This window comes from Parvibaculum lavamentivorans DS-1, assembly GCF_000017565.1.
Lineage (GTDB): Bacteria > Pseudomonadota > Alphaproteobacteria > Parvibaculales > Parvibaculaceae > Parvibaculum > Parvibaculum lavamentivorans.
The window spans coordinates 3,094,491-3,149,586 of the sequence record NC_009719.1 but is presented as its reverse complement, the minus strand read 5'-3'; the positions used below and the strand labels follow the sequence as shown (position 1 = coordinate 3,149,586).

Sequence of the window (55,096 nt, the reverse complement as noted above, 5' to 3'; positions counted from 1 at the left end):
ATTGCTTCATGCGAACCAGGCAGCCGGCCGGCTCTTCGGTGCCTGGCCGCGCGCCGCGAAACCGGTCAACCTTGCCGAATTCTGCGGCCCGGACCGGACCTATTTCTGCGAACTCGTGGCATTGACGATCCACGGCAACGGTGCGCTCGAAGGCAGGGATATTTCGATTGGCGAGGATGTATTTCATCTCTCTGTGCATCGCGGCACCGGCGCCTGGATCGTCTCGCTCCGCGCCGTCACAAGGGAACTAAGCCGCGAATACCGCCTGAAGCAGCTTGAGCGGCATTCCGGTGTTCTCATCCGCGCCATGAATGGCATAGAAGGCAGCGTCATCATCGTCGACCACGCCGGCACAATCCGTTTCATGAATGCTTTCACGCGCCGCCATATCGGCGACCTGCTGCAAGGCGTGGACATTTCCGAATGGCCCTCGGTCGCCGGCTTCTTTTGCGAAGACGGCGTCACCCCGCTGTCGGGCTCCCGTCGCATCTTCCCGCGCGCACTGCAGGGGCAAACGGTCATAGACGAGCCCATGGTCATCCGTAATCAGCTCACCGGCCGCTCCATCCGCCTCCGCGCCTCGGCCACGCCCGTCTTGTCGCCCAAAGGCAAGGTCATCGCGGCAATCGGCTGGTTTCACGAAGTACCGGACAACCCCGCCTGACCGCCGCCATGACGGCACGGGGGATCAATCGCTTTGACGGAAAAGTGGTACGCCCTGGGGCGGGCCTAAAATCTGGATCCGAAAATCGCCCTGCCGGGTTCGCCCGGTGGGGCTTTTTTACCGCGCTCGGGAACCGGAATGCGCCACCTCGCGAGAACCATGCTCGAATGAGCCGCACCCGTCGACGGCGCCAAACCGCGTCGGCTATTTCAAGCTGCGGAAATAGGCGGCGTCATACCCATTCAACTCGCAGATGTCCTTCACTGTGCCCATCGTCTCTGCGCTTTCCATCATCAGCACTTCGGCGCGGGCCACTCGGCCGGCCTTGTCTTCCACGGCGACGATGAAAGGCTGATACACCCCTTCCTCACCCAGAAAAGTGTTCGACTTGACTTCCGCGCAATATTTGTCGCCTGGCCCCAACGGCCCCCAGCGAAACATTGCCGACTCCGGATCGAGCAGATACTGCTTTACCGCTTCAGCAATCACCGTCCTCTCCCCATTGGACAAATCGCGAGCCTCGGCGCGCGCTGCACAGAGCGAGCCGGATGCCATGATTGCAGCCGCCAATATTACTTCGAATTTCATGGTCCCCTCGTCTCATTTTGCTGCGGAAACTACTGCGGCTTTCCCGCTTGCTCAAGATGCCGAGTAGGGGACGGCATGAGCGCATGTAACGAGATCGCCAAAGAGCTCATGCAGAAAGAAATGATGAGGATGCCGTCGTGACACTCGAAAAATCGGGAAAGGGATTTCGCGGAAGGAGCGCGTGAACGCCGGATTGTCAAACCTCGCGCCCGGCGAGTGTCAAACCTGACGGAAAACTGTGGTACGCCCTAGGGGAGTCGAACCCCTCTTTCCAGAATGAAAATCTGGCGTCCTAACCGATAGACGAAGGGCGCACGGGAGACCGGCGCGGCCGGTCCGAAGACCAAGCATGAGCGCGCCTTATAAGGTGCCAAAACGTCTCTGGCAACCCCTGACTTGCGAGGGAAAGGCGCTAAATCCGGCGGGTTTCCCCTTTGCCTCAGGGCGCGGCATCGCGCGTCGGAACCGCGTCCTCGATGGTGAGCTGAACGGCGCGCCGTCCCTGCCAGTCATCGGCGCTGAGCCGCCCCGCCACATGCAGAAGCCCGCTCCCCTTGTCCATCAGAACGGCGCCCAGCGGCGTCGTCGCGGCCCGGAAGGCGATGGCCTTTATCCGCCCCCCGTCCTCGCCGCTGAGGATAACCCGCACATGGTCTTTCCCCACAATATCCGCCTTCACGACGCGCACCGACGGCACGGCGAATCGCGGTTCCGCATTCCCCGCGCCATAGGGCCCCGCCTGCTGCAGCAGCTCGTATAGTTCGCGCGTCGCGCCCCGCGCCGAAAGCGCCCCGTCGAGTTTCAGCGCCCGCGCTTCCGATGCCGCCGAAACATCGTCCGCCAGCCGCTTCGCCAGAAACGCCTCCAGCGCCTCCAGGTTGTCTTCCCTGAGCGTCAGCCCCGCCGCCATGGCGTGGCCGCCGCCATTGACGAGCAGCCCCGCCTCCAGCGCCGCCGTCACCGCCCGGCCGAGATCGACGCCCGTCAGCGAGCGTCCCGAGCCCTTTCCCTCGCCCTTCCCGTCAAAGGCAAGCACAAGGCTTGGCCGCTCGTATTTGTCCTTCAGCCGGCTGGCGACAATGCCGATGACGCCCGGATGCCAGCCATGCCCGCTGGCGATGATAATCGGCGGCAGCGTATTTGCCCGCGCCGCGCTCAGCCGCTCGTCTACCTGTGTCAGCGCCTCTTCCAGCACCTGCGCCTCGATAGCCTGCCGCTCCCCGTTCATGACGTTGAGTTCCTCGGCAATCGCGCGCGCTTCCTCCACATCCTCGGTCGTGAGCAGCCGCGCGCCGAGATCGGCCTTCCCCACGCGTCCGCCCGCATTGACGCGCGGCCCCAGCAGAAAGCCGCAATGATAGGGCACCGGCGCACCGTTCAGCCGCGCCACATCGCCAAGCGCCGCAAGGCCGATATTCTGCCGCCGCGCCATCACGCGCAGCCCTTGCGCCACGAAAGCGCGGTTGAGCCCGAGAAGCGGCACCACGTCGCATATCGTGCCAAGCGCAACAAGGTCGAGCCATTGCATCAGGTCGGGCTCCGGCCGCGTCGCATACCAGCCCGCCTCGCGCAACGCCCGGTTGGTGGCGACGACGAACAGGAACGCAACGCCCACTGCGGCAAGCTGGCCAAGCCCGCTCTCGTCGTCCAGCCGGTTCGGGTTCACCAGCGCATAGGCCGGCGGCAGCGCCGGTTCCGCCTGGTGGTGATCGACCACGATGGAGGGAAGCCCCGCATCCGCGGCAAGTCCAAGCGCCTTGTGCGCCATCGTCCCGCAATCGACCGTGATGACGAGGTCGATGCCCTCATCCTTCAGCCGCAGCAGCGCCGGCGCATTCGGGCCATAGCCCTCGCGGATACGGTCCGGAATATAGATCCTGAGTTCGCTCCCAGCCGCGCGGAAAAACCGTTGCAGCAGCGCGCTCGATGTTGCTCCGTCTACGTCATAATCGCCGAACACGGCAATCTTCTCGCCCGCCATGATGGCCTGCGCCACACGTGTCGCCGCCTTTTCCATGTCAGTGACGACGCGCGGGTCCGGCATCAGCGTCTTCAGCGACGGCGCCAGATAGGCGGCGCAGTCTTCCGGCGCCACGCCGCGCCCCGCCAGCACCCGCGCCACGATTTCCGGCAGCCCCTCGCGCTGTGCAATGGCCAGCGCCAGCCTGTCGTCGGCAAGGCGGCTCAGCCATGCGCGCCCCGTCGCCGACCGTTCGACGCCCAGAAATGCTCTTGTCGGTGCCGCCAGCAATTCGCCTCCTGAAAAAGACCTCGCGGCCTATTCGAACTTGTCGATGGACGAGTGGAAGGATTCCACCCGCCGCACAGTGCCCGTCGCCGAGCGCATCACGATCGTATGCGTCGTCACGCCGCCGCGCACCTGATGAACCCCGTTGAGCAGCCAGCCATCGGTTACGCCCGTCGCGGCGAAAATAACATCGCCCGACGCCATCTCGGTATGATCGAACTTCTTGTTGAAGTCCTTCACGCCCATTTTCTCGGCCCGCACCTTCTGCTCTTCGACGCTCGTCACCAGCCGGCCCTGCATCTGCCCGCCGATGCAGCGAAGCGCCGCCGCCGCGAGCACGCCTTCCGGCGCCCCGCCGATCCCCATATAGATGTCGATGCCCGTTCTCGGGTCGGTCGTCGCGATCACGCCCGCGATGTCGCCATCCGAGATGAGTGTGACCGATGCACCCGTCTCCCGCACCGCGCGGATGAGGTCGGCATGGCGCGGCCGGTCGAGAATGCAGGCCGTGATTTCGGCAATCTCCACCTTCTTCGCCTTCGCCAGCGCCTTCAGGTTTTCCTCCGGGCTCGAATCGAGATCGATCAGCCCTTCGGGAAGGCCGCCGCCAATGGCGATCTTGTTCATGTATGTGTCGGGCGCATTCAGCAGCGTGCCGCCCTGCGCCGCCGCAAGAACCGCCATCGCGTTCGGCATCGCCTTCGCCGTCAGCGTTGCGCCTTCAAGCGGGTCGAGGGCAATGTCGACTTTCGGCCCCTTGCCGGTGCCCACACTCTCGCCGATGAACAGCATCGGCGCCTGGTCGCGCTCGCCCTCGCCGATCACCACCGTGCCGTCGATATCGAGCACATTGAGTTCCCGGCGCATGGCGTCCACGGCCGCCTGGTCGGCAGACATCTCGTCGCCACGCCCGATCCAGTGGGACGAACAGACCGCCGCCCGTTCGGTCACCCGCCCCATTTCGAGCGCCAGCATCCGGTTGAGGCCTGCAGTCTTCGGCGCCATCGGTTTCCCCCTCGCCTCCGCCCGTCTCAGCGAAGCTCGCCGTCCTCGATCCTCACGACCTGCGGCGTGCCCGCCACGTCTTCATGTTCCGCTAGTAATGCCCGCACGCGGGCCATCGTGCCTTCATCCGTCTCATGCGTGATGAAAACCACCGGCAGCCTGCCGTCGCCGCTTGCCTTCTTCCCCGCCTCGCCGCGCTGCACGATCCGCTCGATCGAGACGGAGGCCTGCGCCAGCGCCTGCGTGATCGCGGCCATGCTGCCCGCGCGGTCCACGGCAAGAAACCGCAGATAGAACGAACTTTTATGCGTATCCATCGCGGGCTTCGCCGGCGCCTTCAGCTTCTTTGCCGGCAGAATGAACGGCGGCAGGATGAGCCCGCGCGCAATATCCGCGAGATCGGACAGCACGGCCGAAGCCGTCGGCCCCTCGCCGGCGCCGCGCCCTTCAAGCACGAGATGCCCCACCCTGTCGCCATCGACCGCTACCGCGTTGTAAACGCCGGACACCGCCGCCAGCGGCGTTCCCTCGGGCACCAGCGCCGGATGCACGCGCTGCACGACGCCGCCATCCACCTTCTCGGCAATCGCCAGCAGCTTCACCTTGAAGCCGAACTCGCGCGCAAAGGCGATGTCGGTCGCGCTGATCTTCTCGATGCCCTCGATATGCACATTGGCGAAGTCGACTTCCGTGCCGAAGGCAAGGCTCGCCAGGATCGCCAGCTTGTGCGCCGCGTCGATCCCGCCCACGTCGAATGTCGGGTCGGCCTCCGCATAGCCGAGATCCTGCGCATCCTTCAGCACATCCGCGAAGTCGCGCCCCGTCGTCTCCATCTCGGTCAGGATGTAGTTGCAGGTGCCGTTCAGAATGCCGTGAATGCTGCGGATCTCGTTGCCCGCCAGGCTCTCGCGCATCGTCTTGACGATCGGTATGCCGCCGGCCACCGCCGCTTCATAATTGAGCGCAACGCCCTTCTCTTCCGCGAGCCGCGCCAGCGCCGTGCCGTGATGCGCGATCAGCGCCTTGTTCGCGGTGACGACATGCTTGCCAGCCTTGAGCGCCGCTTCCACGAGTTCGCGCGCAACGCCTTCCGAGCCGCCGATCAGTTCCGCCACGAGGTCGATATCGTCCGCCCGCGCGAGCGCCATCGGATCGCTCTCCCAGCGCACGCCGGAAAGGTCGATGCCGCGATCCTTGTTGGAGTTGCGCGCCGACACCGCGACAAGCTCGATCGGCCGCCCGCACGCCGCCGCGAGATAGTCGCCGCGCGCGGCCAATATCTTGACGACGCCCGCCCCGACAGTGCCGAGGCCGGCAATGCCTATCCTGAGAGCCTTGGTCACGTCCGCCCCGCCCCGCTTGTCTGCTTCTGGGCATTGGGGTGCGGCACGACGCTCGACTTGATGCCCACGCGCTCTTCATATTCCGCGAGGATCTGGTCGGCATGTTGCATCATGCGCTTCACATTGCGCGCCGCCTGGCGGATGCGCTGCTCGTTCTCCACCAGCCCGATGCGCACATGCCCATCGCCATATTCGCCGAAGCCGATGCCCGGCGCGACCGCCACATCCGCCTGTTCGAGCAGCAGCGTCGCAAAGCCGAGCGATCCGATATGCCGGAACTTCTCCGGGATCGGCGACCACGCGAACATGCTCGCCGGCGGGCTCGGAATGTCCCATCCCGCCCGGCTCATGCTGTCCACCAGCACATCGCGGCGATGCTTGTAGGTCGCGCGGATTTCCGCCACGCAATCCTGCGGCCCGTTAAGCGCCGCCGTCGCCGCCACCTGGATCGGCGTGAACGCGCCATAATCGAGATAGGATTTCACCCGGCCAAGCGCATTGATGAGCCGCTCATTGCCCACCGCAAAGCCCATCCGCCATCCCGGCATCGCATAGGTCTTGGAGAGCGAGGTGAACTCGACGGTCCGCTCCCGCGCTCCCGGCACCTGCAGGATGGACGGCGGCGGATTGCCGTCGAAATAGATTTCCGAATAGGCGAGGTCCGAAATCACGTAAATGTCGTGCTTCGCCGCAAACGCGATCACCTCGCGGTAGAAGTCGAGATCGGCCACCTGCGCCGTCGGATTCGACGGATAGGAGACGACAAGCGCCACCGGCTTCGGCACGCTGTGGCGCACGCCCCGCTCCAGCATCTCGAAAAATCCGCTCTCGCTCTCGAACGGCACCGAGCGGATCACCGCGCCGGAAATGATGAAGCCGAACGCATGGATCGGATAGCTCGGGTTCGGACAGAGGATGACGTCGCCCGGCGCCGTGATCGCCTGCGCAAGGTTCGCCAGCCCCTCCTTGGAGCCGAGCGTCGCGATCACTTCCGTTTCCGGGTTGAGCTTCACGCCGAAGCGCCGCTCGTAATAGGCCGCCTGCGCGCGCCGGAGCCCGGGAATGCCGCGCGAGGCGGAATAGCGATGCGTCTTCGGGTCGCGCACCGCCTCGATCATCTTCTCGACGATATGCGGCGGCGTCGGCATGTCGGGATTGCCCATGCCGAAATCGATGATGTCGCGGCCTTGCGCTCGCGCCTTCGCCTTCAGCTTGTTGACGCTCTCGAAGACATAAGGGGGCAGACGCTTTATGCGGTGAAACTCTTCGCTCATGGACGTTTCCTGAAGACGCGGGATCGTGGGTCCCCGGAAATACTGGAAAAGCGCGCGAGCGGGGACGGGCTCAGGGCGTCTTATAAACCCATTATGGCCTCTCCCGCCACGGCGGATTTGGGGCGGGAAAGCCCTCTCAGGGCTGTCCGGCGGAGGGCTTCACGTCGACGCGCTTGGTCGGCGCCGGCGTCACCTCGGGGCCGGTGTCGACCGCCGGTTCGGCTGCGGCCGCGCCATCCTCGGTCATCACTTCCGCCTCGGCCGTCTCCATGGCCGCCGTCTGCGTCTTCAGCACCGCGGAGTAATCGCGGTGGCCGCCGCGCTCCGGCAGCGGCAGCACGGGCGCATCGCGGTAGAGCGATTGCTTGTCTTGCGTCCCCGCCGGCACATCGTCCAGCGCGGGCACGGGCGTCGGCCGGTTCACCACCGGCGCGGGCGCCGGCGCCTCGGTGCCGCCGCGCAGCACCTGGTCGCTGTGCTGCGCCCGTTCGCGGTCGGCGACAAGCCCTTCGGCAAGCCCCTTGCGCTCCTCGAGCGGCAGTGCCGCCGGCCGCTCCGTCGGCACATCGCGCAGATCGGGAAAGGCCGCCCCTTCGGGTGCCGGCGCCGGTGTGCCGCCATAGACCGCTTCGGGTTTCGCATCGTCGGAAATCGCCGAGCAGCCGCTCGCCAGCGTCGCCACCATCAGCGCCGCGCCGCAAGCTTTCAACATCGTCTTCACCCTGAGGCCCGACGCCACATCCGACATTCCATCACTCCTGAATTTTTTGCGCCTTGAGCGCCGCTTTCCCGCCCCATATGTCCGTCATCGGGCGGACATGCGGCAGCGTATAGTATACGGTTTCAAGGCGAAACCGTTTGTCGCCGGGAAGCACCGCGAAGAGCCTGCCCGCGCCAGGAAGCCGTTTGATGGAAGCCGTTCGATGAGCCTGAAAGATACGTCCCCCGCAGCGCCCGCCGCCGCTCGAAAAGGCGCCTCCACCAAGCCCCGCCCCCCGAAAAAGCCCCGTGCGCCGCGCCGGAAAGCCGCCCCCCTCTCCGAAGCCCTGCCCGGGCCGGAGGCCGAGGCGCCCGCCCCCACGGAAGGCATCTCCGCCAAATTCGCGCCGGACCCGAAAGCCGCCGCCGCCCGGGATTATGTAATGCCGGACCTCGGCGCCCTCGCGGTCAATCTTCTCAAGGCCGCCGGCATGGGCCAGAAGGCCGCCCGCCAGTTGATGCAGAGCGACGATTCGTCGGATGCCAGCCACACCCTCCACGATCTGGAGCGCGTCGGCCGCGCCCTCATGGAAGTCGCCGGCAGCTATATCCGCAATCCCGCCCGGATTTTCGAGGCGCAGGCCGCCCTCTGGGAAGGCTATATGAGCCTTGCCGGCTCCATGACGCGCCGCTTCCTGCTGGGCGAGGAAGTGCCCCCCGTCGCGCAGCCGGGCCGCAGCGACAAGCGTTTCCGCGATCCCGACTGGCAGGAAAACATCGTCTTCGACCTGATGAAGCAGTCCTACCTGCTCACCAGCAAATGGCTCACCGACCGCGTGAAGCAGGCCGAGGGCGTCGATCCGCATACGCGCGAAAAGGCCGACTTCTATGTCCGCCAGATGACGAACGCCATGTCGCCCTCGAACTTCCTCTTCACCAACCCGGAAATCCTCCGCGCGACGCTCGCCTCCAACGGCGAGAACCTCGTCGCCGGCATGGAGCATCTGCTGGAGGATATCGAGCGCGGCCACGGCCACATCCAGATCCAGCAGACCGATATGTCCGCCTTCCGCCTCGGCGAGAATATCGCGACCACGCCGGGCAAGGTCATCTACCAGAACGGCCTGATGCAATTGATCCAGTACGAGCCGACGACGGAGAAGGTCCACAAGCGCCCGCTCGTCATCTTCCCGCCCTGGATCAACAAATATTACATCCTCGATCTCACGCCCGAGAAGTCGCTCATCAAATGGTGTCTCGACAAGGGCTACACCGTCTTCGTCGCAAGCTGGGTGAACCCGGATGCGCGCCTCGCGCTGAAAACCTTCGAGGATTACATGATCGAAGGCGTCTACGCCGCGCTCAATGCCGTCGAGCAGGCAACCGGCGAAACCGAGGTAAACGCGGTCGGCTACTGCATCGGCGGCACGCTGCTCGCCTGCTCCCTCGCCCATATGGCGGCGCGCAAGGACACCCGCATCAAATCGGCGACCTTCCTCGTCACGCAAGTGGATTTCACGGAAGCCGGCGAGCTGAAAGTCTTCATCGACGAGGAACAGATTTCCGACATCGAAAAGCAGATGCACCAGAAGGGCGGCTACCTGAAGGGGTCCACCATGGCCTCCACCTTCAACATGCTCCGCTCCAACGACCTCATCTGGAACTACGTCGTCAACAACTACCTGCTCGGCCGCGAGCCCATGCCCTTCGACATCCTCTACTGGAACGCGGACGCAACGCGCCTGCCCTCCGCCATGCATGTCGGCTATCTGCGCGAATGCTACCTCGAAAACAAACTCGCCGAAGGCCGCATGATCCTCGGCGGCGAGGAACTGCATCTCGACAAGGTGAAAGTCCCCGTCTACCTGCAGTCGAGCCGCGAGGATCACATCTCGCCCTATAACTCCGTATACAAAGCAACGAAACTCTTCGGCGGCCCGGTGCGCTTCATCTGCGCCGGCTCCGGCCACATCGCCGGCGTCATAAACCCGCCCGCCGCCGGCAAATACAACCACTGGCTGAATGACGACCTCCCCCCCACCCCCGACGAATGGTTCGCCGGCGCCACCGACCACAAGGGCTCCTGGTGGCCCGACTGGGAAACCTGGCTCGCCGAAAAGTCAGGCCCCATGGTCGCCGCGCGCAAACCCGGCAGCGGCAAACTCAAGGTGCTGGAGGACGCGCCGGGGTCATATGTGCTGGTGAAGTCGGAAGACTGAACACTCACCTCCCCCTTGTGGGGAGGTCGAGAAATTCGCGCGCGCGGATTTCTCGGGTGGGGGTAACTGCCTCACTCAGGCCGCTCTCGGCTCGATGCTCTTCAACTCTCGTTCAATCTCCCGTCGCCGCTCCATTAATTCGTAGTCGGACTGCAAGCCGAGAAAGAATCCCTCCGACATGCCGAAATAGCGCGCGAGGCGAAGGTCGGTATCCGCCGTCATCGCCCGCTTGCCGAGCACGATCTCGTTGATCCGGCGCGGCGATACATGAACCGCCCGCGCAAGCGCATTCTGGCTGAGTTCCATCGGCTTCAGGAATTCCTCAAGCAGGATTTCACCCGGATGTGGATTGGGCAGAAGCCTATTTGTGGTAGTCGACGATTTCGACATCGTTCGGTCCTCCTTCCTGCCATACAAAGCAGATACGCCACTGGTCGTTGATCCGTATGCTGTACTGCCCGGCGCGGCGCCCCTTCAGTGGCTCCAACCTGTTGCCCGGTGGCACGCGCAAATCGTTGAGCGCGCGAGCCTGATTGACGAGACGCAGCTTGCGCAGCGCAACCGCCTGTATATCGGACGGTAGCTTCCGGCTTTGCCGACCGTTCCAGATCAATTCGGTTTCGGAATCGGCAAAACTCTGAATCATAAGAGACTATAACGCACCTCGTTATATAACGCAATACGTTATGATCAACTCAAGCGCAAACGCATAACGGCTTGCACGAATGGATGACTTCCCATTACCCGACCGCCTCCCCACGCAAACCCCTTCGCCCAAATACCCCCTCGGCAGACTCAGGCGCACAGGCTAGCCTCCCTCCCGCCGCCATCCTGCGGCCGCTGCCGGAAGCCCCGCCTTGACCCTCACCGTCACTCTCGCCGTCCTCGCCTCCGCCCTGCTGCATGCAAGCTGGAACGCGCTCGTCAAAACCGGCGCCGACCGTCTCATGATGATGGGCTGGATCGCGGCGGCAACGGGCCTCGTCGCGCTGCCCTTCCTGCCCTTCATTCCGCTCCCCGGCTGGGACGTCGCGAAGATCCTCGCCCTCTCCTTCGTGCTTCACGTCGGCTACAAGCTCTTCCTCGTGAAGGGCTACGAGCACGGCGATTTCGGTCAGGTCTACCCGCTGTCGCGCGGGCTCGCCCCCGCCATCGTTACGGTGGTCGGCGCCGTCTGGCTCGGCGAAATCCTCCCCACCGCCGCCTTTGTCGGCGTCGCCCTGATCGCGCTCGGCATCGTCAGCCTCGCCTTCCGCCGCACCAATGGCGCCGGCCTCCCCAACGATCCGCGCGCGCTTGGCTACGCCTTCGGCACCTCGCTCTTCATCGCCGCCTATACGCTGAATGACGGCCTCGGCGGCCGCATCGCCGAAAGCCCGCACATCTACGTCATCTGGCTCTTCGCCGGCGACGGGCTGATCTTCTTCCTGTTCGTGCTCTGGCGGCGCGGCCGCGCCTTCCTCAGGCCCCAGCGCGCCATGGCCTATGGCTTCGCGGGCGGCGTCATGTCCGTCATCGCCTATTGGCTTGTTATCTGGGCCATGACGCTCGCACCCCTCGGCCCCGTCGCGGCCTTGCGCGAAACCAGCGTCGTCTTCGCCGCCCTCATTTCCGGCCTCCTCCTGAAAGAAGGCCTCGGCTGGCGCGCCGTCGCCGCCGCCTGCGTCGTCGCAGCGGGCGTCATATTGCTGAAGGTCTAGTTACGTCCTTACACAGAACGAATGCCGCAAATCAAAAAACAAGTGTCATCCCGGCGGAAGCCGGAATCCATGGGCGGAGCGTCAAACACAGGCATGCGCCGGGAGGCACATGGACCCCGGCTTCCGCCGGGGTGACACCGATGGTTTGAACGGGATGCCCCCCCTAAAGGTCCACCGCCAGCCCTTCATCCGCACCGATCATGATGTTGAGGCACTGCACCGCCTGCCCCGACGCGCCCTTGCCGAGATTGTCGAGCAGCGCCGTCAGCATGACCTGCCCCGTCGTCTCGTTGCCGAACGCGAAGAGCTTCAGCTCGTTGGTGCCGTTGAGGCCCTCGGGCTCCAGCTTCGTCATCGCCGCGCTCTCGCCAAGCGGCACGACGGAGACGAACCGCGCCCCCTCGTAAGCCGCCGCCAGCACCTCGTGCACCCGCGCCACCGAAGGCTTTCCCGGCAGCGCCCAGAGCTGCAGCGGCACCTCCACGATCATGCCCTGCGCATAACGCCCGACCGCCGGCGCGAAGAGCGGCGGGTGGTCGAGCCCCATATTCACCTGCATCTCCGGCACATGCTTGTGCGCGAGGCCGAGCGCATAGGCGCGGAACGCCTCGAACGTATAGTTCGGCGCGTCCTCGTCCTCGAACTCCGCGATCATCTGCTTGCCGCCGCCCGAATAGCCGGACACCGCGTTGACGGTGAGCGGCCAGCCCTTCGGCACCAGCCCCGCATCGACCAGCGGCTTCACCAGCGCAATCGCGCCCGTCGGATAGCAGCCGGGATTCGTCACCCGCGCCGCACCGGAAATCGCACGGCCCTGCTCCGGCGACATTTCCGGAAACCCGTAAACCCAGCCCGGCGCAACGCGATGCGCCGTCGAGGCGTCGATGACGCGCGTCGTCTTGTTGTCGATAAGCGACACCGCTTCCTTCGCCGCATCGTCCGGCAGGCACAGGATCACGACATCCGCCGCGTTCAGCGCCTCGCGCCGCGCGCCCGCATCCTTCCGCTTCTCCTCGCCCAGCGAGATGAAATCGAGGTCCTTGCGCTGATCGAGCCGCGCCCGGATCTGCAACCCCGTCGTACCCACTTCGCCGTCGATGAATAGTTTCGTGGTCATCGTCCTGCTCTTTCTTTCCCACCTCCCCCTTGCGGGGAGGTCGAGAAATTCGCGGCACGCGGATTTCTCGGGTGGGGGGAAGCCAAAAACAAAAAAGGCGCCTCGTGCGAAACGAAGCGCCTTCTTCGAGAACCCGTGAAAGGGATCAGCGCTTCGAGAACTGGAAGCTGCGGCGGGCCTTCGCCTTGCCGTACTTCTTGCGTTCGACCACACGGCTGTCGCGCGTGAGGAAGCCTTCCTTCTTGAGCACGCCGCGCAGCGACGGCTCGAAATAGGTCAGCGCGCGCGAAATGCCATGGCGGATGGCACCCGCCTGGCCGGAGAGACCGCCGCCCACCACCGTCGCGGTGATGTCGTACTGCTTCTCGCGGGCCGCAACGACGAGCGGCTGGTTGAGGATCATGCGCAGAACGGGACGCGCGAAATAGACTTCGAGGTCGCGGCCGTTGATCTTGACGCGGCCGGAGCCCGGCTTGATCCAGACGCGGGCGACCGCATTCTTGCGCTTGCCGGTCGCATAGGCGCGGCCGAACTTGTCGAGCTTCTGCACAGCCGGCACGGCGTTCGCGTCGGCCGACGCGCTCGTGCCTTCCATCGCACCCTTCAGGTCTTCGAGTGAGGTTGTTTCGGACATGACTATGCGATCCTGACGTTCTTGCGGTTCAAGGCGGCGAAGTCGATCTTCTTCGGCTGCTGCGCCTCATGCGGATGCTCGGCGCCGCCATAGATGTGCAGATTGCCCATCTGCTTGCGGCCAAGCGGTCCGCGCGGGATCATGCGCTTCACGGCGAGTTCGAGCACGCGCTCGGGGAAACGGCCTTCGAGAATGCGCTTCGGGCTCGTTTCCTTGATGCCGCCCGGGTGGCCCGTGTGGCGGTAGTAGCGCTTGTCATCGTACTTCGCGCCCGTGAACTGCACCTTGGCGGCGTTCACGATGATGACGTTGTCGCCGCAATCGAGATGGGGCGTATAGGTCGTCTTGTGCTTGCCGCGCAGGATATTGGCGACATAGGACGCGAGACGGCCGACCACGATGCCTTCGGCATCGATCACGATCCACTTCTTCTCGATTTCGGCGGCTTTCGCGGAATAGGTCTTCATGCGAAAAATCCTGGCGAAACTGCAAATAGAGAGGGGCCACGCTCGGGCCCCCGGTTCGGCGCTGCTTTTAGGCGAGCCTTGGGCCCCTGTCAACGTCATTGAGCGCCCCTCCCCGCGAAAAAGCCCTGCAATACCGGCCTTTTATCAATGGGGTAACAGGATACCCCACGATGGGCCTTCTCTCTTCCCACCCTCCCCCTGCGGGAGGGTCAAACGGCTGCAAGCCGTTTGGGGAGGGGTAAGCGTGAAACCTCGGCGCATAAGCGATGCCATGCGCCAGAAGCTAAGCCCGCTCTCACTTCGGCGGAATGGAATAAGTCGAAACGGCATGGGCGACCGGCGCGTCCTCCGCCCCATCCTGCCACATCGCAATCTCGCCGACGGCGAGTGCCCGCCCGAGCTTCAGAAGCCGCGCCTCGCCAATGATGTCGGCGGGTCCGGGCTTCCTGAGGAAGTTGATGGACAGGTTGGTCGTGACCGCCAGCCCCACCGGCCCGATATGCGCCAGCACCGCCGCATACATTGCATAATCCGCCAGCGCCATCATGGCGGGCCCCGAAATCGTGCCGCCCGGCCGTAGGTTCCGCTCCGAAAAGCCGAGCCGCAGTACCGCCGTCCCCGGCCCCACCGCCTCGATCCGCGTCGTGTCCGCCCCCATCCGCATCTGCGGAAACTCGCGCTCCATGAACGCCTCAAGCTCGCCCACGCTCATCACCGGCACCAGATCGGCCATGCCCGCCCCTCGCTTCCATCCATTGTCCTTGCGCCGCTTTTACCCCATGCCGCCGCCTCCCCCCAACACCTGACTCTCCCGCCCCGCCCCGCTATGCTGCCCAAAAGCAAAACCGGGAGACGCCCCATGAGCCAGCCCGCCGAAAGCCCCGCCGCCGCCGATCCGCTGCTCATCCGCGAGGATGCGAACGGCGTCGCCCGTCTCACGATGAACCGCCCGGCGCAGCGCAACGCGCTTTCCATCGGCCTCATGACCGCCCTGCAGCAGGAGCTGGCGCGCCTCGCCGCCGATCCGAATATCCGCGCCATCGTGCTCGCGGGCGCCGGTCCCGCCTTCTGCGCCGGCCACGACCTGAAGGAACTCACCCTCGCCCGCAACCAGTCGGATCGCGGCCGCGATTTCTTCGCCCGCACCATGAAGCAATGCAGCGCGCTGATGCAGGCGATCGTCGCCTGCCCGAAACCCGTCATCGCCCGCGTCCATGGCATCGCGACGGCGGCCGGCTGCCAGCTCGTCGCCAGCTGCGATCTCGCCGTCGCCGCCAACACCGCGAAATTCGCGACGCCCGGCGTCAATATCGGCCTCTTCTGCTCGACGCCCATGGTCGCCCTCTCGCGCAATGTCGCGCGCAAGCACGCCATGGAAATGCTGCTCACCGGCGAAATGATCTCCGCCGATCGCGCCTGCGAGATGGGCCTCGTCAATCGCGCCGTCACCCCGTCGGAACTCGATGCCGCCGTCGCGCATTTTGCCGATACCATCGCGGCGAAATCCGCCCTCACCGTCTCCATTGGCAAGAAGGCCTTCTACGACCAGCTCGAAAAGCCGCTCGCCGAAGCCTATGACTATGCCAGCGAAGTGATGGTGACCAACATGCTCGCCCGCGACGCCGAGGAAGGCATCGGCGCCTTCATCGAGAAACGCGATCCGAAATGGGAGGACAGATGATGCCAGAGGTAGAACCCGGCGACATCGAACACATCCTGAAGAACACGAAGGTAATCGCCCTTGTCGGCGCGAGCGCAAATCCCGCCCGCGACAGTCACGGCGTCATGCGTTTCCTGCAAGGTAGGGGCTACCGCGTCATCCCCGTCAATCCGGGCCTCGCCGGCAAGGAGCTGAACGGTGAGAAAGTCTATGCGTCACTTCGCGACATTCCCGAAAAGATCGACATGGTCGACGTTTTCCGCAATTCCGAAGCAGCCGGCCCCGTCGCCGACGAGGCCGTGGAGACCGGCGCGAAATATGTCTGGATGCAACTCGGCGTCATCAACGACGAAGCCGCCGCCCGCGCCCGCGCCGCCGGCCTGAAAGTCGTCATGAACCGCTGCCCGAAAATCGAAATGCCGAGATTGGGGATGTAAGACGTTTCTTTTCGCCGCCGCCGCCATCTAAATTTCAGTGTCATCCCGGCGAAAGCCGGGAACCATGAGCGGCGAGGCATCCAACGATCAACAGGCTGAAATCCTGAACCGCCGACAGGCACATGGACCCCCGGCTCTTGTCCCGGCGAAAGCCGGGATCACCGGGGTGACAAGAAAGAAAAACACAAAAGAGGCACCAAATGACCGACCGCAAATTCGACACCCTCGCTATCCACGCAGGCGCCCAGCCCGACCCGACGACAGGCGCGCGCGCCACGCCGATCTACCAGACCACCTCCTTCGTCTTCGAGGATGTCGATCACGCCGCCTCCCTTTTCGGCCTCCAGGCCTTCGGCAACATCTACACCCGCATAACGAACCCGACGACCGCCGTGCTGGAAGAGCGCGTCGCCGCGCTGGAAGGCGGCACCGCGGCCCTCGCCGTCGCCTCCGGCCACGCCGCGCAGATGCTGATCTTCCACACCATGCTCCAGCCGGGCGACCGTTTCGTCGCCGTCCGCCAACTCTATGGCGGCTCCATCAACCAGTTCGGCCATGCCTTCCGGAAATTCGGCTGGGAAGTCGATTGGGCGGACGGCACCGATCCGGCTTCCATCAAATCCGCCATCGGCCCGAAGACCAAAGCCGTCTTCATCGAAAGCATCGCCAATCCGGGCGGCCTCGTCCTCGACATCGCCGCCATCGCGAAGGTTGCGCATGACGCGGGCGTGCCCTTGATCGTCGACAACACGCTCGCCTCGCCTTATCTCTGCCGCCCGCTTGAGCACGGCGCCGATCTCGTCGTCCATTCGGCGACCAAGTTCCTCGGCGGCCATGGCAATTCCATGGGCGGCATCATCGTCGATGGCGGCAAGTTCGACTGGTCGAAGGACGGAAAATATCCGACCCTCTCTGAGCCCTGCGCCTCCTATCACGGGCTGAAAATCCACGAGACCTTCGGCCCCATCGCCTTCGCCATCGCCTGCCGCGTCCTCGGCTTGCGCGATCTCGGCCCCGCCATCTCGCCCTTCAACGCCTTCATGATCCAGACCGGCATCGAAACCTTGCCCCTCCGCATGCAGCGCCATTGCGACAACGCATTGAAGGTCGCGAAATTCCTGAAGACCCATCCGAAAGTCTCATGGGTCTCCTATGCCGGCCTTGATGACGATCCGAGCCACGCGCTGATGAAGAAATATTCGCCGAAAGGCGCCGGCGCCGTCTTCACCTTCGGCCTGAAGGACGGCTATGACGCCGGCGTGAAACTCGTGAACGGCGTCGAACTCCTCAGCCACCTCGCCAATGTCGGCGACACACGCAGCCTCATCATCCACCCGGCCTCGACCACCCATCGTCAGCTCACGGAAGATCAGCAGAAAGCCGCCGGCGCCGGCCCCGACGTCGTCCGCCTCTCCGTCGGCATCGAAGACGCCGACGACATCATCGCCGACCTCAACAAGGCACTGAAGGCATAAAAAAAGACTGTCATTGCCGGGCCGGACCGCAGGTCCGTGACCCGGCAATCCAGTAGGCGCGGAACGCGCCGTCTTTCTTCGCAAGACTCTTCCGCGCGGACACCTCTTCGGTCCCCCGCTCTGGATGCCCGGGTCAAGCCCGGGCATGACGATCTTGTTTGAAGGTAACCCCTTCTCTGCGCTCTCTGCGCCTCTGCGTGAGACTTCGTGCCTACGCCTGCTGTCTCCGTCATTGCGAGCGAAGCGAAGCAATCCAGGAGCCACAAGCACCGGACTCACTCACCCACCCTCCCCCTGAGGGAGGGTCGAAATTTGCAAAGCAAATTTCGGGGAGGGGTAAGCAAGAAACCTCGGCGCATAACCAACCACCCCACCCCAAAACTTAGCCAACTCTGAAAGTTTCCCTTGACGCCCCCACACGCCGCCTCAATACTTTCCCACATGGCTAAGTTTTTAACCGACCTCGACAGAACCTTCTCCGCACTCGCGGACCCGACCCGCCGCGCCATCGTCAGCCGCTTGTGCGACGGGCCGAAATCCGTCAGCGAGCTTGCCGAGCCGTTCGAGATCGCGCTCCCCTCGCTGCTCAAGCATGTGCGGGTTCTCGAGCAGAGCGGCCTCGTCAGATCGGAGAAAATCGGACGCGTCCGAACCTGCAGCATCGAGCCGCGCGCCCTTCAGGCGACAGAGGCCTGGCTGCAGCAGCACATTTCCGGCTGGCAGAAGCGCCTCGATCGCATGGAAGCGCATATCGAACGCATGATGAGAAAGAAGTGAGTATGAGCGACCCATCGAAGAATTCGGCCTGGCGTGACTGGCCGCTCGATCGCGAAATCGTTCTGGCGCGTGTCATCGACGCCCCCCGGAATATCGTCTACGCCGCCTGGACGGCCCCGGAGCAGATACAGGCATGGTTCGGGCCCGACGGCATGGCAATCGAAACCCGGGAGATCGGCCTCAAGCCGGGCGGCCTCTGGCGCTTCGACATGGTCGCGCCCGATGGCACGCGTTACAGCAACCGGATGATCTTCCTCCGCATGGAAGCGCCCGCCCTCATCGAGGTCGAGCACGGTTCGGATCAGGATGACGATCCCGGCAAATTCCGAATGCTCGTCACCTTCGATGAACAGAGCAACGGCAAGACCGTCATCACGCTCCGGCAGATGCATCCTTCCAAAGCGCAACGCAACGAGAAGATCGGCTTCGGCGCCGTCGAATATGGCGGCCAGACGCTGGACAAACTCGCCCTTCACATCGCGAAACTCGGGAGCAAATGAACAGCCATGCCGTTGACGCTCTATGCCCACCCTTTCTCCTCCTACTGCCAGAAGGTGCTCATGGCACTGTGGGAAAACGATACGCCCTTCGCCTACCGGCACCTTGAAGAGCCGGGCGCAAGCGAGGAACTGGCGAAGCTCTGGCCGATCGCGAAGTTCCCCGTGCTGGTCGATGGAGACCGCACCATCGCCGAGACCAGCATCATCATCGAATATCTGGACCGGCAGCATCCGGGACAAGTCCGCTTCCTGCCGGAAGATCCCGCCGCCGCATTGGAAGTGCGCCTGCTCGACCGCTTCTTCGATCAATACGTCATGAATGCCGCGCAGGTGGCGGTGAACGAAGCGCTTCGCCAGACGCCTGATCGCTTGCAGGAGGCAAAGGAGAACACGGCAAGGGCACTCGAAACGGCCTATGCCTGGCTGGAAAAGCGGCTGGACGGACGCGAATGGGCCGCCGGCGACAATTTCTCGCTCGCCGATTGCGCCGCAGCCCCCTCCCTCTTCTACGGCGACTGGATACACCGGATCGGCGATGCCTATCCCCGGCTCCGCGCCTACCGCACGCGCCTGCTGGCCCGCCCCTCCTTCGCACGCGCCGTGGAAGAAGGCCGCAAATACCGCTCCTACTTCCCGCTTGGCGCACCGGACCGGGATTAAAGAAACGATTTGTACGCGGAGTAAATATAGCCGCACAAAAAAATGTCATCCCGGGGCTCGTCCCCGGGCCCCACTCGCAGCGCCACTTGCCGCAGCCGCCAATTATCCTGACTTAAAACAAACTGTCATTGCCGGGGTGAAGGGCGGTCCGCGAAAGCGGACGAAAAGGTCCGGTGGACCTTTTCGAGCCCTAAACGCCCGAAGCGAAAGCGAAGGGCAAACCCGGCAATCCAGAAGGCGCGAACCGCGCCGCCCTGCAAATAAAATCGTCCCGACTGCCTTATTTTCAAGCCCAGCCCTTCGAGCGTAGCGTATCAAAAGCGATAGCTATCTGACGAGGCGTGAAGCGTTTCTTACGATCACTCCATGCGTATACTTTTTCAGCGGCTTCTTCAGCAGAGGAAGCATTTTCGCGCGTAACAACCCAATGAACAGTCGCCAGAAGTTCGAGTCCGAACGGTGTTTCAAATCCCTCAACAAGTTTCCCAACACGATCAAAACGACTAATAGTATCCGTGTTGTGATCAAGATAAGCCTCGGCATCTTGGACCGCACCGGGCACTAATTCGATTTGTTTATCTGGCGTGTCACCGCCATCTGCATAGCCGGACACCAGATGCCCCTCCACTGCACTGAGCACATGTCGTAAATTTTCTGCGTAAGGACCATATGGTGCTTTCGCATACTTCAAACGCAAAGATTCACCGGCTTCTTGCATAAAATACAGAAGCTTGTGGATTTCAAGCAGCGTTACGAAAGGGTCCATCAGCCCTCCCAGATACCGATACATCAACACAACAAGAGCAGCACGCCCTGCTGTCATTTTTGGTATTTCCCGGGACTTCGTCGTAACAACTGCAGCACTAGGCTCAAAAACAATCACTTTGAGCCCTTCAATATCTTGTAAAGCTGCCTTAATTCGTGGACGCACGTCAGCCCAAACCAAACCACCGAGCCCACTCCCCAACGGCGGAACAGCAATTGATCGAATGCCACGTTGGCGGATTTCTCCTACGAGTGCCTTGAGCCCGGAGTCAATGTCTTCCATACGGCTTTTGCCACGCCAATGACGCTTGGTCGGAAAATTGATGACAAACCTAGGGCCAGTAAACTTGTGAGTTTCAAATACAAACATTTTGCCGGGCTGCACTTCCTGACAATCACATGCAGCCTTATAAGCTTTGAAATTTTCGGGAAAAGCATTCTTGAACTGAAGCGCAATACCGCGCCCCATGATACCCACACAGTTAACTGTATTCACGAGCGCTTCCACATCCGCGTCCAGAATGTCGCCAGTTCTAAACTCGATCACGGCATGCCCCATCAAAAGTACCAGTCCTTCCTGATTTCGATCTGAGGCCGATGTCGCACACCCCGCATTGCGGTAGACACTTGATCCACAACAGCTTGCGAGTGAACTCCAACACGCTCTACCAGATGCCACGGGAAGGAGCGTTCAACCAAAAATTCTGCCTGCTTACCCTCTTTGACGTCCGCTGGTCGAAAATCGGTAGCTCTCACAGCCTCCCAGTTGACTTCGCTTAGTTGTTCTCTCTTTGAACGAAACTGTGTATAGGCAGCACCCGCGTTCGAGAGAGAAAATGCCCAACGTGACCCATTTTCTTCTGCCCATCGAACGGACCGGTAAAGGTCTGCTTCCAGATGAACAATGGGCTGCTGCCCACCTCGATAAGTTAGTTCCGCATGGTTCGCGCAATGAAGCACGTACAGCATAATTGATCTAGAACAGAAATAGAACGGGACAAAGTCGCCAACATGTGTTCCCTGGTGGCACGTCACGGGAAGACGCAATCGCCGCAGCTTTATGCCACCCATTCCGATCACTGTTCCTCCAGGTGGTCGATTGACCATGGTCGCGTCTGACCACAAATGGCCATCCGTCACGATCGACGCGAGATTTTGGACGTGCACAATGTGGTAAATCTTCGGCTGTGCAGGGATGGCCATACTTACCCATCAATCTCGCTAATATGCACTTCCAACGGAACCCACTCTCTCGACTCCAGAGTTTTTCTCCTGCAGAGCAGGCCTAGCCTTGCGTGTTGTCCAGCCCCAAACTTGTCGCTGCAGATTCTTTTCACAGCAACTTCAGATTTGCTGCAGTCTTTGTAGAAAACCTCTATCACACAAAGCCGATGGTAGAATCACTTTGAAAGCTCTCGGTCTGCTTAATACATTACTACAAGTCAGAGGTGTTCGGACTTAGCTTCCTCTGACTAAGTGCTTAGTCCAAGACCTACCCGTCTTGGCGGCGGAGAATGTCGGTACGTGAGAAAACCAAAGCTTCAGCAAGGAAAAGTCCCCCGCCGTAAGTTTTGGGCGACGCATCTCTCAATTACCCGGGCAAGTTACTTCGCCAGCCGGTGCACATGCCACACGGCAACGCCGAACACCACCATCGCCCCCGCCTGATGCGCCGCGCCAAGCGGGATCGGCACCACCCAGAGCACCGTCCAGATGCCGATGCAGGCCTGCGCGAAAGTCGCAACCGCAAGCCACCCCGCGCTCGGAGCCGCTGCCGTCTTGCGCGCCGCCCACCAGTGCCACACGACGCAGAGCAAAAGCAGGTAAGCCGTCATCCGGTGCTGGAACTGCACCGTGAGATGGCTCTCGAAAAAATTATGCCAGACGGGCGTCATCGCGAAGAGCCCGTCGGGAATGAACGCCCCCGCCATCAGCGGCCAGGTGTTGTAGATCAGCCCCGCCCTTATGCCGGCGACAAACGCGCCGAGGATCGTCTGCAGGAAGATCAACGCAAGGATCGCCGCCGCCGCTTTCGCCAGGCCCGTCAACAGCCGCGTGCTCTTGCCGTTCAGCAGATCGAGCGCCGTCCAGATCAGCGCCCCGAAGATCAGCGTCGCAAGACCGAGATGCGCCGCCAGCCGGTACTGGCTCACCTCCGTCCGGTCGGTGAGCCCGCTCATCACCATCCACCAGCCGAGCACGCCCTGCATGCCGCCCAGCACGAACAGGAAAATCAGCCGCGGCACCAGCGCCCGCTCAACGCGCCGCGTCACGACAAAAAAAACGAACGGCACGAAAAACGCAAGCCCGATCAGCCTTCCGAGAAAGCGGTGGCTCCACTCCCACCAGTAGATCGTCTTGAACTCGTCGAGCGACATGCCCTTGTTGACGAGCTGGTATTGCGGGATCTGCCGGTAGAGGTCGAACTCCTCCTGCCAGTGCTCTTCCGTCATCGGCGGCAGCGCACCCGTCACCGGCTTCCATTCGGTGATCGACAAGCCGCTTTCGGTGAGCCGCGTGAGCCCCCCCACCACCACCATGATGAAGACCAGCGCCGCGACGCCGATCAGCCACCATGCAATCGCGTGATGGTTCGCGTCGGTCTTTTCGATGGCATTGATCCGGGGAAGAATATTCATGGAAAATACTTACCCCCCTCCGCCGCATGCGCCTAGCCGGAAACCGCCGCGACAGGACGCCGCGCTTTGCGCAACGGCTGGAGATGGCTTATGAGAAGCCGGTCCCTCGAACCGCACGAGATATCCCCATGCGCCTCGGCATCCGCACTCGCAAGCTCATCGGCACGATCGTGCTGCTGACCTTCCTCGTGCTCTATTCGTTTCTGGTGATGACGATCGCGGTCAGCGGGCACCTGCCGGAGAATGGCCTGGTGCAATTTCTCTACTACATCACCGCAGGTGTGATTTGGGCGTTCCCCGCCAAATATCTCATCACCTGGATGGTCCGTCCGGACGAAGCGTAGAACCGCACCGGACGAGAGGCGAATCTCCCCGCATGACGGTCTGATGACAGTTCGATGACGGTCAGCCGAAACGGCCGGTCACGATCTTGTTCATCGCGACGATCGCGAGCAGGAAAATGACGATCGGGAGGATCTGGCCAATCATGAGGAAAAGTCCCTAAAGCTTTGGTGCCTCTGCCCTTTCGGGCCGACGAAAGAATGGTCGGAGCGGCCGGATTCGAACCGACGACCCCTTGTCCCCCAGACAAGTGCGCTACCGGGCTGCGCTACGCTCCGACTGCCGGTATCGAAGAGGAAAGAATCCTCTGCGAAGGCGCGGAATATAGACGCCGCCTTTGATCGCGGCAACGGCCTAAACCCGCATTTTCCAATGAATTTTCAGGATTTTGGAGGGGCCTCAGCCTTCCTCCTCTTCGCTCTCCCAGAGCGTCTCGTCGATCTCGTCCTTCAGCGACACCAGGTCTTCCAGCAGCTCTTCCAGCCGCTTGCGGCCGCTCATTCCGATAGGTTTTCCGGGCTCTTCCCGTTCTTCCTGCTCGCCGCGCTGCACGGCCTCGCGCGCCAGCTCCGCGAGCGACGTGTCGACAGTGCCCCTGCCGGTCTCCGCGACGAACTTAACGCCTTGTTCCCGAAAGACTTTCTGGACGCCCTTGATCGTGTAGCCGTCATTGTAGAGCAGCGTCCGGACGCCCCTCAGCAGGTCCACATCCTCGGGCCGGTAATAGCGCCGCCCGCCACCGCGCTTCAGCGGCCTGATCTGGTTGAACTTGCTCTCCCAGAAGCGCAGCACGTGCTGCGGCACATCCAGCTCGGTCGCAACCTCGCTGATGGTCCGAAACGCATCCGGTGACTTTTGTGTAGACAAATGAGGCCCCTGTTGGTGTTCCTCAATCCGATTTGCGAACCCGGACCTGCTCAAGGATGTCGCCTTCGGTTAGCTAGTCTGCGGCCGCCGATGCGCCGCCCGACGAGCCGTTGATCCGTTCCTTCAGCACATGGCTCGGCCGGAAAACCAGCACCCGCCGCGGCTTGATCGGAACTTCTTCGCCCGTCTTCGGATTCCGGCCCATCCGTCCGCCCTTTTTGCGAACGGAAAACGATCCGAACGAAGACAATTTCACGGTATCGCCTCTGGCCAGGCAATCGGAAATCTCTGCAAGCACCAGCTCGACGAGTTCCGCCGACTCGTTGCGCGACAGTCCGACCTCCTGATAGACGGCCTCGCTGAGTTGCGCCCGCGTGACTGTTTCCCCCATGGCCTCCACCTTTGCAATTTCTCTTGAGCCTATTGCGCGCCCGGAAACCCGTCAATATCAACGGGATGCCTGTTTTCTCTTAGGTAAGAGATTCAGGTTCTGTCCTAATTCAGGCCGTCGCGCAACCAATGCTTCGCCTAGAATCGGAAGAGCAGCGAACCCCAGGTGAAACCGCCGCCCATCGCCTCAAGCAAGACAAGCTGGCCCCGCTTGATTCGTCCATCCTTCACCGCCGCATCCAGCGCCAGCGGAACGGATGCCGCCGACGTATTGCCCTGGTCGGCCACCGTCAGCACCACCTTTTCCGGCGGCAAACCTATCCTTTTTGCCGTGCCATCGAGAATGCGCTTGTTCGCCTGGTGAGGGACGAACCAGTCTATATCGTCCGCCGACAGCCCCGTCGCCTCAAGCGATTCATTGATCGCCTCGGCGATATTGACCACCGCATGGCGGAAAACTTCGCGCCCTTCCATCCGCACATGCCCCGTGGACTGCGTCGATGATGGTCCGCCATCCACATAGAGCTTGTCCCGGTAGCGACCGTCCGAATGGAGATGCGCGGTCAGGATACCCTGATCCGAGTTGTTTCCCTCGCCCTCCATGCCCTTCACCACCACGGCGCCGGCGCCATCGCCGAAAAGCACGCATGTCGTCCGGTCGGTCCAGTCGAGCAGCCGGGAAAAGGTCTCCGCGCCGATAACCAGCGCCGTCTTCGACTGGCCTGTTTTTATGAATGTATCCGCGATTGTCAGCGCATAGACGAAGCCCGAACACACCGCCTGGATATCGAATGCCGCCCCATGATGGAGCCCCAGCTCCGCTTGCACCGTGGCCGCGGTTGCCGGAAATGTCTGGTCGGGCGTCGTCGTCGCCAGAATGATCGTATCGATCTCCTGGGTGTCGATTCCCGCGTGTTCGATAGCCTTGCGGGCCGCGGCAATTGCCAGATGGGACGTCATTTCGTCATCGGCCGCGATATGCCGCTGGTGAATGCCCGTTCTCTCGACAATCCACTCATCCGTCGTATCGACGACCTTGGAAATGTCCTCGTTCGTCATGATCCGCGCCGGCAAATAGCTGCCCACGCCGACGACTACGGTTCTGGTAACACTCACGACAGCACTGCCTCGGATTCCGCTATGTCTGAATTCTGCTTCCGGCCCGCCATCGAGGTGGTCAAACCGCTCAGCCGGTCGAGATCGGTGACGATCTTGCTCAGGAGATCGGCGGAAGCGACATCCACCGCCACATCGATCGCGGCAGCGAAGCCGATTGCATCTGTTCCGCCATGGCTTTTCACGACAAGACCGTTAAGGCCGAGAAAAACCGCGCCGTTGGACGCCCTTGGGTCCAGCTTCTTCGCCAGCGCCCGAAAGGCGCCATATGCCAGCAAATAGCCGAGCCGGGACAGGAGCGAACTCCGCATCGCGGCACGCAGATAGTCGACGACCAGCCGGACCATGCCTTCCGCCGTCTTAAGCGCGATATTCCCGGTGTAGCCGTCGGTCACAACCACATCGACCGTTCCCTTGGCAATGTCATCGCCTTCGACGAAGCCATGAAAACGGATCGGCAGGTCGGCCTCGCGCAACATCTGGGCCGCGAGCTTCACGCCCTCTGTGCCCTTGACCTCTTCCTCTCCGATATTCAGCAACCCGACGGTCGGCTGCTCGATATTGAAGACTACCCTGGCGAACGCCTCGCCCATCGCCGCGAATTGGACAAGCTGGTACCCATCCGCGCCGACAGTCGCGCCGAGATCGAGCATGACACTCTCCCCCCGCGCCGTGGGCCAGAGCGCGGCAAGCGCCGGGCGCTCCACATTCGGCATCATACGGAGGATAACTTTGGCCATGGCCATCAGAGCGCCTGTATTGCCGGCCGAAACCGCCGCCTGGGCTTCGCCTGCCTTCACAGCATCGATGGCAAGCCACATGCTGCTCGTCTTGCGGCCGCGCCGCAGCGCCTGGCTCGGCTTATCCTCCATCGAAACGGAAACGTCAGTGTGAATAATTTCACTGACAGACAGAACCCGTGGATGCTTTTCGAGAAATGGACGAATTTTCGTTTCATCGCCGTAGATGAGAAAGCGAATATCGGGATGGCGGACCGACGCAATATCCGCTCCGCCGATCACGGTTTCAGGACCGTGATCGCCTCCCATTCCATCCAACGCTATTGTTAGTCCTCGCGTCACCCGGGACCCCCTCTATAGTTTCCGGCTTCCGCACGCTGACCGCGCGCGCCCCGAAGATACTAGGTTGGGGGCCGCAAACAATAGCGGGAAATAGCCGCGAATCGCGCCAACTCAATAATTTTTCTTGAGTTTTTCCAACGCCGCAAACGGGTTGGGGCGGATTTCCGAAGCGTCTTCCTCCCCTTCAGGCGGCGCTTCGAAGGCAACGCCCTGCTTCCGGGGATAAGGGTCGATGGCCAGCGCCAACTGCTCCGCCACTGCCTCCCCAACATCGATTGCATTGCCGGTCATCGGCTCTGGTGCATCCTCGGCCTCGATGTCGATGGTAACTTCCGCGCCGATGCCGGGCTCCAAGGCCTCCGGTTCGATCATATGAGCCGGCAAATAACGCTGCGTGAACGATGCCGCGATCGATTGTCTAACGGGGTCCAGCGTCACGACACAAGCCTGTATCACCTCCGCCTCAAAGGCGCATTCGAGCGTCAGCCCCGCTTTCCGATAAGGCCGCACCCGCCCCGTGCCCGCCAGGCGCGTCACCTCAAGCACATCGTAACGCTGCGCCAATGCCTTGAGTGCAGCCACATCCGCCACGAACTTGATCTCGGTCCCGTTAGGCGGCACCTCATTGGCTGTCACAATCTGGCTGAATTCGGTATCCGGGAGAGTCATCGCAGCTCTCCTTCCGTCAAATCCGCTTCGATGGATGTCACATCCGGCGGAGATGCGAATACGGCGCGTCCCGCCATGACATCGTCAATCGGCTGATCGAGCAGAGCGCGATCGGCGCGGCGGACATAGTCCTCCATCGAACTCACCTGCTCGTCTCGGACCTGCAAGCCGCCGTATAAATTGCGCCTCAAGGCATCCCTCAAACGCTCCCCCGCAGCCTCGCCAAGCCCCTCTTCATAGGCCTGAATACGACCGTAAAATGAGGAGGCCAACGCCTTGATCTTCTTGCCGACGGAGAGATCGCCGACCCCCATTTCCCTCAGCGTCTGGTCCATGTCATCGAACAGAATGTCGAAGACCTTCTGGCCAAGCGCCTTGCCTTCCTCGCCGCCGGACCTGAGCTTCCGGAGCACCAGGAAGGCATGAAGCGCCACCATCTCGAATCGTCCCTCCGCTGTGTCCGGCACATTCATGTGGAGATAGAATTGCGGTGAGCGCGCCTGGGCCACCAGCCCCGCATACAACGCATAGGGCGTCTCGTCCCGCGGAGAACGGCCAAAAATATTTCTCCATATCATGGCTTTCGCTCCCGCCCAGGGTATAGGTTTAAAACCCTTGCCGCATATGCCGATTGAATTTAGCTGGCGACAAGGGTAGGTCAACGACAGAACTTTTTAGGCCCGAGGAGACCCGCGCCATGACACCGTCCCGCCCTCGCCGCACCGCCCGGCTAGTATTGGCTGCAGCCTGCCTTTCGCTGGCCGCCGCCGCACTGCCGGGGTGCTCTCCGATAGTGGAAGACCGGGGTTATATCTTCGACCCGGCCGACCTGGAGAAACTGCAGACCGGCGCGTCAAAGGAACAGGTCCGGAGCGTCATGGGTTCGCCCTCCACCGTCTCCACCGTGGATGGCGAAGCTTGGTACTACATCTCCAGCAAATTCGAAACCGTCGCCTTCTACCGCCCGCAGGAAGTCGAACGGACCGTGGCTGCTGTTTATTTCGATGAAACGCAGAGTGTCCAGCAGATCGCCTATTACGGATTGGAAGATGGGCAGATCGTGGACTTCGTCGACCGGAAAACGCCCACACGCGGAAAAGAACTTACAATTCTCGGCCAACTCTTCGGTAACTTGGGCCGGTTCAACACACCCGCACCCGCAGACGCACCGGCAACAGGGAATCCCACGGGGCGCAGGTAATCGGAAATAAATCAGGCCCGGCTCATTGCCGGGCCTTTTTTATGTTGACCCACTATCTCGGTGCCGGGACCGCCAGCAAATCACATTCGACATCGCGCAGCACGGCATTGGCAACACTGCCGATCAACGTCTGCTTCAGACTCGAAAGACCGCGCGTCCCCAATATCACAAGCTCCGGCTTCACCCTCGCCACCTGCGACTTGATAACATCCGCAGCAGGGCCCTCCTCGACGATCACATCCGGCTTCCTTCCCGCCCAGTCTCCGGCCAACAACATATGAAGCACTGCCGCATGAGCCTCATCCGCGACGGAAACCACATATTCCTCGATCTTGTTCATTTCGACGTCGGCATATCGCATCAAACCATCTGCAAGCGGCAAGAACGCGTGAACCACGGAGAGCTTTTCGCAACCGAGAAATGAAATTCGCGACGCGAACTCAAGTGCATCAATCGAATGCTGCGAGAGGTCCACAGCCGCCATTGCTTTTCGGTATGGAATCTCCGGCGCCAGATTGACCATCAGGACTGGGCGCCCGCATGAGCGAATAACACGCTCGACCGTGGTTCCGATAAATACATCTCGCAAGAACTGCCGCCGGTGAGCCCCCAGCACCAGGAGATCCGGGGCGAGCTGATCCACAAGGGTTTGAATGGCGACGGAAGGAAGCCCCCTCCATATGTCGATGTCGGGGGTCAGCCCAAATTCCTTCGCAATGGGTGCTACATATTCCTCGATGAGGTCCGCAGCCCGCGAGGCTTCATCTTCCACCAGAGACGCCGGCTGATCGTCATCGACAACGTGCACCACGCGAACGGTGGCGCCATAGGCTGCCGCCAGTGCGAGCCCCCGCGAGACAGCCTTGTCCGATCGCGTGGAAAGATCGGTCGCAATCAGGATGCTCTTCAAGCCAGACAAACTTCCGCTTCCACCCTTGGTCGACATGACGTCCTCCCATTGCCATCTAAGCTTCTCGCTCAGTTCGCCGAAAAAGAACCCCGCCCCGCACGAAATAACCGTTCCATCGCTCGCTCCGCAGCATCCGCAAATGGACTGAGAACTATATCCGCACCTTTCTCCCGCAGCAGAACCACATCGGCTTCGCTTCTTCCGATAACGGCAATATGGCCGGTGTAACCTCGGTGCCGGAGCGCTTCAATCTGAACGATCCGGGGGTCTTGATGCGTAATGCCGATTTCGTGCGGCGGCACCGCCATCACGACATACTCAATGCCTGCCATCGGCAAGGCATCGCACATATCCGGATCGAGCAAATCCCCGTACATCACCGCTGCTCCCCGTTGCTTCCACTGGCGGATGACATCCGGGTCGAAATCAACCCCGAGAACCTTCAAACCACTCTCCGTAAAGCGCGAATGCAGCGCGCGTCCGTAGCGCCCTAAGCCGAAAAGCAGTACGTCGTATCCTTGGCCAGCCTCGCCCTCCGCATACTCTTCCTCGCGATAAGTCACCCGTCTTTCAAAAATTCCAAGAAACCTTTCGAGAACGGCATAGAGCTGCTGTGAATAAATAATCATGTAGGTTGAAAGGCCGATGGTGATCACTCCGACGAGTGTAACCAGCCCCACAGCCCCTTCATTCAAATGCCCGAGCACAAGCCCCATCGTGACGAAGATGAGGGAAAACTCGCTGATCTGGGCAACCGTAAGGCCGGCGAGAAATCCGGTTCGCTTCCGATACCCCATTACCCCCATTATGATCATCACGATGAGCGGGTTACCAATCAAGACAAACAACGAAAGCACCAGCGCATCGCCAACCGCGTCGCCAACAGTCCGCAGGTCCAGATGCGCACCGAGCGATATGAAGAAAAATACGAGAAGGAAATCGCGAAGACTTGCCAGGCGGGAAGCAATAGCCTCTCTGAACGGGGTGGTGGCAAGGGCGACGCCGGCGATTAGTCCACCCAACTCCTTGCTGAATCCAAGATAGTCCCCCAGCGCCGCAAACGCCGCCGCAAGCCCCAGTGCGAAAACGACCAGCAGCTCGGGAGCTTTGGCTATATTCTCCAGCAGCGGGTTCGCAAATTTTGAGACGATGAGCCAAAGCAACAGAAGCGGTATTGCACCTGCGGCCAAGGCCAAGAGCGCTTCCAGAAGTCCTGCGTCTCTCTCTGCTCCCGCAGTCAACGCAGACATCACAGCCATGGCCAACACGACCGCAAGATCCTGAACGATGAGGAAACCAAGCGCGATCCTGCCATGCAATGCATCAAGCTCGCGCTTGTCTGATAAAAGCTTCACAATGATGATTGTGCTGGAAAAGGTGAGCGCAACGGCGACGTAGATGCTGGTGAGCATCGGCATACCGAGTACGAGGCAGAGAACAAATCCGACAGTAGATGTAAAGACGATCTGCCCAAGGCCTGTACTGAGCGCAACGACACCAAGCGTCCTGACAAGATTCAGGTCGAGCTTAAGTCCAACCAGGAACAGAAGCAGCGTGACGCCGAGCTCGGAAAGAAGATCGAGGTAGTCAGTCGAACGCACCATGTCGAACCCGGCGGGACCTGCCAGCATTCCGACAATGATGAAACTGACGATCATCGGCTGCCGCAACCGAAGCCCGACTACTCCTACAATTGAAGCGAGCATCAAAAGCGCGGCAATCTCGTAAAAGACGGATACTCCCGGGATCGTCACCCTGCCGGTCCTTCTGCCGATAAGCCGTATTGAGTGTTCAGCCAAAAACCCCGGAGGTCAAACCGGCTGATTGTCACAACACAAAAAAGGCCCCGTGGATATCGCCACGGGGCCTCTCTGTTCAATTATTGTCGCCGTTAGTGCGCAAGCACCGCCAGCAGAAGAAGTGCCACGATGTTCGTGATCTTGATCATTGGGTTCACAGCGGGGCCCGCCGTGTCCTTGTAGGGGTCACCGACGGTATCCCCGGTGACAGCGGCTTTGTGAGCTTCGGAGCCCTTGCCACCATAATTGCCATCTTCAATGTACTTCTTCGCATTGTCCCAGGCTCCGCCGCCGGACGTCATGGAGATCGCGACGAAGAGACCCGTCACGATGACGCCGAGCAGCATTGCGCCGACTGCGGAGAAGGCAGCGGATTTATCCGCGATGCCAAGGATGATGAAGTAGAGAACGACCGGCGAAAGAACAGGCAACAGTGAGGGAATGATCATTTCCTTGATCGCTGCCTTGGTCAGCATGTCGACCGCACGCGCGTAGTCCGGCTTGGACGTGCCGGCCATGATGCCCGGATCGGCTTTGAACTGACGCCTGACTTCTTCGACGACCGAGCCGGCCGCACGGCCAACCGCCGTCATGCCCATCGAACCGAAGAGGTAAGGCAGCAATCCGCCAATGAAGAGGCCGATCACCACATAGGGGTTCGAAAGGGAGAAGTCAGGGCTGACGCCTGCGAAATACCCGTAGGTATCCGAATTCGCCGCGAAGAACTTCAGGTCTTCCGTATAAGCCGCGAAGAGCACGAGCGCGCCGAGACCCGCTGAACCGATCGCATAGCCCTTCGTGACCGCCTTCGTCGTATTGCCGACAGCGTCGAGCGCGTCGGTGGTCTTGCGAACATCCGCCGGAAGGTCCGCCATTTCGGCGATGCCGCCTGCATTGTCCGTTACCGGACCGAAGGCGTCGAGCGCGACGACCATGCCGGCAAGTGCGAGCATCGTCGTCACGGCGATGGCAATGCCGAAGAGCCCCGCGAGGCCGTAGGTCACCAGAATGCCGACAACGATGACAAGCGCCGGCAGTGCCGTCGCTTCCATCGAGATCGCGAGGCCCTGAATGACGTTCGTGCCATGGCCGGTGGCCGAGGCCGCCGCCACCGACTTCACCGGACGGAAGTTCACGCCGGTATAGTACTCGGTGATCCAGATGATGAGGCCCGTTACAATCAGACCGGCAACGCCACAGATGTAGAGGCTGAAGCCGGTGAAGCTGGCCGCGCCAACCGTGTAGCCCGTATCGAGGCCGATGATTGCATCGGTCACGAAGTAGAGCGCGATCAGGGAGAGGATCGCCGAGGCTATGAAGCCCTTGTAGAGCGCGCCCATGATGTTGTTGCTCTTGCCGAGCCGCACGAAGAAGGTGCCGATGATCGACGTCACGATGCAGGCCGCACCAATAGCGAGCGGATAGAGCATCATGCTGCCGAGGCCTTCGCCCACGAAAAAGATCGAGGCAAGAACCATTGTCGCGACCACGGTCACCGCATAGGTCTCGAAAAGGTCTGCCGCCATGCCGGCGCAATCGCCGACATTGTCGCCCACATTATCGGCGATGGTGGCGGGGTTGCGCGGATCGTCTTCGGGAATGCCCGCTTCAACCTTGCCCACCAGGTCGCCGCCCACGTCGGCGCCCTTGGTGAAGATGCCGCCGCCAAGACGCGCGAAGATCGAAATCAGCGAAGCGCCGAAGCCGAGCGCCACCAGCGCATCGATAACCTCGCGCGAACCGGCGTCATAACCGAGATAGACTGTGAGCACCGAGAAGTAGACAGCAACCGAAAGCAGAGCCAGGCCGGCAACGAGCATGCCGGTGACGGCGCCGGACTTGAAAGCCACATTGAGTCCGGCGGCGAGGCTGACACTTGAAGCCTGGGTTGTCCGCACGTTGGCGCGGACCGACACAAGCATTCCGATATAGCCGGCAGCGCCCGAGAGTGTAGCGCCGACGAGGAAGCCGACGGCAACCTTCAGCGTCAACAAATACCAGACGATTGCGAAAATGACCGCGCCGACAATTGCGATGGTTGTGTACTGACGCGCAAGATATGCGCTGGCACCTTCCTGGATCGCCGCTGCGATCTCCTGCATGCGCGCGTTGCCTGCATCCATCGCCAGCACCGAGCGTACAGCCCAGATGCCGTAGACGAGCGCGAGCAGCCCGCAGCCGATAATAGCCCACAAAGCAGTGCTCATTGTTTTGTCCTTAGGTTCCTTGACGGATTAACCGGCGGGATTTTCCACTCGATCTTCCGGCCGCTGGTGCCGGAAGTCCTCCCCCTGCCGAATGCAGAAATCGCGCGGAAAGATGCCAAATACGACATGGGAAAGCAACCGGGCGGCCTGATCCCCGCCACCGGCTAAAAGTGGCGATATCCCAATTGCTTGAGCGCGATCTTATTCCCTGCCCCGTCGATGGCACTCACGCCGTCACTTTGTTCCGTCATCGTCCCAATTCTGGTCGCCGAAATGCCGCTTTCCGCAGCGATAGCCCCAATCTTCGATGCTCGGTCAGGCGGTGCGGCGAAGAGAATCTCGTAGTCATCTCCTCCCCCCGCCACCGCCTCGACAAGGCGGGGGTCGCGTGCGAGCGCGGCCCTTGCCGCACGGGACAACGGCACGGACTCCATGTTGATTCGTGCTCCTGTTCCGGAAACCTCACAAATATGGCCAAGATCCGCCATCAGCCCGTCCGAAACATCGAGTGCGGCATGGGCCACGCCACAAAGCTTCGGTCCAAAAGCTGTCCGTGGTTCCGGCTCCCTGTACCGCCTCACCAGATGTGCGGCATCCGCTGTATCAGGCATGTCCAACGCCCCACGCAACACCGAGAGGCCGAGCGCCGCATCGCCAACGGTGCCGGTGACATAGATGTCGTCGCCCGGCCGGGCACCGCCTCTGCGGATCATCTGTCCGGCGGCGACCTCGCCAATCGCCGTAAGAGAGAGCGTCATCGGACCTGTCGTGGTCACGGTATCGCCACCCCATAGCGATATGCCGAAGAGGTTTTGGTCCTCCATAAGCCCGGCAGCAAAGCCCCGCATCCAGTCGACGGATGTCTCTGCCCGCCATGCGGTCACGAGAAGGTACCCTCGTGGTGTCGCCCCTTTCGCTGCAAGGTCGGACAGGTTCACACGTAGAAGCTTTCGGGCAACCGTTTCAGGCGGATCGTCGGGCAGGAAATGGACACCGGCCACCATCGCGTCGACGGTGAGCACGGTTTCATGGTCTGGTGAGGGAGAAAAAAGTGCGGCGTCGTCTTTAAGACCGTAAGCGCCCGGTGCCCCTGCCGCCAGTGGCGCGAACAGATCTTCAATCAACGCGAATTCGCTCGGCCGGCCGCCATTGCCGCCTTCAGGCTTGCTCCGAGCTGCCATGACCTATCCCGGAACCGGCCCGAATGTCGCGGCCAAGCCGGTCGAGAACGGCATTCACCACGCCAGGCTCGTCGCCTTCGAAGAAGGCATGTGCGATTTCGACATATTCATTGATGACGACCTTGAGCGGCACATCCTTGCATCGCCGAAGTTCATATGTTCCGCAACGCAGGATCGCACGCAGGGTTGCGTCCAGTCGAGCCAGCGACCAGCCTTTGGCCAGCGCAGAATTCACCTGAACGTCGAGCTCTCTTTGCTCCCGCACCACACCCCGAACGACATCCTCGAAGTGCACCTTATCGGCCGCAAATATTTCATTGTCGCCCTCCGGCTCTTCAAGCCGATGCTCGACAAACTCTTCAACCACCTCGTCGAGTGGCGTCGCCGCTATATCCATCTGATAAAGCGCCTGGACGGCGAAAAGTCGCGCAGCAGCGCGCGCTCGCGGATCGAGCCCTCTCGTCGCCGTCTGTTGCGTCGGAACTGAAGTCATTACTCTATAAACCCCGATCGTCTCTAGCCGCCGAAGCTGCGCTTGAGTTCGATCATATCGAGACACGCATTCGCGGCACCGCCGCCTTTGTTCTTCTCGCTAACCTTGGCGCGGGCCCACGCCTGCGCCTCATTCTCTACCGTCTGTATACCGTTTCCGAGTGCAAGGGAGCGTTCGACTCCAAGATCCATCAACGCTCGCGCTGACTCATTCGACACTATGTCGTAATGCGTAGTCTCTCCGCGGATAACGCATCCAAGAACAACGAAACCGTCAAACGCTTTCGTAAATCCGCCATGCGCCATCGCGTCGAGAGCATATTTCACTGCGGCCGGAAGTTCGAGCACGCCCGGCACGGAAGCTCTCTGCCATGTGGCGCCGCGCGCCTCAAGTGCCTGGATCGCTCCACGAGCGAGTTCATCTGCCAGGTCTTCATAAAAACGTGCTTCGACAATGAGAATATGGGCCTGGGTCGTCACGAGGTGGTCTCCTTGGCGCGAGCGGCCTTCGCATTGCCGGCTTTGGTAATAGGACGTTGCCCCGTAACCCGAAGGCCATACCCGTCGAGGCCGACAATGCTCCGATCCGTATCCGACAGCAGCACCATGTCATGAACGCCGAGATCGAGCAAAATTTGCGCGCCTACGCCATACTCTCGAAGCCGCCGGGGCATTCCTTGTTCTCCGCCTTCTCCCTTTCTCAGGAGCATGTCGGAAACGACGGTCGCGGTTGTATCGCGGATCAGCACGATCACGCCACGGCCCTCCTCGGCAATGATGCGCATCGACTCCTTCAGCACGTCCGAGCGCGGCCCGGTCGCCCCCAGAATATCGTCAAAGACATTGATCGCGTGAACGCGTACCAGTACAGGCTCCGGCCCGGAAATATCGCCTTTTACAAGCGCAATGTGCTCCGCGTATTCGACGGTATTGAGATAGACCATGAGCTTGAACTCGCCGCCATACTCGCTGTCGAGTTCGGTTTCGATCGCCCGGTGGATAAAATTGTCATATCGGCGACGATAGGCGATGAGGTCCGCGATGGTCGCGATCTTCAGCCCGTGCAACTGCGCGAACTGCACGAGGTCCGGCAGCCGCGCCATCGTTCCATCGTCATTCATGATTTCGCAAATGACGCCGGCGGGATAAAGCCCCGCAAGGCGTGCGATATCGACCGCCGACTCCGTATGTCCCGCCCGTACCAGCACGCCTCCGTCGCGCGCAACAAGCGGAAACACATGGCCCGGGGAAACGATATCGGTGGCGCCCTTGGTCGGATCGATGGCGACGGAAACGGTATGCGCACGGTCATGCGCGGAGATGCCGGTCGAAATTCCCTCCCGCGCCTCGATCGACACCGTGAACGCTGTCTGATGACGCGATTGGTTGGTTGATGACATCAACTGCAGGTTGAGCTGCTTCGCACGATCATTTGTCAACGTCAGGCATATGAGCCCTCGTCCGTACTTCGCCATGAAGTTGACGGCTTCCGGCGTGCACATCTGCGCCGGGATGACGAGGTCGCCTTCGTTCTCGCGATCCTCCGCATCGACAAGAATGAACATCTTGCCATTCCGGGCGTCCTCGATGACGTCTTCTATCGGGGAGAGATATTCCTTGTACACAGGTCTCAATCCTTTTGAACCAGCCGCGCCACATACCGGGCCAGCATATCTATTTCAAGATTAACGGGATCGCCGGCTTTCGCCATACCCCAGGTTGTTACCGCCTGGGTGTGGGGAATGATGTTGACACCGAATAGCGTACTGCCAGCGTTTCCGCCGGCTTTCCGGTCTTCGACCTCGTTTACTGTCAGCGAGGTACCGTTCAATGTCACCGAGCCCTTCGGAGCGATGAACCGCCCGAGATCGCCGGGAGCCTCGAAGACGAACCTCATGGAATCGCCTTCGGGACGGATTTCCCGAATGTGGCAGATCCCATCGACATGGCCGCTGACGATGTGCCCGCCAAGTTCGTCGCCGGCTTTCAGCGCTCTTTCAAGATTGACCCGTGTGCCCTCTGCCCAGCCGCCAAGGGTAGTGCAGGTCAGCGACTCCGCGGACACGTCGACGGCGAACCAGTCGCCCGATGAGTCCCGGCCTTTCTCCACCACCGTCAGGCAGCAACCGGCGCAGGCAATCGAGGCACCGATGTCTATTCCGTCCGTGCCGTACGCAGTACCGATTACGAAGCGTGCATCGCCGCGCTTCTCGACAGCGCGAATGCGCCCAACATCCGTGATGATTCCTGTGAACATGAAGCTAGTTCCGAATGACGTAACTCGAGAGCGAATCCTCGCCCAACGCAACGGTCTCACGCAGGTCGAAAGCAGGCGCGCCGTCGAGCTTCTTGACGCCGAGCGCCGAAACAGCAGGGTAGCCATCGCCACCGATCAGCTTGGGGGCCCGAAACCATTCTATCCGGTCGACAAGGCGCGACAGGACGAGAGACGCGGCAAGACGAGAGCCGCCCTCCACGAGAAGCCGCGTAACGCCTCGCGCAGCAATCTGCTCAAGAGCGGCGCGCATATTCATGATACCGCCCTCGCCCGCTTCGACTTCGATTAGCGTGACCCCACAATCCTCAAAAGCCTTACGTCTCTGTCCGTCGCCGCCTGGCAGCGTCAATATCCACACAGGAGTCTTGCTGGCATCACGCACCAGCTTCGACGTCAGCGGTAAGCGCAGTCTTCCATCTGCGATGATACGTATCGGCGAGCGATCGCCGAGGCCCGGCAATCTGCATGTGAGTTCCGGATCGTCCACGATCGCGGTCGCACTTCCCACCATGATCGCATCATGCGTTGCTCGCAGAAGATGGCCTCGCTCGCGCGCGCGGTCGCCGGTAATCCATTGGCTGTGACCCTCATGGGTCGCGATATACCCGTCGAGAGAACTGGCGATCTTCAGCGTTACCAGCGGACGTTTTTCCGACATGGTAAGGAAAAAACCTTCATTGAGGTGGTGCGCGTCGGCGGCGCACACATTCTCGGTAACCTCGATACCGTTGGCTTCCAGCGCGGCAAACCCTCGCCCTGCAACGGCCGGGTTCGGATCCGCGATTGCGCCTACGACGCGTGCAACACCCGCCTTAATGAGAGCCTCGGCGCAGGGCCCCGTCTTGCCATGATGTGAGCACGGCTCAAGGCTCACATAGACCGTCGCCCCCCTTGCAAGCGCCCCGGCGCGCGCCAGCGCTTCCGTCTCGGCGTGCGGCCTTCCTCCCGGCTGGGTCCAGCCGCGCCCAACGACGCGCGGCCCGTCGCCATCGTCGCGCACGACGACGCAGCCTACAGCCGGATTAGGGGCGACCCTTCCCAGCCCGCGCTCGGCGAGCGTAAGGGCCATTTTCATAAACTGCGCGTCGTATGGCCGAGCCATCTTCATTCCCATCGGCGGCGCCCGTCGGTCCGCTTTTGGGGCGGTCCTTAGGGATCAGCGATCCTCATCCTCATCGCGGAGCGAACTGCCAAGCGGCCCGCTGAGCTCGCCCAGAAATTCTTCAAAATCCTTGGCTTCGCGAAAGTTCCGGTAGACCGATGCGAAGCGCACATAGGCGACGGCATCGAGAGAACTCAGGCCTTCCATGACCAGTTTACCGATCATGGCGGACGGGATTTCACTCTCTCCCATGCTCTCGAGCCGCCTTACGATGCCGCTGACCATACGCTCAATACGCTCTTGCTCAACAGGGCGTTTCCGCATGGCTATTTGCACGGAACGCATGAGTTTGTCCCGGTCGAAAGGCACTCTTCGGCCGTTTGTTTTGATGATCGTCAGCTCACGGAGCTGCACGCGCTCGAAGGTCGTAAACCTGCCGCCGCATGCCGTACAAAAGCGCCGCCGCCGGATCGCTGTATTGTCTTCGGTGGGACGTGAGTCCTTCACCTGCGTATCTTCGTTTCCGCAATATGGACAACGCATGCGCTGTCAGCCCCCTCAAAATTACCCGAACCGCTTCAAGCCGCTTTTACTTCGGCCCGCCATAAATCGGAAAACGCCTGCACAACTCGATGACGCGAGAGCGCACACTCGCCTCGACATCGCCGTTCTTGTCATCGCCGTTCTGCGCCAGTCCGTCCAGAACTTCCGTAATCAGTCGCCCGATCTCGGCAAATTCCGCTACACCGAAGCCGCGCGTCGTTCCCGCCGGCGTGCCAAGGCGAACGCCGGAAGTGATCGTCGGCTTCTCCGGATCGAATGGAATACCATTCTTGTTGCAGGTTATGTGTGCGCGCTCGAGTGCGGCTTCCGCCGTCTTGCCTGTCAGCTTCTTGGGTCTGAGATCGACAAGCATCAGATGCGTATCCGTGCCGCCTGAAACGATCGCAAGTCCAGCCTCGGCAAGTGTCGCCGCAAGCGTCCGCGCGTTGTCCACGACCGATTTTGCATAGGCCTTGAACTCTGGCCGGAGTGCCTCGCCAAAGGCAACGGCCTTGCCCGCGATGACATGCATCAGCGGTCCGCCTTGAATGCCGGGGAAGATCGCCGAGTTGACCTTCTTGCCGATGTCCTCGTTGTTCGAGAGGATCATGCCGCCCCGCGGCCCGCGCAGCGTCTTGTGAGTCGTCGTCGTAACGACGTCTGCATAAGGAAGCGGGCTCGGATGCATGCCGCCCGCGACGAGGCCGGCAAAATGCGCCATGTCCACCATGAAGAGCGCGCCAACACTGTCGGCGATTTCGCGAAATGCCTTGAAATCGATGACACGTGGATAAGCCGAGCCGCCCGCGATGATCATCTTCGGCTTGTGCTGCTTCGCCAGGCTGGCCACCTCATCCATATCGATCAGGTGGTCCTGGCTGCGAACGCCATATTGAACGGCATTGAACCATTTTCCGGACTGGTTGGGTGCCGCGCCATGCGTCAGGTGACCGCCGGCCGCAAGGCTCATGCCCATAATGGTGTCGCCCGGCTTCAGCAACGCCATCATCACGCCCTGGTTGGCTTGCGAACCGGAATTGGGCTGCACATTGGCATAGGTGCAATCGAACAGTTTTTTGGCGCGATCAATTGCCAGCTCTTCGGCTATATCGACAAACTCGCAGCCGCCGTAGTAGCGCTTGCCGGGATACCCTTCCGCATATTTGTTGGTCATGATCGATCCCTGCGCCTCGAGAACGGCGCGGGAGACGATGTTTTCCGAGGCGATCAACTCAATCTCGGTCTGCTGGCGCTCGAGTTCCAGCTCGATGGCCCTCAGGACGTCAGGATCGCTTGCCGCCAATCCATCGGTAAAAAACCCGGTAAAACTGCTCCGCTGGGACACGGCATCGCTCAAAGCCATAAAACTACCTTCTCTAATTTCCGCACTTCGTCGGATGCCATGCTTAAGCCCAGGTGATGCGCAAACCCCACCGGTTGGCGAAAACACCGCGGCAAGGCTATCCGTACGGGCAGCACGCCAGCGAGCATCCGGGTTCAATTACCGGCGTGATACCACATATCGTTTGTGGTCGCCAATTCACCACAAACCTTCGGTGGAACCGCCCCCCCCGCGGCCGGGCTTGTAATCGGCATGTATTCGCCGCCAACTTTAGCACCGGAATGGACTTGATAGACGTGTCTTGTGTGAGTTTAGTGTAAGACAAACTAGAACCATCGAGTTTACTTCGTCATATAAATCAAGAAATTATTATAGGGCGCCCGCCAGTAATGTTTCACATGAGAATCTCTAGGTTTCGATGCCTTTCCAACTGTAAGATAATCTTGATATCTTTCATTTTAGGAGTTATATCGCGCTAGAAGATGGCGTTTTTGCACCCCCGCGGAGCGGAGGCGTCACCCCCAGTAAGGCAATTTGTCGGAATGAATGAGACTAGGTCTTCAGTGTCCGGTGACACGACGGAAATACTTCGCCTCGCAACTGAAATAGTTGCGGCTTATGTAAGCAACAACGCGATCGCAGCGAATGACATTGCCGGGATGATCCGCGCCGTTCATTCAACGCTTTCAGATCTCGGTCAAGGCGTAAGTGCCAAGGAAGCCGACCTTGCGCCCGCGGTCCCGGTCAAGAAATCTGTCACGTCGGACTACATTGTCTGCCTGGAAGACGGCAAGAAGCTCAAAATGCTGAAGCGCTATCTGCGCTCGCAATTTGGCCTTACGCCGGAGGAATACAGGGCTCGCTGGAACCTGCCACACGACTACCCAATGGTAGCGCCGAACTACGCGGCCCAGCGTTCCAAACTGGCGAAGCAGATCGGTCTCGGACGGGTCGGCACGGCGCCAGCACGCGGTCGCAAGAAGAAGTAACCCGGAACCAAAGCCATCTAAACGATGATCCCGCCGCCTGCCGGCGGTTCCGAGCGTTCTGTTCCGCCCTCTTTCTTGATATGTCCGTTCTTTTCCATCACGTAGCGCAACTTGCGCACAGCAACGCGCTCAAGCTCCACTTCCGCCGCAGTTGCCGGGCCCACCACTGAGACTTCTGTACCGGTCTCGACATCGACAGCCGTCACTTTGACGCTGCCGCCGATGGGCGTGTATTCGATTATGATTTCGCGGCGCGCACCGCCGTCGTCCCGTCGCGATCCCCTCGGACCGCCTGCGCCGCTTTCAGGCGGCACGTCTGATCTTGCGGCGGGTCCATACCTGGTCCAGCGCCTCCACGAGATCGCGCATCATCTCATCTGTATGAACGGGGCATGGCGTAAAGCGCAGCCGCTCGGTGCCCCGGGGTACGGTCGGATAGTTGATCGGCTGAACATAGATGCCGAAATCCCTCAGCAGATCGTCGCTCACCTGCTTGCAGGTAACAGGATCGCCTACCATCACCGGTACGATATGGCTTTCGCACATCATTACCGGCAGTCCCGCGTCCGCCAGCATTTGGCGCAACGTTGCCGCGCGTTCCTGATGCCGCTCCCGTTCCGCATCGCTCGCCTTGAGGTGGCGCACCGCGGCAAGGACGCCCGCGACCAGCACCGGCGCAAGCGAGGTCGAGAAGATAAAGCCTGGCGCATAGGAACGGACCACATCGACAAGATCGGCTGAAGCGGCGATATAGCCGCCCATCACGCCAAAGCCTTTGGCGAGCGTCCCCTCGATGATGTCCACTTTTTCGAGGACATCGTCGCGCTCCGCGATCCCGCCTCCACGCGGCCCGTAAAGCCCGACAGCGTGAACTTCATCGAGATATGTCAGCGCTCCATACTTGCGGGCGAGGTCACAAATTGCACCGATAGGTGCAATGTCGCCATCCATTGAATAAACGGATTCGAACGCCACGATCTTTGGCTGCGCCGGATCGATCTCGCTGAGGAGTTCCTCCAGATGCGCCAGGTCGTTATGACGCCAAAGCCTTTTCGGTCCACCGCCGCGTTTGATGCCTTCGATCATCGATGCATGGTTCATCTCGTCCGAGATGATGACACAGTCACCCAGAATGCGTGCAAGCGTCGATAGCGTTGCATCGTTCGCGGCATAGCCGGAGGTAAAAAGAAGCGCCGCCTCCTTCTGATGGAGGTCCGCAAGCTCGCGCTCAAGTTCAACGTGATAATGCGTCGTGCCGGAAATGTTGCGCGTGCCGCCCGAGCCCGCTCCGACTTCTTCGATTGCCCGATGCATCGCTTCGACAACGGCCGGATGCTGCCCCATGCCCAGATAATCGTTGGAGCACCACACGACGATGTCGCGTTTGCCTTCGGGCGTATGAAAAGTGGCGCGCGGAAAAGATCCGCGATGGCGCACAATGTCCGCAAAGACGCGGTAGCGTCCTTCGTCTTTCACGGCGCGTAGCGCTTCGGCCAGCTTCCGCTTGTAGTCGATGGCATCCTGGCCCATGACCGCTTCCCGTCCCTCGCCCAGCCTATCGGCGGAGCAAATGTCTTCACCTGTTTAGCACAACTTACCCCCGGACCGCAGCCCGGCCAGAAGCGAATTGTCGCAGAAAAGTCATGGGCTTGGAGAGGGCCTGTTACGAGGGCCAGAGCCCTTTTTCAATGAGAACCGTTTTCAGGAGCGCCGGCACATCGGTCATGAGCCCGTCGACGCCGAGATCGATCAAGCGGCGCATTTCTGCCTCATCGTCGATGGTCCAGACATGCACCTGGAGCCCGAGCTCATGGGCCCTGTCCACCAGCGCCCGGTCCACCAGCGTAACGCCATATTGCTCGATGGGAATTTGTGCAACGCCCTCCACAAATCCTCCGAGCAGCGCCCCGGCCGCCCCCGCCCAGCTGCCCAAACGCAGCCTTACGGTCGAAAGCGGCCCCATGCCCGTACAGAGCCTCGGCCCAATGGCATCGCGGATCGCGGCAGTGCGTTTGCCAGAGAAGGCGGTAACGCAAACCCGATCGATGACATCCATATCCTTCAGCAGCTTGATCAGCGGTTCCGCCGCATTGTCGCGCTTCGGATCGATGTTGATCTTGATCTCGGGCCAGGTGCTCAGAAGTTCCGCCAGCAGCGGTATCGGCTCCTTCCCGTCCACACGTGCCTTGCGCACCTGGTCGTAATCCATGTCCGCAATGCAGCCGGTGCTGTCGGTCACGCGATCCAGCCGGTCATCATGAAAGGCAAGCAGCACGCCGTCGCGTGTCGCATGCACGTCGGTTTCGACATACCGGTAGCCGAGATCGATCGCTCCTTGAAAGGCCGGCATCGTATTTTCCGGCCATGCTCCTGCGCCCCCCCGATGCGCGAAAGCAAGCAACCCGTCATGCTCGAGATAAGGAAATTTCGCCGGTCGCATTCACCGCCCTCGCCGCAGCCTCGGATCTTTTCTTAGTTTTCCAGCGCGCTCGTATTCACGCTGCCATCGCGATCATACACGTCATCCCGGAAGTTAACGATCCCCTCCGGCGTCACCCACGCGGTCAGATACATGAGGTAAATCGGCACCGGCGTCGCCAGCGACACATTTCTGTACTGCCGGGAATCCACCGATCGCGCTACCCGTGCCGCATCCCATTCGGAGCTATCTCCCTGCATCAGCCAGCTCACAAGCCCGCGAACATTCTGCACACGGACGCAACCCGAACTGAAGTTGCGTTCCTGCCTTCCGAACAGGGTCTTGGTCGGCGTGTCATGAAGAAAGATCGCCTGGTTGTTGGGAAAATTGATCTTGAGAGAACCGAGCGAATTGCCCGGCCCGGGGTCCTGCCTGAAGTAATAAGCTTCATTGATGCGCGGGTTCGACCAGTCGATATTGCGCGGGTTCAATTCACGGATATTTGTGTCCCATCCCTGCAGCACGCGAATGCCCTGCCGTTGCAGATAGTCGGGATTGGCCCGGATCTTCGGCAGCATATCGGCCATCGCGATGGATTTCGGGACATACCAGTAAGGATTGAACGTGATCGAGTTTACTTCACTGGTGATTTCCGGCGTTTGCCGGTCCTGCTTGCCGACGATGACGGGCTCGCGGAACTCCACAATCCCGTTGTTCACCGCTTCAACTTCCTGCCCCGCAATATTCACAAACACGTACCGGTCGGGCAGCGCGGGAACCGCCGCCGAAAGCCGGCGTAGATTGAGTTCCAGTTGCCGAATACGCGTCTGAACGCGAACATTCATCGCCGCAATGGTGCGCCTCCCGACGATACCATCGGGCTCAAGCCCGTTGCGCACCTGATACCGGCGCACCGCTTCATAAACATTGGCGTCATAAAGCTCGGCGTCCTGCGCCGGAACGGTCAGGTCGCCGGTCGCCGTCAACCGTTCGCGCACCTGCACGACGCGCGGGTCGCGCACACCGAGCTCCAGCCGTTCGCCGGAGGCCACATAGCCCCAGCCGCCGAGATTGGCGATTACGCGATAAGTCTCGATTGCGTGCGTAAGCGGCAACAGCGTCTCGGCGCTGAGAACCGGCGCTGACGACCGCTCGAAGGGCGGCGCTTCCGCAACAGCCGCGCCCGTCTCCGCCTGCCAGGGGTCCACCCAATGGGTCTGGTCCTGCCCGTAATTCCTCGCGATCTCGGCCATGGCCGGACCAGCGGAAAGCCAGGCCGCAAACAATCCACAGATGAATATGGCCCGTTGCGAAAACCGGAACCGGATTGGCTTCGTAAACACCTTGATTACACAGCCCCAACTTGCAATGCCGGCAACCCATCCAGCACAAGAACATCCGCTCTCTTTACCATTTTGGGACAGCCAATGCCTGCCGATCCCGCAACACCGTCAGACTGCCATGAAATATGCGCCATGAGGCTCCAACTTTCTGGTTGCCTGACCCGGAATAGGTCACACTTCCGTTATGAGTGGTGAAATTGCAACTCTCATGCTCAATGCCGGCTTCGTGCTGGCGGCCATGCTCGTGGTCTGGGTGCTCAGCGTCATCCTGCGTGACGCAGGAATTGTCGATATCTTCTGGGGCCTCGGATTCGTCATCATCGCCCTCGCCACCTGGAGCCTCAATCCCGGCTACTCCACCCGCGCCGCGCTGATTGCCGGCCTCACCGCGCTCTGGGGTCTGCGTCTTGCCGGCCACCTCTATCTCCGCTGGCGCCGGGAGGCGAGCGAGGACCGCCGCTATGCCGCCATGCGCGCGAAACGCGGCCCCTCCTTCTGGTGGAAAAGCCTCTATATCGTCTTCGGCCTGCAGGCGGCGATCATGTTTGCCGTCTCGCTGCCGGTACAGTTCGGCATCATGGCCGAAACACCCGGCCGCCTCACACTCGCGGATGTGCTCGGCACTGTTCTTGTCCTCACGGGCCTTGCCTTCGAAGCGATCGGCGACGCTCAGCTCACCGCTTTCAAGGCCGATCCGGCCAATCGCGGCAAGGTGATGGATCGCGGTCTCTGGGCATGGACCCGTCATCCGAATTATTTTGGCGACGCCGTTGTCTGGTGGGGCCTGTTCATCATCGCCGCATCCTCGCCCGCCTTGTGGTGGACGGCCATCGGCCCCGCCCTGATGACATGGTTTCTTGTAAACGTCTCAGGCAAGGCGCTTCTCGAGCGTGGCCTCCGCAAATCGCGCCCCGGCTACGACGACTATGTCTGGCGCACAAGCGGGTTCATCCCCCTGCCGCCACGCCGCAGGGACTGACATGTCGCGCGAGTAAACGGGCTAGAGCCGATAACGGATCTGGTCGGTCCAGAAGCGTTCAAGCTTGAACAGCGTCGCATTCGCCTGGCGCAGTTCATCTGCCGAAATATCGCCCACCTCGACGATCATCATGCAGTGCTTGTTATAGAGCTCGTTGATCGACGCACAGATCGCACGGCCTTTTTCCGTCAGCTTGACGCGGACAGACCGGCGGTCCGAGCGCGAGCGCTGATGATGGATATAACCGGCTTCGACCAGCTTCTTCAGATTGTAGGAAACATTCGAGCCGAGATAATGCCCGCGCGTCCGGAGCTCGCCTGCGGTCATTTCCGAGTCGCCGATATTGAAAAGAAGCAGGGCCTGCACACTGTTGATCTCCGAACAACGCGTCCGGTCCAGCTCGTCCTTGATGACATCGAGCAGCCGCCTGTGAAGGCGTTCAACATAGGTGAGGGCTTCGAGATAAGCTTCCTTGCGGCCCGGATCCTTCTGATCCTCCACAAATGCTTCGGTTTTGAGGTTGGTCATACCCATGGGTTTGGCCTCTGAACTCGCACAAATCACGCCGTAGCGGCACCTTCTGTCCCGCTTTTCGTCACTCTATGTGCGTTCGTCCTAACGAGGCCTTAAACTGCCGGGCGCGGGGCCAAACTGGAGAGAAGTTGCTTAAAACTATATTTCTCCGCGGATCAGCTTGATGACCCCCGAAAAATCCAGATTCTCTTCCCCAGCCGCTTCCATGAGCGCGTAAAGCTGCGCCGCCTGCGCCCCGAGAGGTGTCGGCGTTCTCGCCGTTTTGGACGCATCCTGTGCGAGGCGCAGGTCCTTGAGCATCATCGCGGCTGAAAATCCCGGCTTGTAGTTCCGGTTGGCGGGAGATGCAGGCACGGGGCCGGGCACCGGGCAATAGGAAGTCATGGACCAGCACTGGCCGGAAGCCGTCGAGGAAATATCGAAAAGCGTCTGCGCATCGAGCCCGAGCTTCTCTCCCAGCACGAAGGCCTCCGAAACGCCGATCATCGAAATGCCGAGGATCATGTTGTTGCAGACCTTGGCAACCTGCCCGTTTCCCGCCGCCCCTGCGTGAAAGATATTCTTGCCCATGATCTCCAGCAGCGGCTTCGCCTTCTCGAAGGCATCCACGGTGCCGCCTGCCATGAAGGTTAACGTGCCCGCTTCCGCTCCTCCTACCCCGCCCGACACAGGCGCGTCGATCATCATCATGCCGGCCTTTTCCGCCGCCGCTATCGTCTCCCGCGCAGAGGGAACGTCGATGGTCGAGCTGTCGATGAAAACCGTACCCTTCGCCGCCACCGACAAGAGGCCGCCTTCGCCCAAATAGACCGAGCGCACATGCTCGCCCGCCGGCAGCATCGTTACGACGAATTCGACGTCCTTCGCCGCGTCGCTCGCGCTCGCCGCTTTTGTGGCACCGGCTTCGACAAGCGCCGCAACAGCCGCGGGCGCAAGATCGAACACCTTGAGCGCATGTCCTGCCTTGGCGAGGTTCTTCGCCATCGGCCCGCCCATATTGCCGAGTCCAATAAATCCGATCTTCGCCATGCCGTCCTCCCTCTGCCGCCTAGCCGAATGTCAGCTCATCCGCACCGAGCGGCTCGAAATATCCGTCCACATCGTCCACATTCATGTCGGAAAGCGTTTCCGGCTTCCATTTCGGATTTTGATCCTTGTCGATCACGACTGCCCGCACGCCTTCATAGAAGTCGTGTCCTTTCACAAAGCCGTTGATGAGCCGGAACTCCAGCTTCATGCAGGCATCGAAGTCGAGCGCCGCGCCCTCGCGAATTTGCCGGAAAGCGACAAGCGTGCTTGTCGGCGATTTGGTTTCGATTGTATCCGCGGTCTTTGTCTCCCACTCGCCCCCATCCGCGCGAAGCGAAGCGAGAATCTCGGCAACGGAATTCTTCCCGAAATGCCGGTCGATCGTCCCGCGCAGTTCGGCGAGCGGCGCCGCACCCTCTTCTTCCGCAACTTCGCCAAGCGCCTCGCGTACCGGCGCGCCGCCGGCCAGGCGATCCTTCAGCGTCTCAAGCCGCACCGACGGAACATAGGCGTCCGCAATGCCGGCATAAACGGCATCCGCCGCCTTTATCCTCGCACCGGTAAGCCCGAGAAAAAGTCCCGTTTCGCCGGGGCAGCGCGGCAGAAAATAAGTACCGCCCACATCGGGGAAAAGTCCAATGCCGGTTTCAGGCATCGCAAAGGTAAGCCTCTCGGTCGCCACGCGATGTGAACCATGCACGGAAAGGCCGACGCCGCCACCCATGTTGATCCCGTCCATCAGCGCCACATAAGGCTTCGGATAATGCTTGATGAAGCGATTGAGTTGATATTCCTCGCGCCAGAAATCGAGCGCCGTCCTGTCTCCCGCCTGCCCCCAATCGTAGAGCGCGCGAATGTCGCCGCCTGCGCAGAACGCCTTCTCGCCCGCCGCCTCGATGACGACGCATTGCACATTGGGTTCCTCCGCCCACGCCGCGAGCTGCGGATGGATCGCGCGCACCATGCCGAGCGTCAGCGCATTGAGCGCCTTTGGCCGGTTGAGCGTGACGATGCCCGCGGCCCCACGCCGCTCGAAGAGGACTTCAGGTTCTTCGCTCATGTCAGCTCTTCAGTAGTTCGCGCGCGATGATGACGCGCATGATCTCGTTCGTTCCCTCGAGTATCTGGTGCACGCGTGCATCGCGCAGGTGCCGCTCCAGCGGAAAATCCTTCAGATACCCGTAGCCGCCGTGAATCTGCAGCGCCTCGTTGATGACGTTGAAGCCCACATCCGTCGCGAACCGCTTCGCCATCGCGGCATGCATTGTCGCGTCCGGCGCCTTCGCATCGACCTTTGTTGCCGCCTGCATGATCATCAGCCGCGCCGCTTCCAGCTCCGTCGCCATGTCGGCGAGCTTGAACTGCAATGCCTGGAACTGGGCGAGCTTCTTGCCGAACTGTTCACGCTCGCCGAGATAATCTTTCGCCCGCTTCAATGCCGCCCGCGCCGTGCCGAGGGAGCAGGCGCCGATATTGAGCCGCCCGCCATCGAGCCCCATCATGGCGATCTTGAAGCCTTCGCCCTCTTCGCCGATCCGGTTGGCCACCGGCACGCGCGCATCCTCGAAAATCACCTGCGCCGTCGGCTGGCTGTTCCAGCCCATCTTGCGTTCCGGCGCACCGAAGGAAACGCCCGGTGTGTCTTTCTCCACGACGATGCAGGAAACGCCCTTGGCGCCCGCCTCGCCGGTCCGCACCATGCACACATAGAGGTCGGAAGTGCCGGCCCCGGAAATGAAAGCCTTCGAACCGTTCAGCACATAATGGTCGCCATCGCGCACGGCCTTCGTCTTCAATGCCGCCGCGTCCGATCCGCTGGACGGCTCCGTCAGGCAATAGCTCGCAATGAGATCCATCGGCGTCAGGCGCGGCAGCCATTTCTGACGCTGCTCCTCATTGCCGAAGCGGTCGATCATCCACGACGCCATATTGTGGATCGACATGAACGCCGCAGTCGATGTGCAGCCCTCCGACAGCGCCTCGAATATCAGCGCCGCGTCGAGCCGCGTCAGCGCCGAGCCGCCCACATCCTCGCGCACATAAATTCCGGCAAAGCCGAGCGCCGCCGCCTTGCGCATCGTCGCCACGGGAAAAAAGGCATCCCGGTCCCAATCGGCCGCATGGGGGGCCAGCTCATCGGTCGCAAAGTTGCGCGCCACATCCTGAAATGCCTGCTGCTCTTCGGTGAGATCGAAGCGCATGTTTCTTTCCTCCCGGATAGCCGCCAACCCTCGAAACCGGCTTGTGAGCGTGATACTGGCCGCCCTTCGGCCTGTCAACGAAGCGCCCTCCTTACGCTGCGGAACACGGGCTCCTCCGGACATTCGGGCACATTGCACCCGTCCCGCCTTGGCGCTATGAGTTTCGCATGACCGAAAAACAACGCCCCGCCCCCTCCTTTCCCGCCATCCGCATGCGCCGCAACCGCAAGGTCGACTGGTCGCGACGGCTCGTGGCGGAAAACAGCCTTTCGGTAAACGACCTTCTCTGGCCGATTTTCCTGACCGAGGGCAATGGCGTCCTGGAGCCCGTCTCGACCATGCCGGGCGTCCACCGCCGCAGCGTCGATGAGGCGGTCCGCGCCGCAGAGGAAGCCGCCGCGCTCGACATTCCGGTCATCGCCCTCTTCCCCTTCACCCCCACCGGAAAGCGCGACGCGACCGGTTCGCTCGCCACCGACCCGGACAATCTCGTCTGCCGCGCCACCCGTGCCATCAAGGCCGCAGTGCCTAATATCGGCATTCTCTGCGACGTCGCGCTCGATCCCTACACGAGCCACGGCCATGACGGGCTGCTTGCCGGAGACGTCATCCTGAACGATGAGACGCTTGAGGCTCTGGTCGCGCAGGCGCTTGTTCAGGTCGAAGCCGGCTGCGACATCATCGCGCCCTCCGACATGATGGACGGCCGCGTCGCCGCGATCCGCGCCGCACTCGAAGCGGCAGGACATACGAACACCCAGATCATGGCTTATGCCGCGAAATATGCGTCCGCTTTCTACGGCCCCTTCCGCGACGCCATCGGTTCGTCGGGTGCCCTGAAGGGCGACAAGCGCACCTATCAGATGGACCCCGCGAATGGCGACGAGGCCCTGCGCGAAGTCGCCCTCGACATCGCCGAAGGCGCCGACATGGTCATGGTGAAGCCGGGCCTGCCCTATCTCGACATCGTGTCTCGCGTGAAGGCCGAGTTCGGCATGCCGACTTTCGCCTATCAGGTTTCCGGCGAATATTCGATGATCGCCGGCGCCATCGAGCGCGGCTGGTTCGACAGAGACCGCGTGATCCTCGAAAGCCTCATGGCTTTCAAGCGCGCCGGTGCCGATGGCGTGTTGACTTACTTCGCGCTGGATGCGGCGAGGCTCCTCAAGGCGTAAGCCCCGCAAGTGCAAGCGATGCCTCGCCATGGAGCGCGGCAAGTCCTCCCGCCCGTTCCGTAAGCTCGGCCACCTCCGCCGCGAGCCGTTTGCGCTTCGTTGCGGATTTCCTGTCGCCAAGCCGCCCGAACATCAATTCGTAACGGCCGGGAAAATCGCGCGCGAAAGCGAGATAGGTTTCCCGCACCGCCTTCGCGCTGCCCACGGCTTCCAGATCGTCAATCAATATCTCGTAGCCCTCGATGGCGACCGCCCCAAGCAGCTCGTCGAGATTGGCGAAATGCCGGTAAGGCGCCGCCTCCGAAACGCCCGCCCGCCGCGCTGCCTCGCGCATCGTCAGCGCATGGCGTCCGCGAATGTCGATCAGCGTCATTGCTGCTTCCATCAGCCCGCGCCGAAGGTCGCCATGATGATATGTCGTCTTCTGGCCTCGAAGGCGCATTCGCGATTCACGTTCTTGCTTTGTCTCGATAATTTACATGTTATCGCCGTTAACATCGGTGTCAACCTTAATTGGAGAACGATCCGTGAACGGAGCATAAAGTTTTGGTTAAAAGGCAAAGTCCTCGTGCATGCCGTCTATGCGCACGATGGTATCGGTGATGAACCCGTTGAAACCGGTCTGCATTCCGATCGAGTATGCGCCCATAAGCCCGAACTCTACCCAGTCGCCTTCGCGGATATTCTCAGGAAGATAGAATGGCAGCTTCAGCACATCGAGACTGTCGCAGGTCGGCCCGAAGATGCGGAACGGCCGCAGCTCCCCTTCAACCTTGCCATCCTTCGTCAGCGCCCGCACCGGCGGATCGAGGTCTCCGTCCCGGATTTCGGAAAGACAGCCGTAAATGCCGTCATTGATATAAAGATCGTCGCCCTTCCGCAGATGCACCTGCGTCAGCACCGAGCAGGCTTCGGCAACCAGCGCTCGTCCGGGCTCGGCAAACAGTGGCACCTCGATCCCGAGCCGCTCCCTTGCCGCCGCAATGGTGTCGAAATAGGTCTGCAGCGGCGGCACATTCGATTTGTAGATGGCGGGAAAGCCGCCGCCGACATCGAGATATTCGAGCTTCACTCCCGCTTCCTCCGCCACTCTCATCGCCATCTCCATGGCGACGCGAAAGGCGTCTGGGTCGAGGCATTGGCTGCCGACATGAAAGGCGATGGCGGTCCGGCATCCGCGCCTGCTCGCTTCCTTGAGAAGCGTCACCGCCCCCTCGGGCGCCGCGCCGAACTTCGCGGAAAGGTCATAGACCACCTTCCCCTTCGGCGTCGCGATGCGCACTTCGATTGTGATGTCGGTGCCCGCAATCGAGATCACCTTGTCGAGCTCGTCGGGATGGTCCACCACATAATCGGTGATCCCGTAAACATCCGCCGCCGCCTCCAGCGCGCCGCGCCCCTTCACCGGATGGTTGAAATAGCAATGCGCCTCCGGCAGTAGCTCCGTCACCTTCGCGATTTCGGAAATCGACGCCGTATCGAAATGATGAATGCCCGCATCCGACAGCGCCTTCAGCACATAAGGGTGAGGATTGCATTTGGTGGCATAAAGCACCGTCCCGGGAAATCCCTCGACAAAGCTCCGCGCCCGCGTCTTCAGGATATCCGGGAAAATGCAGAACACCGGATAGGAGGGGTCGAGCCGCTGGATGACATCCGTGACAGATGCAAAACGCAGTTGCCGCGCGGCGCTCGTCATGTCTTGTCCAATCTGGCGATAAGGCTCGATGTGTCCCAGCGCCGCCCGCCCATTGCCTGCACTTCGGAATAAAATTGATCGACAATCGCCGTCACCGGCAGATGGGCGCCGTTCCGCCTCGCCTCGTCGAGGCAGATGGCGAGGTCCTTCCGCATCCAGTCGACAGCAAAGCCGAAATCGAACTTGCCCTCTATCATGGTCTTGTAACGGTTTTCCATCTGCCAGCTTTGCGCCGCGCCCTTGGAAATCGTTTCGATCACGGCGGTGGCGTCGAGCCCCGCCTGTTTCGCGAAATGCAGCCCTTCCGCCAGTCCTTCCACCAGCCCGGCAATGCATATCTGGTTCACCATCTTGGTCAGCTGCCCCGCGCCCGATGGGCCGAGCAGCCGCGCCATCCGTGCATAGGCTGAAATGACGGGCGCCGCTTTCGCGAATGCGCCCTCGTCGCCGCCGGCCATCACCGTCAGCACGCCATTTTCGGCGCCCGCCTGCCCGCCCGAAACCGGCGCATCGATAAAGGAGATGCCGCGCGCTTTCGCTTCGTCATGAAGCTCGCGCGCCACAGCGGCGGAAGCCGTCGTGTGGTCGACGAAGATTGCCCCTTGCCCCATCTTCTGGAAGGCGCCCTCCGCGCCTGCGGTCACTTCGCGCAGATCATCGTCATTGCCGACACAGGCAAAAACGATCTCCGCGCCCGCGGCCGCTTCCGCGGGTGTCGCCGCCTGGGTGCCGCCATGCTCGCCCACCCAGCGTTCCGCCTTCGCCGCGGTCCTGTTGTAGACGGTAACCACGTGCCCGGCCTTTCCGAGATGACCAGCCATCGGGTATCCCATCACGCCAAGCCCGATAAATGCGACCTTGCTCACGCCTTGCCTCCTCGCGCTTCTCACTGGAGGCCTATCTAACAGGCTGCGCCCGCAAAGCGCAAAAAAGCGGCACCGCGTCGGAACGCGGCGCCGTATTTCCCGACGAATTTTTTCCGGAACCTAGCGTATCTCGCCTTCGGCGGCGATGCGCCCGGTCTTGCAGAGCTGGGAGGACTTCGCCGAGCAGGGCCCGTAATAGAGCCGCACGATGTTGCCTTCCATCGTCATGTCGTAACAGTCCGGCGTGTTGTACTGAATTTCTTCCGACCTGTGACACCAGCGGTTGCCCTCGATCCACCAGCTGCCGTCGCCTCGGCGGCTTCGCGTGGAAGAAGTACCGCGGTGATAGGTCTGGGCGAAATACTGGATCAGCTCGACATTCGTCGTGCCATCGGGATTGAGCTTGATGATCGTATTGATGAGGCGGCTGCCGCCCTCGAGTTCGATCCGGCCCATCTCCAGATGAAACGTCTTTCCCGTCATCTGCGAGCGGATTTGCCCGGCTGTCAGCGAGTTGCCCTTCTTGTTGAGAATGGTTTCCGCCGCATCGCCCCCGGCGCCGCTGCTCGTGCCATCCTGGATGCCGCCACCGGCGCTCGCCGCCGGCTCGGAGGCTTCAGGCGTCGGCTCCGGTATCACTTCCGGCGGCGGTATCGGTTTCGCATCCTTGCGGACCACCGTTTCCTTTTTCGGCTCCGGCGGCTTCACGGGCTCGGGCTTCGGCGGCTCCGGCTTCTGCACGGGCTCCGGCGGCGCCGCATAGCGGTCATTGGCCGAACCGGCGGCAAGCTGAAATGTCACGGCCTCTCCGCCGCCCGGCCCCGGCCCGCCGAATATTCCGCCGAAAGTCAGCAGCAGCGACAGGAAGAGCAGCGAGTGCAGCAGCACCGACGCAATCATGAAATTGCGCAGCTTGAAGTCGCGCCCTTCCATCTCGGCTTCGGCGCGTCTGTAAGTTGTCGCCGGCGCCGTCATTTGCCGCGCTCCGTCAGGATCGTGACCTGTTCCACGCCGACTTCCCGCAACCCCTCCATCAGGAGAAGCAGCGCTTCGGCCGGCGCTTCCTGGTCGGCTTTGATGGCGACGCGCTTCGTTCCCTGCTCGCCCAGATATCGCTCCACCATCGGTCCCGAAATCTTCGCGTCCACCACCCTGTCGCCAAGCCACACGAAACCGTCCGCTTCCATGATGAGCGTCGCCGGCAGGTCGCGTTCCCGGTCGTTGAGTTCTCCCTGCGGCAGGGCAACAGCCACGGGTTCGGGTGGCGTCATCGTGCCCGCCAGCAGGAAAAAGATCAGCAGCAGAAACACCACGTTGATAAGCGGAATCAGCGTCTCGAATTGCCGCCGGGGCTGTTCTTCGTCGAATTCGATCATGGCCTGATTTTCTCCACGCGCGCCGTACCCACGGCCTTCGCGCCGGATTGCCGTGCCGCCTCGACAGCCGCCACCAGCGCCTGCGTGCGCGATC

60 protein-coding genes and 2 tRNA genes (2 of these 62 only partly in view) are annotated in these 55,096 nt (G+C 61.3%); 14 read left to right on the top strand and 48 right to left on the bottom strand.

Annotated features, from left to right (window positions below; translation table 11 throughout):
- A protein-coding gene (locus PLAV_RS14980; protein WP_012111873.1) for a PAS domain-containing protein crosses the window boundary here: on the top strand, positions 1–664 show its 3' portion. The gene continues 116 nt to the left of window position 1, outside the view; 664 of the gene's 780 nt are visible here — the last part of the coding sequence; the start codon falls outside the window, past its left edge; it ends in the stop codon at positions 662–664.
- Between the two features lie 204 nt (positions 665–868).
- On the opposite strand, the gene PLAV_RS14975 is transcribed toward PLAV_RS14980, so the two are convergent.
- The 7 genes from PLAV_RS14975 to PLAV_RS14945 all read right to left on the bottom strand — a co-directional run bounded on the left by PLAV_RS14975 (position 869) and on the right by PLAV_RS14945 (position 7,870).
- Positions 869–1,252 (bottom strand): hypothetical protein, encoded by a 384-nt coding sequence (locus PLAV_RS14975; RefSeq protein ID WP_012111872.1) that lies wholly within the window; start codon positions 1,250–1,252, stop codon positions 869–871.
- Positions 1,253–1,491: 239 nt separating this feature from the next.
- Positions 1,492–1,566 (bottom strand) — tRNA-Glu (locus tag PLAV_RS14970).
- Positions 1,567–1,691: 125 nt separating this feature from the next.
- Positions 1,692–3,503 (bottom strand): single-stranded-DNA-specific exonuclease RecJ, encoded by a 1,812-nt coding sequence (gene recJ / locus PLAV_RS14965; protein WP_012111871.1) that lies wholly within the window; start codon positions 3,501–3,503, stop codon positions 1,692–1,694.
- A gap of 27 nt (positions 3,504–3,530) precedes the next feature.
- The gene (gene glpX, locus PLAV_RS14960) at positions 3,531–4,505 is read right to left on the bottom strand and encodes a class II fructose-bisphosphatase (protein WP_012111870.1); all 975 of its coding nucleotides are present in this window, start codon (positions 4,503–4,505) and stop codon (positions 3,531–3,533) included.
- Between the two features lie 26 nt (positions 4,506–4,531).
- The gene (locus PLAV_RS14955) at positions 4,532–5,848 is read right to left on the bottom strand and encodes a homoserine dehydrogenase (RefSeq protein WP_012111869.1); all 1,317 of its coding nucleotides are present in this window, start codon (positions 5,846–5,848) and stop codon (positions 4,532–4,534) included.
- A complete protein-coding gene (locus PLAV_RS14950; RefSeq protein ID WP_012111868.1) occupies positions 5,845–7,122 on the bottom strand; it encodes an LL-diaminopimelate aminotransferase in 1,278 nt (425 codons plus the stop codon). The genes PLAV_RS14955 and PLAV_RS14950 overlap by 4 nt, the downstream gene beginning before the upstream one ends.
- 136 nt (positions 7,123–7,258) lie before the next feature.
- The gene (locus PLAV_RS14945; RefSeq protein ID WP_012111867.1) at positions 7,259–7,870 is read right to left on the bottom strand and encodes a hypothetical protein; all 612 of its coding nucleotides are present in this window, start codon (positions 7,868–7,870) and stop codon (positions 7,259–7,261) included.
- Positions 7,871–8,045: 175 nt separating this feature from the next.
- On the opposite strand from PLAV_RS14945, the gene phaC reads away from it, so the two are divergent.
- Positions 8,046–10,040, top strand: coding sequence for a class I poly(R)-hydroxyalkanoic acid synthase (gene phaC / locus PLAV_RS14940; RefSeq protein ID WP_012111866.1), 1,995 nt, complete (start codon positions 8,046–8,048; stop codon positions 10,038–10,040).
- A gap of 75 nt (positions 10,041–10,115) precedes the next feature.
- Here phaC and PLAV_RS14935 read toward each other — a convergent pair whose 3' ends face one another.
- Together PLAV_RS14935 and PLAV_RS14930 are read right to left on the bottom strand one after the other, a co-directional pair.
- Positions 10,116–10,430 (bottom strand): HigA family addiction module antitoxin, encoded by a 315-nt coding sequence (locus PLAV_RS14935; protein WP_012111865.1) that lies wholly within the window; start codon positions 10,428–10,430, stop codon positions 10,116–10,118.
- Positions 10,402–10,686, bottom strand: a complete 285-nt coding sequence (locus PLAV_RS14930; protein WP_012111864.1) for a type II toxin-antitoxin system RelE/ParE family toxin — start codon at positions 10,684–10,686, stop codon at positions 10,402–10,404. Before PLAV_RS14930 ends, PLAV_RS14935 begins: the two co-directional genes overlap by 29 nt.
- A gap of 211 nt (positions 10,687–10,897) precedes the next feature.
- Here PLAV_RS14930 and PLAV_RS14925 point away from each other — a divergent pair, with 211 nt between their 5' ends.
- Positions 10,898–11,740 carry an EamA family transporter gene (locus PLAV_RS14925; protein WP_012111863.1) on the top strand — a complete coding sequence of 281 codons (843 nt, stop codon included), beginning with the start codon at positions 10,898–10,900 and terminating at the stop codon, positions 11,738–11,740.
- A 163-nt stretch (positions 11,741–11,903) separates the two neighbouring features.
- On the opposite strand, the gene argC is transcribed toward PLAV_RS14925, so the two are convergent.
- The 4 genes from argC to PLAV_RS14905 form a co-directional block, all read right to left on the bottom strand.
- Positions 11,904–12,857, bottom strand: coding sequence for an N-acetyl-gamma-glutamyl-phosphate reductase (gene argC, locus PLAV_RS14920; protein ID WP_012111862.1), 954 nt, complete (start codon positions 12,855–12,857; stop codon positions 11,904–11,906).
- A gap of 145 nt (positions 12,858–13,002) precedes the next feature.
- The gene (gene rpsI / locus PLAV_RS14915) at positions 13,003–13,452 is read right to left on the bottom strand and encodes a 30S ribosomal protein S9 (RefSeq protein WP_245545282.1); all 450 of its coding nucleotides are present in this window, start codon (positions 13,450–13,452) and stop codon (positions 13,003–13,005) included.
- A gap of 41 nt (positions 13,453–13,493) precedes the next feature.
- Positions 13,494–13,958: a 50S ribosomal protein L13 gene (gene rplM, locus PLAV_RS14910; RefSeq protein ID WP_041536047.1), complete on the bottom strand. Its 465-nt coding sequence runs from the start codon at positions 13,956–13,958 to the stop codon at positions 13,494–13,496.
- A 295-nt stretch (positions 13,959–14,253) separates the two neighbouring features.
- The gene (locus PLAV_RS14905; protein ID WP_012111859.1) at positions 14,254–14,691 is read right to left on the bottom strand and encodes a PaaI family thioesterase; all 438 of its coding nucleotides are present in this window, start codon (positions 14,689–14,691) and stop codon (positions 14,254–14,256) included.
- A gap of 126 nt (positions 14,692–14,817) precedes the next feature.
- On the opposite strand from PLAV_RS14905, the gene PLAV_RS14900 reads away from it, so the two are divergent.
- The 6 genes from PLAV_RS14900 to PLAV_RS14875 all read left to right on the top strand — a co-directional run bounded on the left by PLAV_RS14900 (position 14,818) and on the right by PLAV_RS14875 (position 19,467).
- Complete coding sequence (locus PLAV_RS14900) at positions 14,818–15,639, top strand: enoyl-CoA hydratase (RefSeq protein ID WP_012111858.1); 822 nt, start codon at positions 14,818–14,820, stop codon at positions 15,637–15,639.
- Positions 15,636–16,055, top strand: a complete 420-nt coding sequence (locus tag PLAV_RS14895) for a CoA-binding protein (protein WP_012111857.1) — start codon at positions 15,636–15,638, stop codon at positions 16,053–16,055. The genes PLAV_RS14900 and PLAV_RS14895 overlap by 4 nt, the downstream gene beginning before the upstream one ends.
- A 200-nt stretch (positions 16,056–16,255) precedes the next feature.
- Complete coding sequence (locus tag PLAV_RS14890) at positions 16,256–17,530, top strand: O-acetylhomoserine aminocarboxypropyltransferase (protein WP_012111856.1); 1,275 nt, start codon at positions 16,256–16,258, stop codon at positions 17,528–17,530.
- 441 nt (positions 17,531–17,971) lie between these two features.
- Positions 17,972–18,307: an ArsR/SmtB family transcription factor gene (locus PLAV_RS14885; RefSeq protein ID WP_012111855.1), complete on the top strand. Its 336-nt coding sequence runs from the start codon at positions 17,972–17,974 to the stop codon at positions 18,305–18,307.
- A gap of 2 nt (positions 18,308–18,309) precedes the next feature.
- Positions 18,310–18,807, top strand: a complete 498-nt coding sequence (locus tag PLAV_RS14880) for an SRPBCC family protein (RefSeq protein ID WP_012111854.1) — start codon at positions 18,310–18,312, stop codon at positions 18,805–18,807.
- 6 nt (positions 18,808–18,813) lie between these two features.
- A complete protein-coding gene (locus tag PLAV_RS14875) occupies positions 18,814–19,467 on the top strand; it encodes a glutathione S-transferase family protein (protein ID WP_012111853.1) in 654 nt (217 codons plus the stop codon).
- A gap of 286 nt (positions 19,468–19,753) precedes the next feature.
- On the opposite strand, the gene darG is transcribed toward PLAV_RS14875, so the two are convergent.
- From darG to PLAV_RS14865, 3 genes are all read right to left on the bottom strand, one after another.
- Entirely contained in the window at positions 19,754–20,791 is a 1,038-nt protein-coding gene (gene darG / locus PLAV_RS19415; RefSeq protein ID WP_012111852.1) for a type II toxin-antitoxin system antitoxin DNA ADP-ribosyl glycohydrolase DarG, read from the bottom strand.
- Positions 20,791–21,435: a type II toxin-antitoxin system toxin DNA ADP-ribosyl transferase DarT gene (gene darT, locus PLAV_RS20075; protein WP_012111851.1), complete on the bottom strand. Its 645-nt coding sequence runs from the start codon at positions 21,433–21,435 to the stop codon at positions 20,791–20,793. Before darT ends, darG begins: the two co-directional genes overlap by 1 nt.
- A gap of 401 nt (positions 21,436–21,836) precedes the next feature.
- Positions 21,837–22,871, bottom strand: a complete 1,035-nt coding sequence (locus PLAV_RS14865) for a COX15/CtaA family protein (protein WP_012111850.1) — start codon at positions 22,869–22,871, stop codon at positions 21,837–21,839.
- A gap of 83 nt (positions 22,872–22,954) precedes the next feature.
- On the opposite strand from PLAV_RS14865, the gene PLAV_RS14860 reads away from it, so the two are divergent.
- The gene (locus tag PLAV_RS14860) at positions 22,955–23,215 is read left to right on the top strand and encodes a DUF2842 domain-containing protein (protein WP_245545155.1); all 261 of its coding nucleotides are present in this window, start codon (positions 22,955–22,957) and stop codon (positions 23,213–23,215) included.
- Positions 23,216–23,414: 199 nt separating this feature from the next.
- Here PLAV_RS14860 and PLAV_RS14855 read toward each other — a convergent pair.
- From PLAV_RS14855 to PLAV_RS14825, 7 genes are all read right to left on the bottom strand, one after another.
- Positions 23,415–23,491 (bottom strand) — tRNA-Pro (locus tag PLAV_RS14855).
- A 121-nt stretch (positions 23,492–23,612) separates the two neighbouring features.
- Positions 23,613–24,080 carry a MerR family transcriptional regulator gene (locus tag PLAV_RS14850; RefSeq protein ID WP_012111848.1) on the bottom strand — a complete coding sequence of 156 codons (468 nt, stop codon included), beginning with the start codon at positions 24,078–24,080 and terminating at the stop codon, positions 23,613–23,615.
- 73 nt (positions 24,081–24,153) lie between these two features.
- Positions 24,154–24,471, bottom strand: a complete 318-nt coding sequence (locus PLAV_RS14845) for an integration host factor subunit alpha (RefSeq protein ID WP_012111847.1) — start codon at positions 24,469–24,471, stop codon at positions 24,154–24,156.
- A gap of 137 nt (positions 24,472–24,608) precedes the next feature.
- Positions 24,609–25,586 carry a beta-ketoacyl-ACP synthase III gene (locus PLAV_RS14840; RefSeq protein ID WP_012111846.1) on the bottom strand — a complete coding sequence of 326 codons (978 nt, stop codon included), beginning with the start codon at positions 25,584–25,586 and terminating at the stop codon, positions 24,609–24,611.
- Positions 25,583–26,668, bottom strand: coding sequence for a phosphate acyltransferase PlsX (plsX, locus tag PLAV_RS14835; RefSeq protein ID WP_012111845.1), 1,086 nt, complete (start codon positions 26,666–26,668; stop codon positions 25,583–25,585). Before plsX ends, PLAV_RS14840 begins: the two co-directional genes overlap by 4 nt.
- Before the next feature lie 111 nt (positions 26,669–26,779).
- Positions 26,780–27,337: a YceD family protein gene (locus PLAV_RS14830; RefSeq protein WP_012111844.1), complete on the bottom strand. Its 558-nt coding sequence runs from the start codon at positions 27,335–27,337 to the stop codon at positions 26,780–26,782.
- Complete coding sequence (locus PLAV_RS14825; RefSeq protein ID WP_012111843.1) at positions 27,334–27,915, bottom strand: ubiquinol-cytochrome C chaperone family protein; 582 nt, start codon at positions 27,913–27,915, stop codon at positions 27,334–27,336. The genes PLAV_RS14830 and PLAV_RS14825 overlap by 4 nt, the downstream gene beginning before the upstream one ends.
- 119 nt (positions 27,916–28,034) lie before the next feature.
- On the opposite strand from PLAV_RS14825, the gene PLAV_RS14820 reads away from it, so the two are divergent.
- The gene (locus tag PLAV_RS14820) at positions 28,035–28,538 is read left to right on the top strand and encodes an outer membrane protein assembly factor BamE (protein ID WP_012111842.1); all 504 of its coding nucleotides are present in this window, start codon (positions 28,035–28,037) and stop codon (positions 28,536–28,538) included.
- A gap of 52 nt (positions 28,539–28,590) precedes the next feature.
- Here PLAV_RS14820 and PLAV_RS14815 read toward each other — a convergent pair whose 3' ends face one another.
- From PLAV_RS14815 to glyA, 11 genes are all read right to left on the bottom strand, one after another.
- Complete coding sequence (locus tag PLAV_RS14815; protein ID WP_012111841.1) at positions 28,591–29,484, bottom strand: universal stress protein; 894 nt, start codon at positions 29,482–29,484, stop codon at positions 28,591–28,593.
- Positions 29,485–29,516: 32 nt separating this feature from the next.
- Positions 29,517–31,202 carry a cation:proton antiporter gene (locus PLAV_RS14810; protein ID WP_012111840.1) on the bottom strand — a complete coding sequence of 562 codons (1,686 nt, stop codon included), beginning with the start codon at positions 31,200–31,202 and terminating at the stop codon, positions 29,517–29,519.
- A gap of 137 nt (positions 31,203–31,339) precedes the next feature.
- On the bottom strand, positions 31,340–33,454 hold the full coding sequence (locus PLAV_RS14805) for a sodium-translocating pyrophosphatase (protein WP_012111839.1): 2,115 nt from the start codon (positions 33,452–33,454) through the stop codon (positions 31,340–31,342).
- Positions 33,455–33,618: 164 nt separating this feature from the next.
- Positions 33,619–34,635: a thiamine-phosphate kinase gene (gene thiL, locus PLAV_RS14800; protein ID WP_012111838.1), complete on the bottom strand. Its 1,017-nt coding sequence runs from the start codon at positions 34,633–34,635 to the stop codon at positions 33,619–33,621.
- Entirely contained in the window at positions 34,613–35,128 is a 516-nt protein-coding gene (gene nusB / locus PLAV_RS19405; RefSeq protein ID WP_012111837.1) for a transcription antitermination factor NusB, read from the bottom strand. Before nusB ends, thiL begins: the two co-directional genes overlap by 23 nt.
- A 23-nt stretch (positions 35,129–35,151) precedes the next feature.
- Positions 35,152–35,607, bottom strand: a complete 456-nt coding sequence (gene ribH / locus PLAV_RS14790) for a 6,7-dimethyl-8-ribityllumazine synthase (RefSeq protein ID WP_012111836.1) — start codon at positions 35,605–35,607, stop codon at positions 35,152–35,154.
- Positions 35,604–36,752 (bottom strand): 3,4-dihydroxy-2-butanone-4-phosphate synthase, encoded by a 1,149-nt coding sequence (ribB, locus tag PLAV_RS14785; protein ID WP_012111835.1) that lies wholly within the window; start codon positions 36,750–36,752, stop codon positions 35,604–35,606. Before ribB ends, ribH begins: the two co-directional genes overlap by 4 nt.
- Positions 36,753–36,757: 5 nt before the next feature.
- Complete coding sequence (locus PLAV_RS14780) at positions 36,758–37,384, bottom strand: riboflavin synthase (protein WP_012111834.1); 627 nt, start codon at positions 37,382–37,384, stop codon at positions 36,758–36,760.
- A 4-nt stretch (positions 37,385–37,388) separates the two neighbouring features.
- Positions 37,389–38,507 (bottom strand): bifunctional diaminohydroxyphosphoribosylaminopyrimidine deaminase/5-amino-6-(5-phosphoribosylamino)uracil reductase RibD, encoded by a 1,119-nt coding sequence (gene ribD / locus PLAV_RS14775; protein ID WP_012111833.1) that lies wholly within the window; start codon positions 38,505–38,507, stop codon positions 37,389–37,391.
- Positions 38,508–38,561: 54 nt separating this feature from the next.
- Entirely contained in the window at positions 38,562–39,050 is a 489-nt protein-coding gene (gene nrdR / locus PLAV_RS14770; protein ID WP_012111832.1) for a transcriptional regulator NrdR, read from the bottom strand.
- Between the two features lie 46 nt (positions 39,051–39,096).
- Positions 39,097–40,413, bottom strand: coding sequence for a serine hydroxymethyltransferase (gene glyA / locus PLAV_RS14765; protein WP_012111831.1), 1,317 nt, complete (start codon positions 40,411–40,413; stop codon positions 39,097–39,099).
- 521 nt (positions 40,414–40,934) lie between these two features.
- On the opposite strand from glyA, the gene PLAV_RS14760 reads away from it, so the two are divergent.
- On the top strand, positions 40,935–41,381 hold the full coding sequence (locus tag PLAV_RS14760; RefSeq protein ID WP_041536044.1) for a Ros/MucR family transcriptional regulator: 447 nt from the start codon (positions 40,935–40,937) through the stop codon (positions 41,379–41,381).
- A 17-nt stretch (positions 41,382–41,398) separates the two neighbouring features.
- Here PLAV_RS14760 and PLAV_RS19730 read toward each other — a convergent pair whose 3' ends face one another.
- From PLAV_RS19730 to PLAV_RS14740, 4 genes are all read right to left on the bottom strand, one after another.
- Positions 41,399–41,695 carry a DUF6898 family protein gene (locus PLAV_RS19730; protein ID WP_012111829.1) on the bottom strand — a complete coding sequence of 99 codons (297 nt, stop codon included), beginning with the start codon at positions 41,693–41,695 and terminating at the stop codon, positions 41,399–41,401.
- Positions 41,685–42,911, bottom strand: a complete 1,227-nt coding sequence (gene hemA / locus PLAV_RS14750; protein ID WP_012111828.1) for a 5-aminolevulinate synthase — start codon at positions 42,909–42,911, stop codon at positions 41,685–41,687. Before hemA ends, PLAV_RS19730 begins: the two co-directional genes overlap by 11 nt.
- 133 nt (positions 42,912–43,044) lie before the next feature.
- Positions 43,045–43,821, bottom strand: coding sequence for a glycerophosphodiester phosphodiesterase family protein (locus tag PLAV_RS14745; RefSeq protein ID WP_012111827.1), 777 nt, complete (start codon positions 43,819–43,821; stop codon positions 43,045–43,047).
- 32 nt (positions 43,822–43,853) lie between these two features.
- Positions 43,854–45,053, bottom strand: a complete 1,200-nt coding sequence (locus PLAV_RS14740; RefSeq protein WP_012111826.1) for a L,D-transpeptidase family protein — start codon at positions 45,051–45,053, stop codon at positions 43,854–43,856.
- A 274-nt stretch (positions 45,054–45,327) separates the two neighbouring features.
- Here PLAV_RS14740 and PLAV_RS14735 point away from each other — a divergent pair, with 274 nt between their 5' ends.
- Positions 45,328–46,122: a DUF1295 domain-containing protein gene (locus PLAV_RS14735; protein WP_012111825.1), complete on the top strand. Its 795-nt coding sequence runs from the start codon at positions 45,328–45,330 to the stop codon at positions 46,120–46,122.
- A gap of 21 nt (positions 46,123–46,143) precedes the next feature.
- Here the strand turns inward: PLAV_RS14735 and ldtR are convergent, their stop codons facing one another.
- The 4 genes from ldtR to PLAV_RS14715 all read right to left on the bottom strand — a co-directional run bounded on the left by ldtR (position 46,144) and on the right by PLAV_RS14715 (position 49,886).
- Positions 46,144–46,656, bottom strand: a complete 513-nt coding sequence (gene ldtR, locus PLAV_RS14730; protein WP_012111824.1) for a transcriptional regulator LdtR — start codon at positions 46,654–46,656, stop codon at positions 46,144–46,146.
- A gap of 138 nt (positions 46,657–46,794) precedes the next feature.
- A complete protein-coding gene (gene mmsB / locus PLAV_RS14725; RefSeq protein WP_012111823.1) occupies positions 46,795–47,685 on the bottom strand; it encodes a 3-hydroxyisobutyrate dehydrogenase in 891 nt (296 codons plus the stop codon).
- A 19-nt stretch (positions 47,686–47,704) separates the two neighbouring features.
- Complete coding sequence (locus tag PLAV_RS14720; protein ID WP_012111822.1) at positions 47,705–48,745, bottom strand: enoyl-CoA hydratase/isomerase family protein; 1,041 nt, start codon at positions 48,743–48,745, stop codon at positions 47,705–47,707.
- A 1-nt stretch (position 48,746) separates the two neighbouring features.
- Positions 48,747–49,886: an isobutyryl-CoA dehydrogenase gene (locus tag PLAV_RS14715; RefSeq protein WP_012111821.1), complete on the bottom strand. Its 1,140-nt coding sequence runs from the start codon at positions 49,884–49,886 to the stop codon at positions 48,747–48,749.
- Positions 49,887–50,053: 167 nt separating this feature from the next.
- Here PLAV_RS14715 and hemB point away from each other — a divergent pair, with 167 nt between their 5' ends.
- Positions 50,054–51,061 (top strand): porphobilinogen synthase, encoded by a 1,008-nt coding sequence (hemB, locus tag PLAV_RS14710; protein ID WP_012111820.1) that lies wholly within the window; start codon positions 50,054–50,056, stop codon positions 51,059–51,061.
- Here hemB and PLAV_RS14705 read toward each other — a convergent pair.
- The 6 genes from PLAV_RS14705 to PLAV_RS14680 form a co-directional block, all read right to left on the bottom strand.
- Positions 51,051–51,503: a TetR/AcrR family transcriptional regulator gene (locus PLAV_RS14705; RefSeq protein WP_012111819.1), complete on the bottom strand. Its 453-nt coding sequence runs from the start codon at positions 51,501–51,503 to the stop codon at positions 51,051–51,053. The two genes, hemB and PLAV_RS14705, sit on opposite strands and share 11 nt — an antisense overlap.
- Positions 51,504–51,611: 108 nt before the next feature.
- The gene (locus PLAV_RS14700) at positions 51,612–52,760 is read right to left on the bottom strand and encodes a type III PLP-dependent enzyme (protein ID WP_012111818.1); all 1,149 of its coding nucleotides are present in this window, start codon (positions 52,758–52,760) and stop codon (positions 51,612–51,614) included.
- Positions 52,757–53,626: an NAD(P)-dependent oxidoreductase gene (locus PLAV_RS14695; protein ID WP_012111817.1), complete on the bottom strand. Its 870-nt coding sequence runs from the start codon at positions 53,624–53,626 to the stop codon at positions 52,757–52,759. Before PLAV_RS14695 ends, PLAV_RS14700 begins: the two co-directional genes overlap by 4 nt.
- A 120-nt stretch (positions 53,627–53,746) precedes the next feature.
- Positions 53,747–54,601, bottom strand: a complete 855-nt coding sequence (locus tag PLAV_RS14690; protein WP_012111816.1) for a hypothetical protein — start codon at positions 54,599–54,601, stop codon at positions 53,747–53,749.
- Positions 54,598–55,002 (bottom strand): ExbD/TolR family protein, encoded by a 405-nt coding sequence (locus tag PLAV_RS14685; protein WP_012111815.1) that lies wholly within the window; start codon positions 55,000–55,002, stop codon positions 54,598–54,600. Before PLAV_RS14685 ends, PLAV_RS14690 begins: the two co-directional genes overlap by 4 nt.
- Positions 54,999–55,096, bottom strand: partial view of an ExbD/TolR family protein gene (locus PLAV_RS14680; protein ID WP_012111814.1) — the 3' portion only. The gene runs 310 nt beyond the window's last position; 98 of the gene's 408 nt are visible here — the last part of the coding sequence; its start codon lies off the right edge, out of view — the gene reads right to left on this strand; it ends in the stop codon at positions 54,999–55,001. The genes PLAV_RS14685 and PLAV_RS14680 overlap by 4 nt, the downstream gene beginning before the upstream one ends.

Coding starts and splice junctions, on each gene's coding strand:
- PLAV_RS14975 (WP_012111872.1), bottom strand. CDS start 1,252: ATGAAATTCGAAGTAATATTGGCGGCTGCAATCATGGCATCCGGCTCG.
- glpX (WP_012111870.1), bottom strand. CDS start 4,505: ATGGCGCCGAAGACTGCAGGCCTCAACCGGATGCTGGCGCTCGAAATG.
- PLAV_RS14950 (WP_012111868.1), bottom strand. CDS start 7,122: ATGAGCGAAGAGTTTCACCGCATAAAGCGTCTGCCCCCTTATGTCTTC.
- PLAV_RS14945 (WP_012111867.1), bottom strand. CDS start 7,870: ATGTCGGATGTGGCGTCGGGCCTCAGGGTGAAGACGATGTTGAAAGCT.
- phaC (WP_012111866.1), top strand. CDS start 8,046: ATGAGCCTGAAAGATACGTCCCCCGCAGCGCCCGCCGCCGCTCGAAAA.
- PLAV_RS14935 (WP_012111865.1), bottom strand. CDS start 10,430: ATGTCGAAATCGTCGACTACCACAAATAGGCTTCTGCCCAATCCACAT.
- PLAV_RS14930 (WP_012111864.1), bottom strand. CDS start 10,686: ATGATTCAGAGTTTTGCCGATTCCGAAACCGAATTGATCTGGAACGGT.
- argC (WP_012111862.1), bottom strand. CDS start 12,857: ATGACCACGAAACTATTCATCGACGGCGAAGTGGGTACGACGGGGTTG.
- rpsI (WP_245545282.1), bottom strand. CDS start 13,452: ATGGAAGGCACGAGCGCGTCGGCCGACGCGAACGCCGTGCCGGCTGTG.
- rplM (WP_041536047.1), bottom strand. CDS start 13,958: ATGAAGACCTATTCCGCGAAAGCCGCCGAAATCGAGAAGAAGTGGATC.
- PLAV_RS14905 (WP_012111859.1), bottom strand. CDS start 14,691: ATGGCCGATCTGGTGCCGGTGATGAGCGTGGGCGAGCTTGAGGCGTTC.
- PLAV_RS14900 (WP_012111858.1), top strand. CDS start 14,818: ATGAGCCAGCCCGCCGAAAGCCCCGCCGCCGCCGATCCGCTGCTCATC.
- PLAV_RS14895 (WP_012111857.1), top strand. CDS start 15,636: ATGATGCCAGAGGTAGAACCCGGCGACATCGAACACATCCTGAAGAAC.
- PLAV_RS14890 (WP_012111856.1), top strand. CDS start 16,256: ATGACCGACCGCAAATTCGACACCCTCGCTATCCACGCAGGCGCCCAG.
- PLAV_RS14885 (WP_012111855.1), top strand. CDS start 17,972: ATGGCTAAGTTTTTAACCGACCTCGACAGAACCTTCTCCGCACTCGCG.
- PLAV_RS14880 (WP_012111854.1), top strand. CDS start 18,310: ATGAGCGACCCATCGAAGAATTCGGCCTGGCGTGACTGGCCGCTCGAT.
- PLAV_RS14875 (WP_012111853.1), top strand. CDS start 18,814: ATGCCGTTGACGCTCTATGCCCACCCTTTCTCCTCCTACTGCCAGAAG.
- darG (WP_012111852.1), bottom strand. CDS start 20,791: ATGGGGCATGCCGTGATCGAGTTTAGAACTGGCGACATTCTGGACGCG.
- darT (WP_012111851.1), bottom strand. CDS start 21,435: ATGGCCATCCCTGCACAGCCGAAGATTTACCACATTGTGCACGTCCAA.
- PLAV_RS14865 (WP_012111850.1), bottom strand. CDS start 22,871: ATGAATATTCTTCCCCGGATCAATGCCATCGAAAAGACCGACGCGAAC.
- PLAV_RS14860 (WP_245545155.1), top strand. CDS start 22,955: ATGGCTTATGAGAAGCCGGTCCCTCGAACCGCACGAGATATCCCCATG.
- PLAV_RS14845 (WP_012111847.1), bottom strand. CDS start 24,471: ATGGGGGAAACAGTCACGCGGGCGCAACTCAGCGAGGCCGTCTATCAG.
- PLAV_RS14830 (WP_012111844.1), bottom strand. CDS start 27,337: ATGACTCTCCCGGATACCGAATTCAGCCAGATTGTGACAGCCAATGAG.
- PLAV_RS14825 (WP_012111843.1), bottom strand. CDS start 27,915: ATGATATGGAGAAATATTTTTGGCCGTTCTCCGCGGGACGAGACGCCC.
- PLAV_RS14820 (WP_012111842.1), top strand. CDS start 28,035: ATGACACCGTCCCGCCCTCGCCGCACCGCCCGGCTAGTATTGGCTGCA.
- PLAV_RS14815 (WP_012111841.1), bottom strand. CDS start 29,484: ATGTCGACCAAGGGTGGAAGCGGAAGTTTGTCTGGCTTGAAGAGCATC.
- PLAV_RS14805 (WP_012111839.1), bottom strand. CDS start 33,454: ATGAGCACTGCTTTGTGGGCTATTATCGGCTGCGGGCTGCTCGCGCTC.
- thiL (WP_012111838.1), bottom strand. CDS start 34,635: ATGGCAGCTCGGAGCAAGCCTGAAGGCGGCAATGGCGGCCGGCCGAGC.
- nusB (WP_012111837.1), bottom strand. CDS start 35,128: ATGACTTCAGTTCCGACGCAACAGACGGCGACGAGAGGGCTCGATCCG.
- PLAV_RS14780 (WP_012111834.1), bottom strand. CDS start 37,384: ATGTTCACAGGAATCATCACGGATGTTGGGCGCATTCGCGCTGTCGAG.
- ribD (WP_012111833.1), bottom strand. CDS start 38,507: ATGGCTCGGCCATACGACGCGCAGTTTATGAAAATGGCCCTTACGCTC.
- nrdR (WP_012111832.1), bottom strand. CDS start 39,050: ATGCGTTGTCCATATTGCGGAAACGAAGATACGCAGGTGAAGGACTCA.
- glyA (WP_012111831.1), bottom strand. CDS start 40,413: ATGGCTTTGAGCGATGCCGTGTCCCAGCGGAGCAGTTTTACCGGGTTT.
- PLAV_RS14760 (WP_041536044.1), top strand. CDS start 40,935: ATGAATGAGACTAGGTCTTCAGTGTCCGGTGACACGACGGAAATACTT.
- hemA (WP_012111828.1), bottom strand. CDS start 42,911: ATGGGCCAGGATGCCATCGACTACAAGCGGAAGCTGGCCGAAGCGCTA.
- PLAV_RS14745 (WP_012111827.1), bottom strand. CDS start 43,821: ATGCGACCGGCGAAATTTCCTTATCTCGAGCATGACGGGTTGCTTGCT.
- PLAV_RS14740 (WP_012111826.1), bottom strand. CDS start 45,053: ATGGCCGAGATCGCGAGGAATTACGGGCAGGACCAGACCCATTGGGTG.
- PLAV_RS14735 (WP_012111825.1), top strand. CDS start 45,328: ATGAGTGGTGAAATTGCAACTCTCATGCTCAATGCCGGCTTCGTGCTG.
- ldtR (WP_012111824.1), bottom strand. CDS start 46,656: ATGGGTATGACCAACCTCAAAACCGAAGCATTTGTGGAGGATCAGAAG.
- mmsB (WP_012111823.1), bottom strand. CDS start 47,685: ATGGCGAAGATCGGATTTATTGGACTCGGCAATATGGGCGGGCCGATG.
- PLAV_RS14720 (WP_012111822.1), bottom strand. CDS start 48,745: ATGAGCGAAGAACCTGAAGTCCTCTTCGAGCGGCGTGGGGCCGCGGGC.
- PLAV_RS14715 (WP_012111821.1), bottom strand. CDS start 49,886: ATGCGCTTCGATCTCACCGAAGAGCAGCAGGCATTTCAGGATGTGGCG.
- hemB (WP_012111820.1), top strand. CDS start 50,054: ATGACCGAAAAACAACGCCCCGCCCCCTCCTTTCCCGCCATCCGCATG.
- PLAV_RS14705 (WP_012111819.1), bottom strand. CDS start 51,503: ATGCGCCTTCGAGGCCAGAAGACGACATATCATCATGGCGACCTTCGG.
- PLAV_RS14700 (WP_012111818.1), bottom strand. CDS start 52,760: ATGACGAGCGCCGCGCGGCAACTGCGTTTTGCATCTGTCACGGATGTC.
- PLAV_RS14690 (WP_012111816.1), bottom strand. CDS start 54,601: ATGACGGCGCCGGCGACAACTTACAGACGCGCCGAAGCCGAGATGGAA.
- PLAV_RS14685 (WP_012111815.1), bottom strand. CDS start 55,002: ATGATCGAATTCGACGAAGAACAGCCCCGGCGGCAATTCGAGACGCTG.